Origin of the sequence: Burkholderia sp. Bp9012, assembly GCF_003853825.1 — a bacterium.
Classification (GTDB): Bacteria; Pseudomonadota; Gammaproteobacteria; order Burkholderiales; family Burkholderiaceae; genus Burkholderia; species Burkholderia diffusa.
On the sequence record NZ_QTQA01000018.1, the window covers coordinates 114,299 to 169,349 of the forward strand.

The following is a 55,051-nucleotide window of genomic DNA, read 5'->3' on the forward strand; positions in this document are numbered from 1 at the left end:
GAGCGCATGGTCGTGCCACACGAGCTGGCCACGGACCTTTGCGACTTTCACGTACTGATCGTTGACCTGCGCGACGACCTTGGGTGACCAGTATTCGGACACATCCGCGAAAGCAGCCTCGAGGTCGAACGATTCGGCAAACGGAACGGCGGGGAGGGACATCGCGTCTCCAGATGCGGTTGCGTGTATGCGGGAAGCGCTACTTTTCCGATCATCGATGCGTCGGGAAAGCCGATTATATTGGCGATGCCGGGGCGGCGCGAGCGCGCTACGACCGGTCGCGGTTGCGCGCGCGTGTCGCCCCCGTGATCACGGCGATGCCGAGCAGAATGACGGCCACGATCTCGATGATGTGCTGCGACACATGCAGCGTCGTCAGTCCCCAGGCCACGCCGCCGATGAAAATGATCCATCCGGCCAGGTAGATAAGCAGGGTCATCGTTCTTCTCCTTGCGGTTCGAGTTCATCGCGCGGGCTGCTGTCGCGGGGCGGGCCGTCTTGTCCGGCGGCCGCATCGATGCTCGCAGTCCAGTGGATACCGTCGCGATGAGCAATGCACGTTCCCGCGCACGGCACGCGCATTGCTCCGGTGGCCGCTCGGCCGTTCGCGCCGGTGGCGAGCGAAATCGATGCGTTGCCGCCGGCCCCGCGCGCGGCGGCACCGGCGGGCCGCCTTGTGCCGCCGCGGCGCGCTCGCCGTCAGGCCAGCACGGCGACGCCGTCGGCTGCCCGCACGCCGTGGCCGGCATCGAGCACGAACAACGGATTGATTTCGGCTTCGACGAGCCGCGCGCCGAGCTGGCGCGCCATCCGCGAGAACGCGACGAGCGCGTCGGCGAGCGCGTCGACGTCCGCCTTCGGACGGCCGCGATATCCGTCGAGCAACGGCCACGTGCGAAGCGCGCGGATCATGTCGAGCGCATCGTCGCGCGACAGCGGCGCGTCCTCCGGCAGCATCCGCAACACCGTGTCGTTGAATATCTCCGCGGTCACGCCGCCCATCCCGAGCAGGATCGCGATGCCGAGCGGGTCGCGATGCAGGCCGACGATCATCTCGACGCCGCCCGCAATCATTTCCTGCACGAGGAACGCGTCCGGCACGAACCCCGCGCCGGTCTCGACGTCGGCACGCATGCGTCCGAGCCGTTCGCCGATCGCATCGGCATGCACGCCAACCGCGACGCCGCCAATGTCGCTCTTGTGCGTGACGCGGTTCGACAGCAGTTTCAGCACCACGCGATCGCCGAGATGCCGTGCCGCCTGCTCGGCATCCTCGGCATTGCGCACGACGCGCTCGCGCACGGGCGTCACGCCGAAGCGTGCGAACAGCGCCTTCGCCTGCGCTTCGTCGAGCGGCCCGCGCGGCAGGTCCGGCACGTCGATGCCGGTTGCCGCGCCAACCGCATCGAGCGTGGGCGCGGCCGCCCGCGCGCGCCAGAGGCCGGCGTCCCGCATCGCGACCATCGCGCTCGCGACGCTCTCGGGCGACACGAACGCCGGCACGCCGAGCCGGTTCATCGCATGCGTGACGGCCGGCGCATGCGGGCTCACGAACGCGACCACCGGCTTGTCGGTGCCGGGCAACGCATCGCGCACGGCGCCGGCCATCAGCTCGGGCATGCCGATGCTCGATGAACCGGCGATCACGGCAACTGCGTCGTATGAAGGGCTGGCCGCGAGCGTCTCGATCGCGCGGCGCAGCAGCTCGGGCTGCAGGCCGGCGAGCGTCACGTCGATCGGATTGCGGTCGAGCACCGCGTGATCGCCGGACTGCAGCGCGCGTAGCGCGGCAGCCGTGTCCGCATCGGGCGCCGGCGTGTCGAAGCCGGCCAGCCCCAGGTTGTCCGCGACGAGCGTGCCCGCGCCGCCGGTCGACGTGAGAATCGCGACGCGCGTGCCGCGCAGCGTGCGGCCGGCCGCGAAGGCGTTCGGCATGTCGAGCAGATCGCCGAACGTCTGCGCGCGAATCACGCCCGCGTCGCGGAACAGCGCGTCGTACATCCGGTCCTCGCCGGCGAGCGCGCCGGTGTGCGAGACGGCCGAGCGCGCGCCGGACTCCGATCGTCCGATCTTGTACACGACGATCGGCTTGCCCGCACGCGCCGCGTGGCGCGCGGCCGCGCGAAACCGCGCGGGATCGCGCAGCCCTTCGAGGTACAGCGCGATCACGGAGGTTGCATCGTCGTCGATGAAGTAATCGATGAAGTCGCTCACGTCGAGATCGACTTCGTTGCTGGTCGACACGAGCTTCGACAGGCCGATGCCGCGATCGGCGGCGCGCGACAGCAGCGCACCCAGAATGCCGCCGCTCTGCGACACGACGCTCACGCCGCCGACGGCGAAGCCGTCGGTGTCCAGCGCGCCGCTCGCGGACAACGTGACGCGATCCGTGAGGTTGACGACGCCGATCGTGTTCGGCCCGAGCACGCGCATCGAGCCGGCCGCCTCTTTCAGTTGTGCCTGGCGGCGTGCGCCGGCTTCGCCGGTTTCGGCGTAGCCGCTCGCGAGCACGATCGCGGCGGCGGTCCCGCGTTTCGCAAGCGCCTCGACCGCGACGTGCGCGCGCTCGGCGCCGAGCAGCACGATGCCGACGTCGGGTGCGTGCGGCAGCGCTTCGACGTCCTCGTAGCAGCGCAGGCCGGCAATCGACGGATAGCGCGGATTGACCGGGTAGATGTCTCCCCCGAACCCGTGTTTTTGCAAGTAGGCGATGGGTCGGCCGGCGGTCTTCGCGGGATCGGCGGACGCGCCGATGACGGCGACGCGGGCCGGCCGCATCAATTTTTCGATGGCGTTCATCGGAGGCTCCTGTCGGCGCTCAGCGCACGTTGTCGAGGAATGCGCGCACGGCATCGCGGTGCTCGCGGCTCGTGTAGCAGATCGCTTGCGCCTGGCTGCCTTGCGACAGCACCTGCGCGGCCGACAGTTCGTAGCTCTGGTTCAGGATCGCCTTGCCGAGCGCGAGCGCGGTGGGCGAGCCCTGGATCAGCTCGCTCGCCCACGCGGTGGCGTCGGCGAGCAGCGTGTCGGGCGCGCTGATCCGGTCGGCGATGCCCAGCGCGTGCGCCTCGCGTGCGTCGACCTTGCGACCGCTGAAAATCAGGTCCTTGGCGGCCGCGAGCCCGACCCGCCGCGGCAGGAAATACAGGCCGCCGCCGTCGGGAATCAGTCCGCGCTTGATGTAGCTCCACACGAACGTCGCCGCTTCCGAAGCGATCACGAAATCGCACGACAGCGCCATGTCGGCACCGAGCCCGGCCGCGGCACCATTGACGGCCGCGATCGTCGGCTTCGGCATCGCATGCAGCAGCGTGACCGCATGGTGGACGCGCTGCTGGCGAGACCAGCCGTTGAACGCGACCTCGTCGGCCGGCGCGTCCATGCGCTGCGCCATGCCGGTGATGTCGCCGCCCGCGCAGAAGCCCTTGCCGCTGCCGGTGACGATGACGGCGCGAACTTCCGGTGCGCGGGCGAGCGAATCGAGCGCTTCGATGAGCTCGGTGCGCATCGCGTCGCTGACGGCGTTGCGCTTGTCGGGGCGATTCAGGGTAAGGGTCGCGATGTTCGATTGAATCGTGACGTCGATGGTTTGCATGGTTTCTTCCTGCGTCGAAAACGAGCGGTGCGAAGAACCGGCGGTGCGGGGCACATGGCCGATCCGGGTGCTGCAAGCGTAGCGCGGCGCCATGCGGCTGCCATCGGCCTGGTTTCACTGAATGAAACTGTCAGGTGATCCGTGGTTGTTTCATCCAGTGAAACAGCGCGGTTGCGGCTCGCCGCCAGCCGCCGATAATCGATTTCACCGCGACCGGATGAAAATACCGATTCGGTGTCGCGGGGCATTCAACAAGACTGGAGACAAGATGCAACACGCCATTGCAACGGAACCGCTCGAGCGAAGCGGCGCCGATCGGCCGGCACTCGACGCCGTATATGCGAAGGTCACGAAACGGCTGCTGCCGTTCCTGTTCGTCTGCTACGTGTTTGCGTATATCGATCGCGCCAACATCGGCTTCGCCCATCTGCAATTCTCGCGGGACATCGGGCTGACCGAAGCGGCGTTCGGCTTCGGCGTCGGCCTGTTCTACGTCGGTTACATGCTGTTCGAGGTGCCGAGCAACCTGTGGCTTGCGCGGGTCGGCGTGCGCAAGACGCTGATGCGGATCATGGCGCTGTGGGGGCTTGTATCGGCGGGGACCGCGTTCGTGCAGACGCCCACGCAGTTCTACATCGCGCGCGTGCTGCTCGGCGTCGCGGAGGCCGGCTTCTTCCCCGGCATCATCCTGTATTTCACGTACTGGTTCCCGTCGGCGCGCCGCGCACGCGTCACTGCGCTGTTCATGACGGCGATCTGCGTATCGGGCATCGTCAGCGGCCCGGTGTCGGGTTTCATCCTGAACAACCTGTCGGGCGCGCTTCACCTGAAGGGCTGGCAGTGGCTCTTCGTGATCGAGGGGTTGCCGTCGGTCGTGGCCGGCTTGTTCGCGTACCTGTATTTGACCGATCGTCCCGAGCAGGCGACATGGCTGAGCGCGGACGAGAAGGCGCTGCTGCTGCGCGAACTCGAACACGATGCGGCGCTGAAGGCATCGCACGCGCACGGCTCGATCTGGGATGCACTGAAGGAGCCGAAATTCTATTTCCTGACGTTCGCGTATTTCAGCGTGCCGTGGGCGAGCATCGTCGTGCACGTTTGGGCGCCGAGCGTGATTCGCAAGAGCGGCATCACGAACTTCTGGCACATCGGGCTGCTGTCGGCGATCCCCTACGTGTTCGGCGCGGTCGCGATGTATCTGCTCGGCCGGCATTCCGACCGCAAGCTCGAACGGCGCTGGCATTTCATGGGCAGTGCCGTCATGGCTGCGCTCGGCGTCGCGCTGCTGCCGGCCGCGGCCGCGCAGCCGGCTGCGCTCATCGTGCTGCTCTGCATCGCGACGGCCGGCTATCTCGGGATGCTGTCGCTGTTCTGGACGATTCCGCCCGCGTATCTGTCGAGCACCGCGGCCGCGAGCGGGATTGGCCTGATCAGCAGTCTGGGCCAGTTCGGCGGCATTGCGGCACCGTCTGTGATCGGCTACACGTCGACCCAATTCGGCAGCAGCGCGATCGGCCTCTACATGGTCGCGATCGTGTCGGTGCTCGGCGGGCTCGCCGTCGTGCTCGGCATCCCGGCTCGCGCGATTCGCGAACGCTGATGCACGGGGGAGCCGATCGTCGCGTCAGCTGTCGAGGCGCAGCGTCGCGGCGACGATGTCGTCGCGCAATGCCAGCAATGCCGCCGACAGGCGGGCGGCGACGGCTGACGGGGCATCGAGCGTGCGCACGCTGAAGTTGAGCGCGAGCGTGCGGTGGCCCGCAATCTCGAGCGGCGTCGCGAGCGCGACGACTTCCGGCTGCCAGCTCGCGACGCAGAATCCTTGCGCGTGCACCGCTGCGACGGCGTCGTCGATCTCGGCACGGATGCGCGGCCACGATGCGCGATGCGGTTCGAGTTCGGCGAGTTGACGCGCGTAATCGGCGCCCGGCAGCGACGCAAGAAACGCGCGGCCGAGCGACGTCAGCGCCATCGGCACGCGCTGGCCGCTGACGACGGTGCGAAGCGACGCACGCGGGCTGTAGCGGATCGATTCGAGGTAGACCATGTCGTCGCGGTCGGGGCCGGCGATGCCGACGTTGATGTGCAGCGCCTGGGCCGTCTCGCGCAGCCGCGGCGCGGCCGCCTGCAGCACCGTCGAACCGCTCCTGAGCGCATGCGCGAGGCCGAGCACCGGCAATCCGAGCCGGTAGCCGCGATGCACGGGATCGTGTTCGAGATAGCCGGCTTCGACGAGCGTGCGGGCGAGCCGGGTGACGGTGGCCTTCGGCAGGCCCGTGAGTTCGACGAGGTCGCCGTTGCCGAGCAGCGTCGCGCCGGAGCCGAACGCGCGCAGCACGTCGAGCCCGCGTTCGAGCGAGCGGTTCGAGACCGTCGACGACGGGCCGCGTTTGGCGGTGCCCGATGAACGAGGAGGAGCGGAGTCTGGCATGGGGCAGTCGGATGCAGGGGTAAAGGCGGACGAAACGGTCGTGCGGTTCGTGCGCCTGACGGCGCTGCCGCTGCGGCATAGATACAGGTTCATCGAGTCTTTGTCAAAGCGCGAGCGCGGATCCGTGTCCACGGTCCGTCGCTCGCCGGAACCGCGCGGTACGCGCTGCTTTGACGTCAACGAGAGGGAGCACACATGAAGGACAGGACAAAGCGGCGCGCATGGCTGGCCGTCGCGTGGGTCGTATTCGGCGCCGTCCCGGCGGGCGCGCACGCGGATGACATCCATGTGCTGGCGACGGGCGCGCTGCATGGCGCATTCGAACGACTGGCACCCGCGTTCGAGCAATCGTCCGGACATCGTCTCGACATCGCATGGGGGCCGTCGTACGGCACGTCGCCCGAGGCATTGCCGATGCGCTTGCGCAACGGTGAAGCCGTCGACGTGTGCTTCATGATCAAACCCGCGCTGGAGCGCGAAGTCGACGCCGGCCGGTTCGACCGTGCAACGCTCGAAGACATCGCGGCGAGCGGCATCGGCGTTGCCGTGCGCCACGGCGTGGCCGTGCCGGATGTCGGCACGGTCGACGCATTGCGCCGCGCACTGCTGAACGCGAAATCGGTTGCGTTCTCCGAAGGCGCGAGCGGCACCTACATCGTCGGCACGCTGTTCGAGACACTCGGGATCGCCGAGCAGATGAAGTCGAAGAGCGTGCTCGTTCGCGGCAAGGAGCTTGTTGGCACCGTGCTGGCGCGTGGCGGCGCCGAACTCGGACTGCAGCAGATCAGTGAACTGAAGGTGACGCCCGGCATCGACTTCGCGGGGCCGCTGCCGGCCGACGTGCAGAAGTCGAGCATGATCTCGTCCGCGATTGCCGCGCATGCTCAGGCAGCCGACGCTTCACGTGCATTCGTGGCGTTTCTGAAGAGCGCGCCGGCCGCCGCGATCCTGCAGCGCAGCGGTCTCGATCCGCGTTGATGCGAGCGCCGTATGGCGCCCGCGCACGAGATCACGATGCCGACAGCCTGACCGACACCCCCGTCGCCGTATAAACCGGCGTCGCCTTGAACCCGTCGACCGTCACGGTCGAGAACTTCGCTGAAGCCGCCGCGCCGTCGATCAGCGCGATCGTGTCGCCGGCCTTCGGCGCATAGCCGTTCACGAACTTCACGTGCAGCGTGCCGCCCGCGACGGTGAGCGGGCCGCCGACGCGCAGCCGTCCGCCGCCGTTGCCGTCGATATCGAGTTCGAGCGTCGTGTTGTCGAGCTGCGTGTAGCGTGTCGCGACCGTCACGGGCGACGCGGCCGCGATCCGTACGCTGCCGCCCGAGCCGACATAGACGTCACCGGTGCCGAATGCGCTCGCCGATGCAGCGGCGAGCGTGCCGCCGCTCACCTGCGTGCCGCCCGTATAGCTGTTGTTGCCGGCGAGCGTCAGCGTGCCGGTGCCTTGCAGCGTCAGCTTGCCGGCGCCGCCGATGTCGTTGCGCCACTGGTCGGCCGCATTGAGCCCGCCCTGGGATGCATCCATCGACACGACGACGTTGCCGCTGAACGCGCCGTAACCGTCGGCCGCGGCGAACAGGTTCAGGCGGCCCCAGCCTTCCGCGTCGTCCATCACCGGATAGCCGGACTGCACTTCGGTGGTCTTCAGCACGACGCGCCGCTGATCTGCGCTCAGATACGGGAAGCGCGTCTGCAGCAGAATTTCCGCGCCCTTCGGCACCACGGGCGGCGCGCCGGTCGATTCGATCGTGCCGAAGCCGAACGTCATGCGGCGCGCGAAGGCCGTCTTGTTCGTCGCGTAATCGGCAAACCGGTCGGTGGTCGGCGTGCCCGAGTGCGCTAAGGCGGCGAACGTCGTATCGGTCGTTCCCGTGAGCTGCTGCAGCGTCTGATGGGCCTGCGCATACGCGGCCTGCGCGTCGCTCGCGTACGCGGTCAGGTTCGCCGCGCTGATCGCGAGCGCGAGCATGCGGCCGCCGATCACGTCGAGCGGCGAGTGCATGCCGGCGAGGATCCGGTTTTCGCCGAGTTCGAGGCCGCGGCTGACCATCTCCTGGAAGCGCTCCGGCACGAGCCACGCCATCGTCATCGCGTCGCGCACCGCTTCGGCCGTGTGGCCGCTGATGAAGCCGCCGTCGGTGGCGGGCGCCGTGCTTTCCGCCGGCACGAGCGTCGGCGCGACGACCACGCTCGTGCTCCAGCGGTACGGCCGCGCATACTTGTAGAAGCGCTTCGACGGCTCGGTCGACGCGTTGTTGCCCATCTCGTTGAGCAGGTCGACGACCTTGCCGAAGTTCGTGTTCGTGCTGCTGCCGACACCGACGTTGTTGCCGGAATCGTTGTACAGCACCGTCGTCGCGTCGGCGGGCACGCTGGTGATGCTGGTCGTCTGCTGGGCCGCGGTGCGCCATGCGTCGGTGAGCGGCCCCATGCCGTCGGTCACGCTGTAGCCCTTGCCGCGCCGGTCGTCGAAGTAGGCGGCGTCGGCCTGTTGCTGCGTGCGGGCGGTGGTTGCGTTGATCACGTACTGGACATTGGCGTTGAGCACCGTGTCGTTCAGGATCGTGCCGCAAGGCGTGCCGCTGCCGGGCAGGCCCGAGCAGGTCGACGGCGAGATCGCCGGAAACGCGCCGTTGGCGGGCGCGCTCACGCCGGCATCGACCAGCATCGTCGCAGGCTGCCACAGGTCGAGGAAGCGGCTCACCACGCGCACGGCGGCGTTGGTCGACAGCGTTGCATAGCGCGCGTCGCCGCGCTGGTTGGTCGCGATGTTGTCGACGAAGGCCGGCACGCTCGGCACGGGCGCGCTGTCGACGAAACCGGGGTCGGCCGGCGGTGCCGGCATGGCCGCGCTGGTCGCGGTGGTCGACGCGACATCGTCGCCGCCGCCGCATGCGGCGAGAACGATCGCACTCGACAGCGCTGCGACGTGCAGCGGGAAACGGCTTCGTGACGCAAACATGCAAGACTCCATCCTGAGTGTTGAAGATGGCGGATTGTCGTGGGCGATCGTGACGCAGCCGTTAAGGATTTGTTTCGGGTCGCGGACGATGCGCCCGAATGTTCACTATGTGGTGAATTCGTGATGCTGAACGTTTGCGGCCCGATCGATTCTGCCGTCGGCCGATGTTCTGCAGCGTGCGGATACGGGCAGGCGGTGCTCGCGCGGGTGCTTGAAGGAGAGCGGAACCGGCACGGTCAAGCCGGTTGAGCCAACGACTTCGCGTCGGCGTGGCACACGCGGTTTCTGCCCTGGCGCTTCGCCGCATAGAGGGCGAGGTCCGCCTGATGCGACAACGCGTGCACGGACCTCGGGTGCGCGCGGTGCCCGGTCGCGCAGCCGATGCTGACCGTGAAAGCCGGAATCGTCGCGTCGAACCCGTCGAGCCCGTTGCGCTCCACGGCGCGGCGAATCGCCTCGGCGACCTGCGCGGCGCCGCCTTCGTCCGTATCGGGCAACACGGCGACGAATTCCTCGCCGCCGTAGCGCGCGGCGAGATCGCCGCGCCGCCGGGTATGCGCACGGATGCACTCGGCGAGAAAGCGCAGCGCGACGTCGCCTTGCGCATGGCCGTACCGGTCGTTGTACTGCTTGAAGTGGTCGGCGTCGATGAACAGCACCGACAGGCTGCCGTCACTGCCGCGCTGCAGCCGCTCCCATTCGTCGGCGAGCGCGGCATCGAGCGCGCGACGGTTGTGCAGGCCCGTGAGCGGATCGGTGCGCGTAAGGTCGGTGAGCAGCGTCTGCTTGCGCAGGTTGTCCCGCAGCGCGAACGCGAGCAGCCACACCACCGCGCAGAACAGCGCACCGATGACGGACGCAGACACACCGACCGTCCACGCGAGGTGCGTGGTGCCGGCCAGCACGTCGCGCTCGGCCGGCGCGACCACGGCGATCAGCGGCGTTCCGGGCACACGCTGGAACGTATAAAGCCGCACGGTGCCATCGATGCTCGAGCGCGCCACATAGAAACCCGATTCGCGGTTCACCATCCGTTCGAACGACTTCGAGCGGCGCAGGCGGACCATCTGGTGATCGCTCAACGGCGGGTTGCGCGCGAGGATCGTGCCGTCCGCGCGCAGGATTGCGCTGACGCCGTGCGGCCCGACGTTCAGGCGGGACAGGAGGCGATCGAAGTAGGCGAGGTCGATGGCGACCACCGCGATCCCGTCGAACGTGTGATCCGCCCGCTCGATGCGCCGCGACAGCGCGATCGATTCCGTGTCGCCGCGCGAACGCGCCCGATACGCCTCGGACACGTAGAGGCCGACGTTGTCCGCATCGCGATGGACCTTGAAGTAGTCGCGATCGCTGAAGTCCCAGTTGTGGGTCGGGCTGCAACAGCCGTCGATCAAACGGCCGTAGCGGTCCGTCACGCCCATGCCGGTCACGTATTGCGCGGCCGTGCGCTCGAACAGCACGTCGTGACGCAGCCCGGCGTCCATGCGTGCGACGGCGGGATTGCCGAGATCGATGGCCAGCGCGACGAGCGCATTGTTGGACGTTTCGACGGTGCGCGCGATCTCGCTGACCAGGACGGCCGCGACATTGCGCGACGTCTCGTGCGCATGCTCGACGACTTCGCTTCGCGCGGCCCACAGCGTCGCTGCGCTGATGCCGAACGCCGCGAGCGACATCAGCGTGCCCAGCACACCGACGATCAGGTGGTGGCGGCCGGCCCAGTCGGCAATTTTCTCGATCGAAGTGAATGCAGGCATTGCTCGCGTTCGTGCGGGGAGCCGGCTGCGACCGCAGCGGCGCGGGTCAAATCCGGGTTAACGGCACCGTTAACCGGAAATCGAGGCCGGCATGCGAAGCGATGACTGCATGGGTGCCGCAAACGTGTGCGGCCGGAGCGCGCCGGTCGCGGCGCGCCGCGCAACGGAACGCAACGGCCGCGGATGCGAGCGGCCGCGCGGGATCAGTCGAGCCCGCCCTGGCACAGATACTTGATCGACAGGTAATCGTCGAGGCCGTAGCGCGAGCCTTCACGGCCGTAGCCCGATTCCTTCACGCCGCCGAACGGCGCGGCTTCGCTCGCAAGCGCGCCCTCGTTGATGCCGACGATGCCTGTTTCGAGCCGCGCCGACACGCGCGCGATGCGGCGCACGTCCTGCGTGTAGAAATATGCGGCAAGCCCGAACGGCGTGTCGTTCGCGGCGTCGACGGCTTCGTCCTCGGTGGCGAACCGAAACAGCGCGGCGACGGGGCCGAAGGTTTCCTCGCAGGTCAGCTGCATGTCGGCGGTGGCGTCGGCGAGCACCGTCGGCGCGTAATAGTTCGGCCCGAGTTCGGGCAGGCGCTTGCCGCCCGTGAGCACGCGTGCGCCGCGCTCGATCGCGTCGCCGACGTGGCGCGCGATCTTGTCGATCGCGCGCGCGTTGATCATCGGGCCGATCTGCGCGGCCGGGTCGGTCGCCGGCGCGACCTTCAGCGCGGCGACGCGCGCGGCGAGTTTCGCGGCGAAGGCGTCGTAGACGCCGGCCTGCACGTACACGCGATTCGGCGACACGCAGGTCTGGCCACCGTTGCGGAACTTGGCGGCCATCAGCCCGTCGACCGCCGCGTCGAGCTCGGCATCGTCGAACACGATGAACGGTGCATTGCCGCCGAGCTCCAGCGACAGCTTCTTCAGCGTCGCGGCCGATTCGCGCGCGAGCAGCTTGCCGACGGGCGTCGATCCGGTGAACGTGATCTTGCGCACGCGAGCGTCGGCGAGCCAGTCGGCCACCGCGTCGATGCCGCGGTCACGCGACGCGGCGATCATGTTGAGCACGCCGGGCGGCACGCCGGCTTCCTGTGCGAGGAAGGCCAGCGCGAGCGCCGTGAGCGGCGTGTCTTCCGCCGGTTTCGCAACGACCGTGCAGCCGGCCGCGAGCGCGGGTGCGATCTTGCGCGCGATCATCGCGAGCGGAAAATTCCACGGCGTGACCGCGGCGACGATGCCGATCGGCTCCTTGATCGCACTCAGCCGCTTGCCGCGCTGCTGCTGCGGAATCAGGTCGCCATAGGTGCGCGTCGCTTCCTCGGCGAACCACAGCACGTACGACGCACCGTACGCGACTTCGCCGCGCGCTTCGGCGAGCGGCTTGCCTTGTTCGCGCGACATCAGCGCAGCGAGATCGTCGGTGTGCGCGACGATCGCCGCATGCCAGGCGCGCAGGATGGCGGCCCGTTCGCGAGCGGGCGTTGCGCGCCATCCGGGCAGCGCGCGCGCTGCCGCGTCGGTCGCGGCGCGCGCGTCGGCGGCGCCGCTGTCGGGTGCGTGGGCAACGATCTCGAGCGTCGCGGGATCGGTGACGTCGAAGCGGCGGCCGTCGAGCGCATCGCGCCAGGTGCCGTCGATCAGGTTGGCGGTGCGAACGAGTTCGGTTCGGGACAGCGTAAGCGGCATGACAGATCCTTGGATGGGGCGATTCGGTGACGACGGCAGCGGCGCGGGCGCGCGACTACCCCGCACGGACGGCTAGCCGCCGCGTTCGTGGATGCCGCGCGCTGTCCGTCAGTGACGCTCGCCGAACAGCGATTCGAGCGGGTAGTGCCGTTTGACGAACGGCGACTTGATGATGACGTAACTGAAATACTTCTCGATGCCGATGTTCTGCTCGAGCAGCCCTTCGACGATCGTCTGGTAATGGCTCACGCTGCGCGTGATGAACTTCAGCAGATAGTCGTAGCCGCCGCTCGCGAGGTGGCACTCGACGATCTCGTCGACGTTGCGGATCGCCGCGACGAAACGATCGAAGTCCTCGCGCCGGTGGTCGGCCAGCGTGACTTCGGTAAACACGACCTGCACGTCGCCGAGTTTCTCGAGCTGGATGTGCGCGCCGTAGCCGCCGATGTAGCCGGCCTTCTCGAGCCGCTTCACGCGGATCAGGCAAGGACTGGGCGACAGCCCGACCGCATCGGCCAGTTCGACGTTGGTCATGCGGCCGCGCTTTTGCAACTGGGAGAGGATGCGCAGGTCGATGCGATCCAGCTTGCTGTCCGTCATGTTCACGTGAGAGGGAAAAAATGGAATGTCCGGTTACTTTAGAGTCGAACGATGGCCGCCACAAGCCCGGCTTTCCCTTGGCCGGTCAGGCCGGCTGCGCGTGCGCGGTGTCGAGCGCGCGCTGCACGCCCGCGTCGGCCAGCACGTCGTCGAGCGTCTTGCGCACGCGTTCGAACATCAGATCGAACTCGCCCGCGCTGAAGCTCAGCGCCGGCGCGAAACCGAGCACGCCGTCGCCGAATGCGCGAAACACCACGCCGTTCGCGTACGCGGCGGCGGCAATCCTGTCGGGCACGTTCAGCGCAGGGTCGAAGCGCGTCTTGCGTGCCTTGTCGGTGACCAGCTCGAGCGCGCCGAGCAGCCCGACCGAACGGGCGTCGCCGACGAGCGGATGCGCGCGCAGCGCATCGAGCCCCGCGGCGAAACGCGGCGCCATGGCTTGGCCGTTCGCGAGCAGCCCGCCTTCGTGATAGAGCTTCAGCACCTCGAGGCCGATCGCCGCGCTGACCGGGTGCGCGGAATACGTATGGCCGTGGCCGACCGCGGGCGAATCGGCGCGGCTGCCCGCGATCCCTTCGTAGATTTCGTCGGACATCAGCACGGCCCCCATCGGCGCATAGCCAGCGGTCAGCCCCTTCGCGACGGTCATCAGGTCCGGGTCGACCTGCTCGGTCTCGCACGCGAACAAGGGGCCCGTGCGGCCGAAGCCGGTGATCACCTCGTCGGCGACGAACAGGATGCCGAGGCGCCGGCACGCGTCGCGCATCGCCTTCAGCCAGCCGGCCGGCGGCACGATCACGCCGCCGGAACCCTGCACGGGCTCGCAGAAGAAGGCCGCGACGTTGTCCGCGCCGAGTTCGGCGACTTTCGCTTCGAGCGCGGCGACCGACGCGGCGATCAGCGCCTGCGAATCGTTGCCGAGCGGGTGGCGATACGGGTAGGGCGACGGGATGTGGTGCTGGTCCGCGCGCGGCAGGTCGAAGTGACGGTGGAACGCGGGCAGCGCGGTGAGGCCGGCGCCGATCGACGACGAGCCGTGATAGCCGCGCTCGAGCGCGATCATGTGCTTTTTCGTCGGGCGGCCGGTTGCGTTGAAATAGTGCGTGATGAAACGCACCGCGGAGTCGATCGCATCCGAGCCGCCGAGCGTGAAGTACACGCGATTCAGCGACGGCGGCGCGAGCGCCGCGAGGCGTTCGGCCAGCTCGATCGCGGGTCGTGAGCCGAAATGGAAATAGCCGGTCGCGTAGGGCAGCTTCGCCATTTGTTCGGCGGCGGCCTTCACGATGCTGTCGCGGCCGTAGCCGACGTTCACGCACCACAGGCCCGAGAATGCATCGAGCAACGTGTGGCCGTCGGCGTCGCGCAGGAACACGCCTTCGGCGGATTCGAGCACGGTGACGCCGCGCGCCTCGTGCGCACGATAGTTGACGACAGGGTGGATCAGGTGTTGACGATCGGCTTCGATCAGCGCGGCTTGGTTCATGGCAGGGCGGGACTCTCGTCGGGTGTCAGCGTGAGGTCATGCTACCGGGCGAGAAATCCGCATGCGTCTTCAATTTGCGGTCTGAAACGTAGGAAAGCGGTGTTTGCACGGGACGCTTCGGCATTTTCTGCTGCGCGCCCCGCGGGGCCGGGCGCGCGCGTCAGTAGCCGCGCGCGCGATCGACGACGCCGATCATCGGCTGCCCCGCGCGATGGCGCGCGAGGTTTGCGAGCACGGCGTCGGCTGCGGTGTCGGGCCGCGTCGCGCTGGCGATGTGCGGTGTGATGCGAATGCGCGGATGCGTCCAGAACGGGTGGTCGGCCGGCAAAGGTTCCGGGTCCGTCACGTCGAGGATCGCGCTGTCGAGGCGGCCGCTGCCGAGCGCGGCGAGCAGCGCGGTCGCATCGAGCTGCGGGCCGCGCCCGACCTGCACGAGCGATGCGCCGGCCGGCAGCGCGTCGAACACGCGCGCGCCGAGCAGGCCGCGCGTGTCGTCGGTGAGCGGCAGCAGGCAGATCAGGATGTCGGTGCGGGCCAGGAACGCGTCGAGCGCCGCGTCGCCCGCGTAGCAGTCGATGCCGTCGAGCGTGCGCGGCGTGCGGCTCCAGCCGGCGCACGGGAAGCCGAAGCGCAGCAGCGTGTCGAGCACGGCCTGCCCGAGCGTGCCGAGCCCGAGCACGCCGACGCGTCGCGACGCGGCGGTGCGCACCGGCTTCTCGCGCCACACGTGCTCGCGCTGCTGCGCCGCATAGTCGAACAGGTCGCGATGGATCGTCAGCACGGCCTGCGTCACGTATTCGACCATCCCTTCGACGATGCCCGGCTCGATCATCCGCACGACCGGGATGTGCGCGGGCACGCACGACAGGTCGAACTGGTCGATGCCGGCGCCGACCGAAAACACGATCTCCAGATTCGGCAGCAGCGCTAACGGATCGTCGGGCGGCTGCCACGCGGCGAGATAGCGCACGGCTTCGGGATCGCCGATGTCCGGCCAGATCCGGAACGCGAGGTCGGGCGCCTGTTGCGCGAAGCGCTGCGCCCATTGCGCGCCGCGCACCGGGTCGGCCTTGTAGAGAAAGCTCATCGTGCGTGCGGTTCAGCCGAGCGCCTGGTTGACGATCGCGAACGCGCGCAGTGCCGGATCGCGGGCAGGCGCCGCGCCGCGCGCCATCGCGACGACGGTGTCGACGCGCGGCAGGCCGAGCCCCTGCAGCCAGTCCGACAGCCCGCTGTCGCCCGGCACGTCGACGCGCACGAACATGCCTTCGTGCAGCGCGAGCCAGTGGCTGATCAGCGCCTGCGCGCGCAGCGCGTCCGGTGCGATCACGGGGCCGATCACGTGGCCGCGACCGAAACGGCGAAAGAGCGCGAAGCCGAGCAGTTCGCCGTCGCGGTCGAGTGCGATCCCGTTGGCGACGCCGAGCAGCGCTTCGATCACCGCATCGCGCGGGTAGCCGGCCGCGCGCGATGCGAGCGCGGCGAGGCGCGGACCGTCGTTGGTGCCGAGCGGGCGCAGCCGCTCGCCCGGCGGCAGGGAGATCAGCGGCGGCTGGAACGCGGCGCCCTGGTGCTGGTCGATCGTGCCGATCGCCGCGAAGCCGAACTTCACGTAGAGCGGTTCGCCGGACGGTGTCGCGTGCAGGAGGATCGTGCGCGTGCCGAGGCTGTCGACGACGCGCGCAAACAGTTCGCGGCCGATGCCGCGACCTTGGCGCTCGGGCGACACGATCACCATGCCGAGCGATGCGTGCGACTCGCCGAAGCGCCAGCCGAGCGCGGTGCCGACGATGCCGGATTCGTCTTCGGCGACGAAGCCGCTGCCGAGCTGGAATGCGAAGCGCCAGTCGTCGAGCCGGTGCGGCCACTTGACTGCTTCCGACAGCCGCAGCGCGGCAGGCAGGTCGGTCTCGGCGAAAGGACGATAGGTAAGCGTGCTGGAAGAATTGAGGTCGGCCACGCCGGACTCCGGATGGGTAGGAATGACATGTCGACTGTGCCAGCGCCACCTCGGCGCGGATAGGACGATTCGCCTGTTTTCCGGCGGCGACGAGCGCGCGAGAGAGATCGACGCAAACCCGCTCGATCGGCGTGCGCGAACGCGCGGATCGTGCCGCCTCGGACCGTCTTCCCGGCAGCTTCTGCTGCATGAACGCCAGTACGATGGAAGCGGGGTGGCGCGCCGCTCGCTGCCGCGCCGAACCGCGTGGCGGCTACGCCGGGCACGCGCGTCGCGGTTTTGCGAGACCCGTCGGCCGGCCCGAGCGCACCGCCCGGAATCGCACCGCAGATCGTGCCGTGCAGCGCGCCCAACACGCGGTGATTCTGCGTTTTGACCGGCGTCGAACGATGCGCGAAGGACTTTTTGCCCTGATTCAATTTCGTACAACCCAGCCCGTCCCCGGCCCTGCCGGGGCTTCACACCGACAGGACGTCACCATGATCCAATTTGAACCGAAGTTCATCACGTTCGACTGCTACGGCACGCTGACCCGCTTCCGGATGGCGGAAATGGCGCGCGAGGTCTACGCGGACCGGCTGTCGCCGGTCGCGATGGAGGAATTCGTGCGCGCGTTCGCCGCCTATCGGCTCGACGAGGTGCTCGGGGCGTGGAAACCGTACCGCGACGTCGTCGTCAATGCGATCCGGCGCACCTGCGCGCGCATCGGCGTGCAGTTCGACGAGGCCGAGGCCGAGCGTTTCTATCATGCGGTGCCGACGTGGGGTCCGCATCCGGACGTGCCGGCCGGGCTTTCGCGGCTGGCCACGAAGTACAAGCTGGTGATCCTGTCCAACGCGTCGGACGACCAGATCATGAGCAACGTCGACAAGCTCGGCGCGCCGTTCCATGCGGTGTTCACCGCGCAGCAGGCGCAGTCGTACAAGCCGCGGATGCAGGGCTTCGAATACATGTTCGGCAAGCTCGGCTGCAAGCCGGAGCACGTGCTGCACGTGTCGTCGAGCCTGCGCTACGACCTGATGACGGCCGAGGACCTCGGCATCAAGCACAAGGCATTCGTGAACCGCGGCCACGAGCCGGGCACGCCGTTCTACAACTACTACGAGGTGTCGGACATCGGCCATCTCGCGACACAGCTCGGGCTGTAAGCGACGCCGCGCCGGCGTGGGGCCGCGTGCCCTGCGCGCGCGGCCGTGCCCATCCCGATCGACCGGGTGGCGCGACGGCCGTTCCGCCTTGCGCGTGCGATCACCGCACGAAACGAGGGTAATTACCGATACAGAGCCATTCAAGGCAGGGCCGCCCGGGCCGATATATGTACCGAACGGTTAATATATCGAGGCCCTCCGCATGAAGTTGTCCACGAAACTGCTGATGCTCGTCGCCGCGGCGCTGCTCGGCGTTGCATTGCTTGCCGCGATGTCGCTGTATACGCTGCGCGACGCGCTGATCGACAGCCGTCGTGAAGAGATCGTCATTCTTCTGACCAAAGCCGAGCATCTGGTCGACGCGTATCGCGCGATGCAGGCGAACGGCACGCTCACGCCAGATCAGGCCCAGCAGCAGGCCAAGGCCGCGTTGTCCGCGCTCAATGCGAATTCGAAAAGCTACTACTGGGTGACGACGTCCGACGGCGTCAACCTCGTGCATCCGAACGCGAAGTTCATCGGCACCCGCGCCAAGGGCAACCGCACGACCAGCGGCATGACCGACAGCGAGGCGTACCGCGCCGGAATGGCCCAGGCGCATTTCGCGCTCGTCGACGTGCTGATCAAGCGCAGCCCGGACGCGGACGTGGAACCGAAACTCCAGGGCGTGGTCGCCATTCCGGAGTGGGACTGGTGGATCGGCACGGGATTCTTTTACGACGACATCAATGCCGCGTTTACGCGGCTCGCGCAGGTGCTGGGCGCCATCACGCTCGTCATCGCCGCGGCGCTCGCGGCGATCGCGTGGGGGGTGTTGCGCAGCGTCCGGCGCACGCTCGGCGGCGAGCCGGCGCATGCGACGCACATTGCGGCCCGCATCGCCGCCGGCGAACTGGACGTGCAGTTCGATACGGCGAACGCCGCGCCGGGCAGCCTGCTCGTCGCGCTCGCCGACATGAAGGCCCGACTGACCGAGACCATCGCCGAAATCCAGACCACGACCCACTCGATTGCCGTCGGCACCGGCGAGATCGCGCAAGGCAATCTGGACTTGTCGCAGCGCACGGAGGAACAGGCCGCGTCGCTGCAGCAAACGGCCGCCAGCATGGAGCAGATCACGTCGACGGTCAAACAGAATGCCGACAATGCACGTCAGGCGAATGCGCTCGTGACCCACGCGAAGGAGGCGACCGAACTCGGCGGCGCCGCGGTGCGCGAAGTCGTCGAAACGATGCGGCAGATTTCGGACGGATCGGTGCGGATCGCCGACATTACCGTCGTGATCGAAAGCATCGCGTTCCAGACGAACATTCTCGCGCTCAACGCCGCGGTCGAGGCCGCGCGGGCCGGCGAGGAAGGGCGCGGGTTCGCGGTCGTGGCCTCGGAGGTCCGCTCGCTCGCGCAACGCAGCGCGGCGGCCGCGAAAGACATCAAGGGATTGATCGAGGCGTCGGTCGAGCGGGTCGGCAGCGGCAGCCGGCTCGTCGAGACAGCGGGCGCGCGCATGACGGAGATCGTGCGGTCGATCGACCGGGTGGCCGACATCATGGGCGAGATTTCAGCGGCATCCGCCGAGCAAAGCACCGGCATCGAGCAGGTCGGCCTGGCGGTCGCGCAAATGGACGAAGTGACCCAGCAGAATGCCGCGCTGGTGGAGCAGGCTGCCGCCGCCGCGTCCTCGCTGGATGAACAGGCGGCACGCTTGCGGGCCGCCGTATCGGTGTTCAGGCTGGCTGCCTGACGGCCGCGTGCCGGCATCTGCCGGCAACGACATCATCGCGTCTCCCTCACGCCACGCCGGCATCGACCGCATCGACCGCATCGACCGCATCGCGGCAGGGAATCACGGCCTGGTGGCCCGTCACGGGTTCGTTCCCGGCGTCGGGCAACCCGGCCGTCTTCCCGTTATCCGGCAAAGCCGCCTCGAAGTCGCCGCAATCTCCCGATCTTTCAGGCTCAAGGCGTCCTCACGGCCGGCACCCGCTGTCGCATGTGCGCGCGGCGTTCCGGTCGTTTCGGGCACTGCGGGCCGCGAGTGCGCATTCCACGCAAACATGCTGTTTGAGGGAGCCGAACGCGCTTCGGATGCCGAACGGCCAATTTTGTCGGCGCAATCTGCCGCGTGCATCACTTTACGATTTCCTTCGTCGCGCACGCGCAGCGCAGCCGTCGCGACGTGGCATCGAGCAAACGGCGGCGCGCGTGGTCACGCAGCAAATCATGCTGCGCAGGTGGCCCAAAACGGTCGAATCGTGTCGTGCAGCCGCCCCGAATCGCGACAACCCGCATTTTGGCGATGCTTAAATGAACTCAATGCGCACGACGTCGTGTTCGCCACCAGCAGGCAGGCGCGGCGGGTTTTCTCGAACCACGCTGGATCCCAGGACCCCACTTTCCACAGTCAGGAGCAGTTCGGATGAGCGACGATATCGACAACGGCGGCAAGGGCGGCATCACGCGCCGCGACATGATGCGGGTCATGGCGGCGAGCGGCATGATGGCCGTCGGTGGCGGCGGCCTGCTGACCGGCATGCAATCCGCGTTCGCCGCGCCCGCGCCGAAGCGCGGCGGCAAGATCCGGGTCGCGAACGAATCGAGTTCGACGGCCGATACGCTCGACCCGGCCAAGGGCTCGACGGGCGCCGACTACATTCGATTCTTCATGTTCTACAGCGGCCTCACGCAGCTCGATGCGAGCCTGACGCCGCAGATGAATCTCGCCCAGTCGTTGCAGACGACCGACGCGAAAACGTGGGTCATCAAGCTGCGCAAGGGCGTCACGTTCCACGACGGGAAACCGGTCGGGCCGGCCGACGTGGTGTTCTCGCTGATGCGCCACAAGAACGCGGCCACCGCCTCGAAGGTCAAGCCGCTCGCCGATCAGTTCGCCGATGCGAAGGCGAGCGGCCCGGACGAGGTCACGCTCACGCTCGCCAGCGCGAACGCCGATCTGCCGGTGATCCTCGCGACGCCGCAGCTCGTGATCGTCAAGGACGGCACGACCGACTTCAGCACCGGCATCGGCTGCGGCCCGTACAAGCTGAAATCGTTCAAGCCGGGCGTGTCGACCGTCGGCGTGCGCAACGACAGCTACTTCAAGCCGGGGATGCCGTATCTCGACGAGATCGAGCTGATCGGCATCAGCGACAGCGCCGCGCGCCTGAACGCGCTGCTGTCGGGCGACGTGCACCTGATCAACGCGATCGATCCGCGCTCGACGCAGCGGGTCGCGTCGACGCCGGGCTATGCGCTGCAGGAAACCAAGTCGGGGCTCTATACCGACCTGATCGTGCGTAGCGACAACCCGATCACCGCGAACCCGGATTTCGTCGAAGGGATGAAGTACCTGTTCGATCGCGAGCAGATCCGCTCGGCGGTGTTTCGCGGCTACGCGGTGATCGGCAACGACCAGCCGATCCCGCCGGGGCATCGCTACTTCAACGCATCGCTGCCGCAGCGGCCGCACGATCCGGACAAGGCGAAGTTCCTGTTCCAGAAGGCGGGCGCACTGGGCGCCACGCTGCCGCCGATCTATGCGACGTCCGACGCGAACGGGTCGATCGAAATGGCCGTGCTGCTGCAGCAGGCCGGCCAGAAGATCGGGCTGAACCTGCAGGTGAACCGCGTGTCGCCCGACGGCTACTGGTCGAACCACTGGATGAAGCATCCGCTCGGCTTCGGCAACATCAATCCGCGCTCGAGCGCCGACGTGTTGTTCACGCAGTTCTTCAAGTCGGACGCGCCGTGGAACGAGTCGGGCTGGAAGAACGCGAAGTTCGACCAGTTGCTGCTCGCCGCGCGATCGGAAACCGACGACGCGAAGCGCAAGCAGATGTACGGCGACATGCAGGTGCTCGTCGCGCAGCAGTGCCGGGTCGGCATTCCGGCCTTCATCAGCTTCCTCGACGGCTACGACAAGCGGCTCGCCGGTCTCGGCTCGATTCCGACTGGCGGAATGATGGGCTTCATGTTCGCCGAGCACGTGTGGTGGAACGCCTGAGCACGACGCGTGCCGCCGCCGCGCGACCAGTGCGGGCCCTCGCCCTGGTCGCGCGCGAATTTTTCCGGAGTGCCGCTTCATGAATCGAATCCTGCTCGGGCTGATCGGCCGGCGCATCGCGGTTACTGCGCTGACGCTGCTGATCGTGTCCGCGATCATCTTCACGATCACGAACCTGCTGCCGGGCGACGCCGCGCAGGCCGCGCTCGGCCAGTCCGCGACGCCGGAGACGGTCGCCGCGCTGCGTCAGCAGTTCGGCCTCGACATGCCGGCCCACGTGCGCTACCTCCACTGGCTCGCGGGGCTGCTGCACGGCGATTTCGGCCGCTCGCTTTCGGGCGACATGCCGGTGTCGGAGATGATCGGCACACGCCTGCCGAAGTCGCTCGCGCTCGCGGCGATCACGACCGCCGTGTCGGTGCCGATCGCGCTGCTGCTCGGGATCCTGGCGGCGGTCAAGCGCGAGTCGGTGGTCGATCGCGTGATCAGCCTCGGCACGCTGTCGCTCGTCGCAACGCCGGAATTCCTGATCGCGACGGTCGCCGTGCTCGTGCTGGCCGTGAAGCTGCACTGGCTGTCTGCGCTGTCGTACAGCGGCCCGATCGAAAGCCTGCACGATTTCCTGCGCGCGTATGCGATGCCGGTGCTGACGCTGTGCGCGGTCGTGATCGCGCAGATGGCACGGATGACGCGCGCCGCGGTGATCGAGCAACTGAGCGCGTCGTACGTCGAGATGGCCGTGCTCAAGGGCGCGAGCCCCGCGCGTGTCGTGCTGCGCCATGCGCTGCCGAACGCGATCGGCCCGATCGCCAATGCGGTCGCGCTGAGCCTGTCGTATCTGCTCGGCGGCGTGATCGTCGTCGAGACCATCTTCAACTATCCGGGGCTCGCGAGCCTGATGGTCGATGCCGTCGGCAACCGCGATTTCCCGCTGGTCCAGGCGTGCACGCTGATCTTTTGCGTCGCCTATCTGACGCTCGTGCTGTTCGCCGACCTGTGCTCGATCGTGTCGAACCCGAGACTGCGGACCTGAGCGTCCCGTCCTCCTTCCGAGATGCCGCCCATGCACCCGACCGAACCCGTTCAACGCAGCAGCGCGCTGCCGCCGTCCGGCGATCAGCCTCCGCCGTGGAGCGGCGCGACGCCGCCAGCCGCGCCCGCCCCCGACCAGCCGCGCAAGCGCCGCGCCGCGCGCGTGAAACTGACGACCGGCGGCCGCGTCGGCCTGTCGATGGTCGGTCTGATGCTGTTCATCGCGGCGTTCGCGCCGCTGCTCGCGCCGCACGACGTCGGCGCGATCGTCACGCCCGACGTGTTCGCGCCGTTCAGCGCGAAGCTGCCGTTCGGCTCCGACTTCCTCGGCCGGGACATGCTGAGCCGGATCCTGTACGGCACGCGCCTGACCGTGCTGCTCGCGCTCGCGGCGGTGTTGCTCGCCGCGCTGACCGGCACGACGCTCGGGCTGCTCGCGACCGTCTCGGGCCGCGCGGTCGACGAGACGATGAGCCGGCTGCTCGATGCGCTCACGTCGATTCCGTCGAAGATGTTCGCGCTGATGTTCGTCGCCGCGTTCGGCTCGTCGCTGCCGCTCCTGGTCCTGACCGCCGCGGTCAGCTACATGCCGGGCTCGTACCGGATCGCACGGGCGCTGGCGGTCAACATCAGCACGCTCGAGTTCGTGCAGGTCGCGCGGGCCCGCGGCGAGAGCGCGCTGTACATCGCGTGCGTCGAGATGCTGCCGAACATGATCCACCCGATGCTGGCCGATACCGGGCTGCGCTTCACGTTCGTCGTGCTGCTGCTTAGCGGCCTGAGCTTTCTCGGGCTCGGCGTGCAGCCGCCGTACGCGGACCTCGGCTCGCTGGTGCGCGAGAACATCGCGAGCCTCGGCGACGGCTCGGCCGTCGCGATCATGCCCGCGGTCGCGATCGCGATCCTGACGGTGGGCGTCAACCTGTTGATCGACGGCCTGCCGCATCGCGGCCGCCGCAAGGGCGCGGCCGCTGCCGCGGGAGAACACTGATGCGAGATGAATCGACTCCGCTCGTCGAGGTGCGCGGGCTGCGCGTCGTCGGCGGCCGGCCGGGCGGCGAGGAAACGACGATCGTCCACGGCGTCGACTTCGAGATCGGGCGCGGCGAGGTGCTCGCGCTGATCGGCGAGTCCGGCTCGGGCAAGACGACGATCGCGCTGTCGCTGATGGGCCATGCGCGTGCCGGCTGCCGGATCGCCGGCGGGTCGGTGAAGCTCGGCGGTGTGGACGTCTGCACGTTGCCGGCGCCGGCGCTGGCCGCGCTGCGCGGGCGCAAGGTCGCGTATATCGCGCAGAGCGCGGCCGCCGCGTTCAACCCGTCGCGCACGATTCTCGACCAGGTGATCGAGAGCGCGCTGATCCACAAGACGATGACGAAGCGCGATGCGCAGGCGAAGGCGGTCGAGCTGTTCCGCGCGCTCGCGCTGCCCGAGCCGGAGACGATCGGCAGGCGCTATCCGCACCAGGTGTCGGGTGGCCAGCTGCAGCGGCTGATGGCCGCGATGGCGCTGATCACCGATCCGGAGCTGGTGATCCTCGACGAGCCGACCACGGCGCTCGACGTCACCACGCAGATCGACGTGCTGCAGGCGTTCAAGAGCGTGATCCGGCGCTGCGGGATGAGCGCGGTGTACGTGTCGCACGATCTGGCGGTGGTCGCGCAAATGGCCGACCGGATCGTCGTGCTGAGCGATGGCGTGATCCGCGAATCGGGCGACACCGAACAGATCCTGCATGCGCCGACGCATCCGTACACGCAGAGCCTGATCGCGGCGGTCACGCCGAGCGATGCCGAACGTGATGCGCTCGCGGCGAGCGCCGCGCCGGCGCCGCTGCTCGACGTGCGCGGCGCGGTCGCCGGCTACGGCGGCCGTACCGCGAAAGGCTTTCCCGCGAAGGTGATCCTTCACGAAGTGGACCTGCGCATCGGGCGCGGGCAGACGGTCGGCGTGATCGGCGAATCGGGCTCGGGCAAGACGACGCTCGCCAAGGTGATCGCGGGCCTCGTGCCGGCGACGGCCGGGCAGATCCTGCTCGACGGCGAGCCGCTCGCGCTCGACATCGGCAAGCGCACCAAGGAGCAGCACCGCCGCGTGCAGATCGTGTTCCAGAACGCCGATACCGCGCTCAACCCCGTGCATACCGTCGAGCGCACGCTGGCGCGGCCGCTCGCGTTCTATCACGGGATCAAGGGCGCGCGTGCACGGCAGCGCGTCGCGGAACTGCTGGAACTCGTGCGGCTGCCGCAGGCGGTCGCCGCGCGGCGTACCGGCGAGCTGTCCGGCGGGCAGAAGCAGCGCGTGAACCTCGCGCGCGCGCTGGCGGCCGAGCCCGACCTGATCCTGTGCGACGAGGTCACGTCGGCACTCGACACCGTGGTCGGCGCCGCGATCATGGACTTGCTGCGCGACCTGCAGGCGAAGCTCGGCGTGTCGTACGTGTTCATCACGCACGATATCGCGAAGGTGCGCGCGATCAGCGACGACATCGTCGTGCTGTACGCGGGCCGCCGCGTCGAAACCGGTAGCCGCGATGCGCTGTGCGCGCCGCCCTACCACCCGTATTCGCACCTGCTCGTGTCGTCGGCACCGGAGTTGCGCGCGGGCTGGCTCGACGTTGCGGCCGAGCGCTGCCACCGGCCGCTGGTGCCGATCGGCGCGAGCGCCGACGATGTCGAGCTGTGTCCGTTCCTGTCGCGCTGCGCGATGCGGGTGGACGGCGTGTGCAACCGCACCGCGCCCGCGCTGCGCACGCTCGAGAACGGCGCGCAGGTGCTGTGCCATCGCAGCGAGGAAGACCTCGCGCGCTTCCAGGCCGAGCCGGCGGCGGGCGTCGCGCCGGTGCAGCCGGTGCGTCTGTAGCGCGCCGCGCGGCCTTCCGCATAGTGTGCTGCGGCGGTCGTGCAAAACGGTGGATCGTGCGCGCGCCGTGCGCGAATACGCGGCAACTGCGCTTTTTGACGGTGATTAAATGACTTTCAACGGGCGATCGCCAATCGCTGTCGCCGGAATGCTCGACAAGGATCCGATGAAATTCGAATCGTACTGGCTGGATACCCGCCCCGCGTTTCGTGCCGGCTGCGAAGGGCCCGTGGAAGGGCGCGCCGACGTGGCCGTGATCGGCGGCGGCTTCACCGGCCTGTCGGCGGCGCTTGCGCTGGCACAGCGCGGCGTATCGGTGGTCGTGCTGGAAGCCGCGCAGATCGCGGGCGAAGCGTCCGGCCGCAACGGTGGCCAGTGCAATACGGGTGTCGCGCAGGACTACGCATCGCTGGCCGCACGCATCGGCGCCGAGCCGGCGAAGCAGTTCTATCGCGCCTACGAAAGTGCGGTGAAGAGCGTCGAGACGATCGTCGCCGAGCATGCGATCGAGTGCGACTTCCGGCGGGCGGGCAAGCTGAAGCTCGCGGCGAAACCGCAGCATTTCGCGGGACTCGCGAAGACGTTCGACGCATTGCGGCGCGACGTCGATCCGGATATCGAACTGATCGAGCCGTCGCGAATCCGCGATGAAATCGCGTCCGACGGTTTCCACGGCGGGCTGTTGCAACGCAATGGCGTGCAGATGCACATGGGCAAGTTCGGCGTCGGGTTGGCGCAGGCGGCCGTGCGAGCCGGCGCACGCATCTACGAGCACGCGGCCGTCACGCGACTCGATCGGATCGACGGCGAGCGCCACACGATCACCAGCACGCGCGGCACGCTCGTCGCCGATCGCGTGCTGGTCGCGACCGGCGCGTCGCAGCATGGCCCGTTCGCGTGGTTCCGGCGGCGCATCGCGCCGGTCGGCAGTTTCATCGTCGTCACCGAGCCGCTGCCCGACGCGCAGTTGAACCGGCTGTTCCCGCATCGCCGCGCATACGTGACGTCGCGCCAGATCGGCAACTACTTCCGCGTGACGCCCGACAACCGGCTGCTGTTCGGCGGCCGCGCGCGCTTCGCGATGTCGAGCCCGCGCTCCGACGCAAAAAGCGGCGAGATCCTGCGCGCCGGCATGGCCGGCTATTTTCCGGAACTCGCGAACGTGCGGCTCGATTACTGCTGGGGCGGGCTGGTCGACATCACCGCCGACCGGCTGCCGCGCGCGGGTCAGCACGACGGGCTCTATTACTCGATGGGCTACAGCGGCCACGGCGTGCAGATGTCCGTGCACATGGGCCGCGTGATGGCCGACGTGCTGTACGGCGCGGCCGCGTCGAATCCGTGGCGCGAACTCGACTGGCCGGCGATGCCCGGCCATTTCGGGCAAGCGTGGTTCCTGCCGTTCGTCGGCGCGTATTACCGGATGCAGGATTTCCTGCACTGAAGCGGCTGCCTCGGGAAGATTCGATATGAACGCACGATTCGTTTGCCTGCTCGCCGCCGAAGAACGTCGCCGCGACGGGACGGGCGTCGGTGACACGATGGCCTCGATGATCGAGCGATGGTCGATCGCGCATTTCGCCGCACAAGGCGCGACCGTTGAGACGATTGCATGAGGACGGCGAGCATGGCCACCCTGTTCCACGATTTGCCTGAAGGCGCGACGCCGCGCGCACTGCGTATTCCGCAGCCCATCTCGCCGGCGATCGGCGACGTGCTGCGCACGATCGATGCATCGTTCGCGCAGCCGCTGAACCTCGACACGCTCGCGGCGGTGGCCGGACTGAGCGTGTCGAGGTTCACGGCGCGTTTTCGCAGCGAAGTCGGCTTGTCGCCGCACCGGTATCTGTGTCTCGTGCGTGTGCGGCGTGCACAGGATTTGCTGCGCGCCGGTCTGGCGCCGTCGGTCGTCGCGACCGAGGTCGGCTTCTTCGATCAGAGCCATCTGTGCCGGCATTTCCGGCGGGTGCTCGGGATTACGCCGCGCGATTACGTGGTCGCCCGGGCGGGTGACGCCCCGGCGCGAACGTCGTCGATGCGCACGCATGCCGAACGCAGCGAAGCGTCGTGTCACGCCGCGTAGGCGCGGCGCGGGCGACGCCCGCGAACAACGATTTCCGATACCGCGCGACGGGTTCTCGACAACATCGCCGCGCACAGGCAGGAGCAGAAATGACCGCAGTTTTCGTGTTGCATCGTGCCGACGGCACGGCCAATACAACAGCTTTCCGCAAGGAGGCATTCGGTGAGCATGATCCTTTCGCGCGACATCGTGAGATCGCGTGGGAAGGGCCCGATTCGATGGCCGCCGGGCGTATCCGTTTCGTCGGCGAGCTCGATGTCACGCGTTATCCGCACATCGAGACCCTCGTCGTCGTCGAAGGCGAGCTGACGCTGGAAGCGGCGGGCGCCGCACCGTTGGTGCTCGGGCCGGGGGAGGGGGCAGTGATCGGCGGCGGCACGGCGCTTCGCGTCACCGCGGAATCGCGCGTGCTCGTCACGTTCTGCGCGGCTGCATGCGCGCAACCGACGAAGCGCGGCCTGTTCCCGCTGTGTGCCGACGCCGACTTCAAGCCGTCCGCATCGCTGCCGGCAGAGGTGCTGCTCGGCCCCGCACCGCAATGCCGTAGCGACAACGTGTTCATTGACGACGGCGCCGAGTACTGCGCGGGCACGTGGGATTCGACGCCCTATCACCGGATCGTTCGCCCGCATCGCGTGAACGAGTTCATGCTCCTGCTCGCCGGCAGCGTACGGTTCGCCGCACCCGACGGCAGCGTGCTGTCGCTCGGCGCCGGCGACGCGCTCTTCGTGCCGCGCGGCGCATCGATCGGATGGGAAAGCAGCGAACGCGTGGCGAAATTCTACGTCGTGCAAAACATCCACGTATCAACCGAACGAGACTGAACATGTCCCCTCCGTTGCGCCAAATCGAAACGCCGTCCACGCCGCCGGCTTCGGCCGATGTCGTCGTGATCGGCGGCGGCATCATCGGCGTCTTCACTGCCTACTACCTGGCCCGGCGCGGCGTGTCGGTCGCGCTGGTCGAGAAGGGCCGAATCGGGGCCGAGCAGTCGAGCCGCAACTGGGGCTGGTGCCGGCAGCAGAACCGCGACGAACGCGAATTGCCGATGGCGAGCAAGAGCATCGATCTGTGGGAGCGATTCGCCGCCGAATCCGGCGAAGACACGGGCTTTCACCGCTGCGGGCTGCTGTACCTGAGCAACGACGAGGCCGAGCTGTCGCGGTGGGCCAGCTGGGGCGATTTCGCGAAGACCGCGGGCGTAACGACGTACATGCTCGACAGCAAGCAGGCCGGCGAGCGCGGGCACGCGACCGGGCGGTCGTGGAAGGGCGGCGTGTTCTCGCCGAGCGACGGCACGGCCGACCCGGGGAAGGCCGCGCCGGCCGTAGCGGCCGCGGTCATGAAGCTCGGTGGCAGCATCAACCAGCACTGCGCGGCGCGCGGCATCGAGCTGGAGGGCGGGCGCGTCAGCGGCGTCGTTACCGAGGCGGGCGTCATCAAGACCAGGACGGTCGTGCTCTCCGGCGGCGCGTGGGCGTCGTCGTTCTGCCGACAGTTGGGGATTCGTTTTCCGCAGGCGTCGATCCGTCAGTCGATCCTGAGCGTGTCGCCTGTCGAGCATCCGCTGCCGGATGCGCTGTATACGTCCGGCGTGTCCATCACCCGCCGCAGCGACGGACGCTACGCACTGGCGATCAGCGGCCGCGCACGCGTGGACCTCACGCCGCAGTTCCTGCGCTTCGCGCCGCAGTTCGTGCCGATGTTCGCGAAGCGCTGGCGCAATCTTCTTCCGGGCGGCCTCGAAGGCATGCGCGGCGGACACGAAACGCTGAAGCGGTGGCGGCTCGATGCGCCGACGCCGATGGAGGCGGTGCGCATCCTGGATCCGAAGCCAGACATGCCGACGGTCGCCGAAACGTATCGACGTGCCGTCGAACTGCTTCCTGAACTTCGCGAGTCGACGATCACGCACGCATGGGCCGGGTTCGTCGACAGCACGCCGGACGGCGTGCCGGGTATCGGCGAAGTGCCGGGCGTGCCGGGATTGATCCTGGCGGCAGGCTTTTCCGGGCACGGCTTCGGCATCGGCCCCGGCGCTGGTCACTTGATCGCGGATCTCGCCACGGGTGCGCAACCGATCGTGGACCCGGTGCCGTATCGGCCGAGCCGGTTCGGCGATTCCGCCTGGGGCAAGGTTGCCGACTTCTAGTTCGCGGTCGTCACTGGAACGACGGTGGCGGCCTCGGGACGATGCGTTTCGATCCGGACGGCGCGCGAGCGGCCGGATCGGTGTGGTGAATGCTCGCCGCGCTGTGTAGCCTGGTGCTGCCGACATTGGAGTGCGTGATGCGTTTCGGATCCTACTGGCTCGATACGTCCGAGCCGTTCATGAGCCGCTCGACCGAGCGGCCTGACGGAAGTTGCGACGTGGTGGTGGTGGGCGGCGGGATCACGGGTTCGGCGGCGGCGCTCGCGCTGGCGAAGAAGGGCGCGCGCGTGGTTGTCTGCGAAGCGGGCACCGTGGGACAGGCGGCGTCGGGACGCAACGGCGGCATGTGCAACAACGGCTTCGCGCAGGATTACGCGTTCCTGTCGCAGCGCATCGGCACGGAACTGGCGAACCGGTTGTATCTCGCATTCGACGCGGGCGTCGATACGGTCGAGCGGCTGGTCAGGGAGGAGGCGATCGATTGCGACTTCGCGCGCCGCGGCAAGCTCAAGCTCGCAGCGAAGCCCGAGCACTACGACAAGCTCGTGCGAAGCCAGGCGCTGCTCGCGGCAAGCGTCGACCCGGACACGCGCCTGGTGACGAAGGCGGAGCTGCACGATGAGATCGGTTCGAACCGCTATCACGGCGGGCTGATCTTCGAGAAGAGTGCCGGGATGCACGTCGGCCGCTATGTGCGCGGCCTGGCGAACGCCGCGCAAGCGCGCGGCGCGCACATTCTCGAGCATGCGCCGGTGCTCGGCATGACGCGGGAGGCGGGCGGCGCCTACGCGGTGCGAACGCCGCTCGGCGAGATCCGTACGCGCCAGGTGCTGCTCGCGAGCGGCATTTCGCAGATCGGCCCGTTCGGCTGGATCCGGCGCAGGATCGTGCCGGTCGGCGCGTTCATCATCGTTACCGAGCCGTTGCCGCGCGAACTGCTCGACCGGTTGCTGCCGACCCGCCGGATGGTCACCGACACCAAGAACTTCGTTAATTTCTTTCGCGTCACGCCCGACAACCGGATGCTGTTCGGCGGGCGCGCGCGGTTCGCGACGTCCAACCCGCGTTCGGACGAAAAGAGCGGGCTGATCCTGCGACAGCAGATGTCTGCCGTGTTTCCCGAACTGGCTGCCGTGCGCATCGACTATTGCTGGGGCGGGATGGTCGACATGACGGCCAACCGCCTGCCGCGCGCGGGCCAGCGCGACGGCGTGTATTACTCGATGGGCTATAGCGGCCACGGCACGCACATGGCGACGCTGATGGGCACGCTGATGGCGGAGATCATGGACGGACGCGCCGATCTCAATCCATGGAAAAGCTTCGACTGGCCCGCGATTCCCGGCCATTTCGGCAAGCCGTGGTTTCTGCCGTTCGTCGGCGCATGGTATCGACTCAAGGACACGCTGCAATGAATTCACTGGTCAATTCACCGGTTCGTCATCTGATGGAAGCCGGCAGGCTCGATCGCTTCTTCATCGACGGCGACTGGGTTTTACCCGACGGCGGCGAGCGCTTCGCGGTCGTCTGCCCGTCCACCGAAGACGTGCTGTGCGACATCCCGCTCGGCAACGCACGCGATGCCGACCGCGCGGTGCGCGCCGCGCGCAACGCGTTCGAACGCTGGGCCGCGACCTCGCCGCAAGAACGCGCCGCGCTGCTCGACCGCGTGCACGCATTGATGCTGGAACGCGCGGAACGGTTCGCCACGGCGCTTGCGCTCGAAATGGGCGCGCCGATCAGCTATGCGCGCGGCGCCCATGTGCCGCTCGCGGCCGAACATATCCGGGTCGCGCGCGACAATCTGGCCCGCTACCCGTTCGTCACGCGGCGCGGGACGACCGCGGTCGTACGCGAGCCGATCGGCGTATGCGTGCTGATCACGCCGTGGAACTGGCCGATCTATCAGATCACCGCGAAGGTCGGCCCGGCGCTCGCGGCAGGCTGCACGGTGGTCCTGAAACCCAGCGAGCTGTCGCCGCTCAGCGCGCTGCTGTTCGCGGAAGTGATTGCCGATGCGGGCGTGCCGGCGGGCGTCTTCAACCTGGTGAGCGGCAGCGGCGAGGCGGTGGGTGGTGCGCTTTCGTCGCACCCCGAGGTCGACATGGTATCGATTACCGGGTCGACGCGCGCGGGCGTGCTCGTGGCGCAGGCGGCGGCCCCGACCGTCAAGCGCGTCGCGCAGGAGCTGGGCGGCAAATCGCCGAACATCGTGTTGCCGGATGCGGACCTGCAGCAGGCGATCGGGCCGGGCGTGGCCGCCGCGTTCCGGAACATGGGGCAATCGTGCAGCGCGCCGACCCGCATGATCGTGCCGCGCGACGTGCTCGGCGCGGTCGAGGAACTGGCCGTCGCGGCAGCGCAACGGCTGATCGTCGGCGATCCGTTCGACGGCGCGACGACGCACGGGCCGCTCGCCAATCGCGCGCAGTTCGGTCGCGTCGCGCAGATGATCGACGCGGGCATCGACGAACGGGCGAAGCTGATCGCCGGCGGCCCCGGACGGCCCACGGGATTCGACCGTGGCTTCTATGCGCGGCCGACGATCTTTTCCGACGTCCGCACCGACATGGCGATCGCGCAGCAGGAGATCTTCGGTCCGGTCCTGGCGATTCTTCCGTACGATACGGTCGACGAAGCCGTCGCGATCGCGAACGACACGGTCTATGGGCTCGGCGCGCATGTGCAGGGCGCCGACAAGGAACGGGCACGTGCGGTGGCTGCGCGCATCCGGTCGGGGCAGGTGCATCTGAACTACCCGGCATGGGATCCGCAGGCGCCGTTCGGCGGCTACAAGCAGTCGGGCAATGGTCGCGAGTACGGGATCGAAGGGATGGAGGAGTATATGGAGACCAAGTCGATCGTCGGCTTTTACGACTGACGCAGCCGTCTATTTTTCGAAGGTGCCGAAATTGGAAAACCCCGTCATCCCCGACACGTCGCTTCAAGCGCATCACGCGCACTGGGCGAAGCTGCGCCGGGACCTGCATGCGCATCCCGAGCTGCGATTCGAAGAACACCGGACGGCCGACGTCGTCGCCCGCGAGCTCGAAGCGCTCGGCTATGCGGTGTCGCGCGGGCTGGGCGGTACAGGCGTCGTCGCGAGCCTGCCTGGCGCGGATCCGGGCCGCGGCATCGTACTGCGCGCTGATCTGGACGCGTTGCCGATCCACGAAGCCAACGACTTCGCGCATGCATCGTGCACGCACGGGATCATGCACGCGTGCGGCCACGACGGCCATGCCGTGATGTTGCTCGGCGCCGCACGCGTGCTGAAAGCGTTGCCGCAGCTGCCGGGCACCGTCCATTTCGTGTTTCAGCCCGGCGAGGAGGGCGGCGCGGGCGCGCGGAAGATGATCGACGACGGGCTGTTCGAGCAATGCCCGGCGGAAGCGGTATTCGGCATGCACAACTGGCCCGGCTTGCCGGCCGGGCATTTCGGGTTGCGCACGGGCCCCATCATGGCCGCGGGCTGCCGGTTCAGGATCACGGTGACCGGCAAGGGCGCGCATGCGGCGCAGCCGCACCTGGGCATCGATCCCGTCCCGCTCGCCTGTTCGATGGTGCTGCAGTGTCAGACCATCGCCGCGCGCCACAAGGATCCCGTGGATCCCGCCGTCATTTCCGTCTGCATGTTCCATGCGGGAACGACGGACAACGTCATTCCGGACACCGCCGAGCTGCGCGGGACGATTCGCACGCTGTCGTCGGCATTGCAGCAACAGTTGCAGCGCGACGTCCGGCTCATGTGCGAGGCGCTCGCCCGCGCTCATGGCGCGCAAGCCGACGTCGAGTTCTTTCAGTACTATCCGGCGACGGTCAACACGCCGGCCGAGACCGCGCTCTGCGAAGCGGTGATTCGCGACACCTTCGGCGACGCACGCGTTGACGCCAACGTGCCGCCGAACATGACGTCCGAAGATTTCGGCTTCATGCTCGAGGAGCGCCCCGGCGCTTATGTGCTGATCGGCAACGCGCCGGCCGGAACGGCGGCGCCGGCGCTGCATCACCCGAAATACGATTTCAACGACGACATCATTCCGGCCGGGGTACGGTATTGGGTCGCGTTGGCGCAGCATTACTTCAGGCGATCGCCGTGAGTGCGTGCGTGATGTCCGAGCAGCGGGCAGTGGAGGCGAAGCCCGCCGCGACACGCATTCGGAGCCCCGGCACGCATCACGCGCCCTGAGCGAGCGCCCTCACCTGAGCGGCCGACATCGCGCTGCGATGGATGCGGAATTCGTCGATCACGCCGTTGAAGAACGGGTCGCAATGCACGTCAGCTGCGTCACTGGCGGCTTGCGTCGAATGTCGCGAACCTGTTCGCCCGGCGCTACGTCAGCGGCCGCAAATCATACGCAGTATGCGTGTTCGGCAACGAGCGAACGGTGCTCGCGAGCGCGAAATACAACCGGCAGCTGCGGCCGCCGTGTTTCGATACGGCGGTGGTTGCCGATTTCGAGAGATCACGCATCGCGCGCGTGCTGCGGGAGCACCCAGAGCATCCGGCCAACCGCCTCGGCCTGATTTCGGGAATGCGTCTTGTCGTAGATCGCGCGCAACTGGGTGCGAACGGTCGAGAGCGACACGCCGGCAATGGCCGCGCATTCCTCCGGCGTCTTGCCGCCGACCAATGCTTCGGCGACGGCGGCTTCGGCGCTCGTCAAGCCGAATGCCTGCCGAAGTTGCTGAGCGACGACGAGCGGAGCGGCGCTGCGGCGCCTGGCGGTGATCAGTATCGCAGCGTCGCCGAGTGCGCCATCGCGTGCTTGTCCGGATAACGAAGCGATGCCGATGAAGATTTCGTGCGCGGCGCTCACGGTGCCGGCCAGCGCAAGGTTCTCGCTTTTGCGGGTCTTCGCGACACGTGCCACGGCCGCCTTGAGTGCATCGTTCTGCGGTGCGCTCGCCGCGCTCAGATGCCCGTGCTCGAGCTTGAGGCAAGTGGTGGCGCGCAACATCGACTCTGCGGCCCGGTTGACGAATATGACGCGCGAATGCCGGTCGAGCGTGAAGACGGACAAGCCCAGTTCCTCCATCAGTTCGCGGCCGAGCGCAGCGTCCCGACGCAGCACGCTTGCATCCTGCCAGAGGTTGATCGCGCGTTGCAGATGCCCGGCCATGCCCGTCAGGTTCGCGCGTTCCTCTGACGAATAGGGCGGTCGGCCGTGCGCTCTCAGCAAGCCGAGCAGGATGTCGTCGCTGCCCGGGCGCGCGAAGCGCATTCCCATCAGGTAGCGAATGCCCGACGGAATCTGATAGTCCTGAAAGAATTCGCTGCGCTCGACATCGCGTTCGGTCAGATGATCCTGGCAGCAAACGAATTCGCCGAGCGGTGCATTCTCGACGAAGCCGCGGCGCGGATCGAGCGCGCCGTAATACTGGTCGTAGAGTGCGACGATCGTGTCGAATTCCGCACGCGGCGAATAGATCGAGAATTTCGGTGCATTGCGCGCGGCGTCCCAGCTGAACATATGAAAGACGTTTGCGCCGAGCGATTCGGATACCCGATGGAAGACTTCGAGAAAACCATCCGGGCATAGGGCGGCCTCGTAGAGGTCCCCGATGAGCTGGTCCCGTTGCATGTTCCACCCCGCCGCGTAATGATTTTGTATGCGGATTTTGTCTGACGATATTGATTCGAATACCGAATTTGATTCAGGCTAACACAGGCTATTTGCCTTCCGTACCGCATTGTTTCTGGATTTTCATTCACTTGAATGATGATCGCAAAAATCGCCTTTGCGAGAATTCCGGTCAGCGTGCATGCGCGTTGCGTATCGCACCTGACAACCAGAAGACTCGCGGGGGAAAAACAATGAAACTCAAACCTGTCGTGTGGGGTATCGCAGCGCTGGTGGTGTCTGCTTGTGGAGGCGGCGGTTCATCTTCGTCACCATCCGAACCTGCCGCACAGACGGTCAGCGGCGTCGCGGCCGCCGGCGCGGCCATGCAGGCCGCGGCGGTCAAACTGATGGATGCGACCGGCAAATCGGTCGACTGTCCCGCCGACGCCACGACCGGCGCGTTTCATTGCGCCGTGACCGGACTGACCGCGCCTTTCGCGTTGTCCGCTTACGGCAACGTCGCGGATTCTCAGGCCACGCTGATCGCACTCAGTGCCGCGGGCGGCACGCAGACGATCAACATCACGCCGATCACGAATGCGATCGCCGCCACGATCATCGGCGACAACCCGACGAAGCTGCTGGCCGACACCGGATTGCTGCAGAGCAAGGTCACCGCCCAGGCGGTGGCCAGCACGGTGCAGGCCTATTCGTCGGCACTGGCCGACCTGCTGACCGCAACCGGCAATACGGGCGTCGACCTGATTTCCGGCCCGCTGACGGCCGGCGGGCCGGGCCTCGACCGGCTGCTCGACCAGGTGAAGATCAACGTGTTGCCGGACGGCGGCGTTCAGATCAGCTCGGTGGCGGGCGCGTCCAGCGATACGCCGGTGCAGCTTCAGCTCGCGCCCGGTGTCGCGCCGCAGCCGAGCGACAAGGCCAGCCTGCCGGCCGCCGCGACCATCAACGGCACGGTGGTGTCGAACCTGCCGAGCGCGAGCGACCTGGCGGGATTGCAGAGTGCGCTCAATCAGTGTTTCGCCGGTTCGACCGGCGCGGCGCGCGCGGGCGGCAACGTATCGGCGTGCGGCCGGATCTTTGTCGACGGCGTCGCGCCGGGCGCGCTGAACGCAGGCGTGCCCGCTGCCTATCTCAACAACGGCATGTCGGCCGACCAGGAATTCGGCGCGCATGCCGGCGGCGCGCCGGGCATCGTGGCCGACGATGCGATGAACAATGCCAACTTCAGCTTGCCGGAAGTCATCCGCGTTATCGCCAGCGACACGATGTGGGTCAAGCTCGCGTGGACGCGCACCGACGGCATTCGCGACGGCATGCAGCAGCATGTGCAACTCGCGGTGCAGGCGAGCAGCCTCGCGAGCGGCGATACCGGCTGGCGCGTGGTCGGCAATCAGCGAGCGGTGCTGAGCAAGGTGAACGCGAATGCGCAGAAATGGGACTGGCTGAATCCGGCCAATCCGTCGACGGGGACCAACGCGTTCGTCGATTCGCTCAACCTGCAGGTCGGCACCGTCGATGCATCGGGCACCGCGGTGGATTTCGCGATCGTCAACGGCCCGGGATTGCGAAACGGCGTGTTCCTCCAGCCGTCGAGCGGTACGTGCGACACGCTGAACATCCGCGCGCAGATCGCGAGCGGGCAGACGCCGGCCCAGCTCGCCGCGCTGACGAAGAATGCGCAGTGCCGCAACAATTTCCGCCTGGCCGGCGTCGCGCAGGACCCGGCCAGCCAGAGCCTGTTCACGTGGCCCGGCGATGCGCCGCGCAACAACACCGCGTGGGCGAAGCCGCAACTGAGCGCCGCCGAGCTGGCCGACATCAAGCCCTTCAGTGCCTATACGATCGACGTCTACCAGAACGGCGACACGTCGGCGCCGGCCAGGCACTACACGGTCAGGCTGCGTACACCTTCGCCGTTGCCCGACGCGCTGCGCCAGTATGCGTGGCACGATCTGGCGCAGTCCACGCGCGATAGCCTGACGCCCGGCACCGCCAGTACGTTCGCGGGCGGCGCGACATTCCCGCTGAGCTGGACGTCGAAGGCAGGGCTGCCGTTCGTCAAGCGCGGCAACGTGCAGATTCGCGCGACCGCGTCGGGGCAGCCCGCGCCGACGTTCGTCAACGGTTCGGCACAGGCGTCGCCGGTCCTGCCGGGAGCGGCGGTGACGCTCAACGTGCCGGGCGACCAGGGCGTCGCGTTCCCGTCGGTGGCCGGCTGGACGGGCAGCACCGACTTCTCGTTCGTGAACCTGAGCTGGTCCGACACGGTCGACACGCTCTTTACCGAGTCCTTCGAGTACGACCGGTGACGGAGGCCGGGCAGATATGCCCGGTGAGAATGGGCTGGCGGGGTGATTTTTTATCCCGCCGGCCCTTTTTGCGTCATGGCGTGGCGAGACGATGCGCGCCATGTCCTGAACGGCCTTCGAGCATGAGTATTTTTATTGTCAATTCATCAGGCATGACTCGGGAGACGGCCACGCAGTCCACACGCGTGCAGCGCCGACGTTACTCGGCAGAATCATTCTCCGTCGATTCCCGGCGCTTGCGGATGCCCAGCAAAGGGCGTTGGCGATTCCGAGTCCCAAGCACCGCCCCGCCAGACAACCTCACATCGTCCATCGCGACGCTTCCCGTCGGCTCGTCACATCGCGCCACCAGGCCCGCCGTATCGAAGCTGTAACGTTTTCGGTGCGATTTTCCCTGTTCCGCGTGCTTTCCATTGCAGGTGGGTGTCGCGGCTGCGTGGTTGCGAGACTGGCACGTTGTTAGCTTCATGGATTGCGGTGGGAACGATAGTTGCCGCGCGTTCGTGATCGTCCGACGAATCGATGCACTTGCATGACCGGACGTGTCCGCAACGCGGCACGTTCGCTCTCCCCCCCTCAGCCGATGGCCCCACACGGCCCGGCCGCCGACCGCTCGATCACGATGGGCGGAACGCGTCGGCCGCAACGTGTCGGGCATCGGCAGTTATCCCCCCTCCGACGGGAGAGCATAATGTTGGCCAACTCAATTCGGGCCCTACGAGCCTTTCTGATCGTCTTTTCCGTTTGCCTGTTGACGTTCGCAGCCGGGCCGGCGAACGCACTGTCGAATCAGTTGCTGTTGCTGCTGCCGGACAACTTTACGCTGCCGGACCCGCGTGTGTCCGCGTGGCTCGATTCGGCGGCGGAGGAGGGGTTGCAGATTTCGCTCATCAGCGACACGCAATTCAAGCAGGGCGGCACGTCGCTGCAGCAGTATCAGGGGCTCATCCTGCCGGACCAGGTGCATACGGTCGCCGACGATACGCTCGTGACCGCCATCCAGAACTACGCGCTGAACGGCGGGCGCGTGATGCTCGTCTATGATTTCGGTGTGCTGAACGCAACTGGATTCTATCCGGCCGGGCAATCGCGATTCAGCTCGATGGCCGGCGTCAACTACGTGCTCTACGATACGCTCGGCGGAAGCATGATCGGCCTCGGCCCTGTGACCGGGATGGGGAGCACGTTGCGCGCCCTTCAGATTCCGCCCGGGAAGTCGATGACATGGTCCGGCTCGACGACGACCGCGACGGCGTTGGCTGCAACCACGTCAACTTCTTCGACCGGCTCGACGACGAATCAGCTGCTCTTCCTGCAGCCGAGCACGTCGAACCCGGGCGGGCTTGCCGGGTACAACCATCAGGCGTATTTCACGTACAAGATGGATAACGGCCGCATGACCAGCGTGCCGCTGAATCTCGGGCGCGTGTCGACGGGCGGCAAGGTCACATCCGGATCGTATTCGCCGACATCGACGACGCTGTCGTCGGTATCCACGGCGGTGAGTGGCGCGACGTCGCTCGCGACTGCGACACCGTCGGCGACGACGGACGTGCTCGAAGGAATTTCCGGCTACGTATACGGCTTCCTCACATATCCGAGCTACGTCACACAGGGCACGTATACAGGCACGACGCTGCTGACGTCGCCGAACTTCGGTCTCGTCGCGGGCTATCAGGCGTATGGAAACGGCGGCGTGATGTTCGTCAACATGCCGCTCGCGTATCTCGACGGACAAACCGACAGCATGCCGATTCACGGCTTTCTGCGTTACTTCACGACGAACATCCTGTCGATGCCGCACCTGTCGCTGCAGCCGCGCGCGCAGGCCGGGATGGTCCTGAACTGGCACTTCTGCGCGGAAGACCAGATCCAGCCGGCGCAGTACCTGAAGAACTACGGTGTCTGGAACAGCGGCCCGTACTCGATCGTGATGACCGCTGGCCCGGACGACGTGACGATCGGCGATGGTCTCGGGATCAACTTGACGAAAAATACGCAGGCGAAGCAACTTGTCGCGTTCCTGCTCAAGCGCGGGCACAAAGTCGGCAGCCACGGCGGTTGGGCGCACGACTACTGGGGGGCGAATGCGAGCGAAACGAATGCGAGCACGTTCACGCAATATCTGGTGCTGAACCACAATGCGGTCCAGTCGGTGACGGGCAAGCCGGACGTCGAATGGGCGGCGCCGGAAGGCAACACGCCGACATGGGCGGTGAACTGGCTCGAGTCGAACGGCTATTCCGGTTACTACTTCACCGGCCATACCGGCAATGCACAAACGCGGGCGTATCGCAACGGTTCGCTGCTGAATCCGGGCATCTGGGCGTTTCCGGTGATGCCGTTCGGCAAGTATGCGACGTTCGAGGAGTTCCAGGAGTTCGCGGTGCCGACGACAGACGTTCAGAACTGGTATCTGTCGCTGATGGACTTCGTCGTTGCGAACCGCACGAGCCGGTTGATCTACATGCACCCGCTGGGCGCGTCATGGTATCCGAACGTCGTTACGACGTTTCTCAGCTACGCGGCGTCGCTCGCGACGACGGGCCAGTTCAAGTGGTTCACGATGGACCAGCTCACGCAATTCGACCGGCGCCGTCTGCTGGTGAACTGGACGGCGACAGATACCGGTACCAGCTGGACGTTCAGTGCAACGCATCCGACGAACCTCCAGGACATGACCTGGCTGTTGCCGAAGCGCACGTACCAGATGCCGAGCGTGAAAAGCGGAAGCGCGACGGTCGTCAGTACCGATCAGAACAACTGGCTGGTCATCGCGGGCACGGGAAAATCGCTGTCGTTCACGAGCGCGAAGGTGCAGTGACGCACCTCAGCTCGTTTGCCAAGGGGGAACACCATGAACCGAGCCTCGTTTGCGCGTGGGCTGTGCATGTTGGTCGTATCGGCGAGCGTCGCGCTTGTGACCGGCGTGGCGTTCGCGCAATCCTCGTCGCGAGCGCTGCATGGGTTTGCGAGGCCGCCGCTCCATCTGCACGGATCCGCGAAACGGAATCCGGTCGGCCTGTCGCCGCAGCAGATCCGCCATTTCTACGGGTTCGATCTATTGCCGGCGCGCGGCTATGGTGGCGACGATCAGGTCATCGCGATTGTCGACGCCTATGACAATCCGAACGTCGAGGCTGATCTGCGATTGTTCAGCAACACGTTCGGCTTGCCGCCGTGCGCGTCCCCGCGCTGCTTCACGAAGGTGTACGCGACGCCGGACAAGCGGCCGCCGCCGCCCGATGCGCTGTGGGCGCTCGAAAGTTCGCTGGACGTGCAGTGGGCACACGCGATCGCACCGAATGCGCGGATCGTGCTGGTCGAAGCCGCATCGAGTTCGCTGGACGACCTGATGAGCGCGATCGCACTCGCGACGAGTCCGGCACCGGGCGGGGTCGGCGCAAAGGTCGTGTCGATCAGCTGGGGGAGCGCCGAATTTCTGGCCGAAACGCAATACGACGGGCAGTTCGCCAGCGCGAACGGCGTGTCGTTCGTCGCTGCGTCCGGCGACGGCGGCAATGGTGTCGACTACCCGGCCGCGTCGCCGTACGTGCTGAGCGTCGGCGGCACGTCGATCGCGATCGACTCAAGCGGCGCTTATGCCGGCGAAGCGGCGTGGGCCGGCAGCGGCGGCGGACAGAGCACCGTCGAGTCGGAACCGACGTATCAGTCGAACTTCGGGACGCCATCGGACAGCCTCGGGCTGCGCGGTGTGCCCGACGTCGCTTACGACGGCGATCCGGCGTCCGGCTTCGCGGTATACGATTCGTACGGCTATGCGGGGCAGCGCGGCTGGTTCGTCGTCGGCGGCACGAGCGCGGGCGCACCGCAATGGTCCGCTTTGGTCGCGATCGTCAACAGCTTGCGCATCGCGCGCGGCAAGACGACGCTGAACGCGGTGAATGCGATCCAGAGCGTGCTGTACGGTCTCGCGTCGAGCGCTTACGCGGCGAACTTCCGCGACATTGTCAGCGGATCGAACGGCACATGCGGCACGCTTTGTACCGCGGCGGTCGGATACGACTACGTGACCGGCCTCGGGCGCCCGATGGCCGCTAATCTGATCCAGGCACTGATGGCCGCACCTTGACGTGGATATGTTGGCGGCTCGAGAAGATCAGGCGGGTCCGCGCGCCACATACGAGAATGTTGGTCGGTAGGCGTGTTCCCTCGTATCTGGCGGCGGGTCTGCGCTATTCACGATATTCGTGTTCGTGCATGCGCCCGCGCTCGTCCTCACGCCACGGATCATGTTCACGCGGATGACGATGCATCCACTCGTCGTGCTCCCAGTAGCGGTGGCCGTCCCAGTATCGGTGGCCGTGCATGCCGATTGTGATCGACACACCCGGCGCCGGGGCGGGCTCTTCGTACCTCGGTTGCGGTGCAACGTAGACTTGCGCGAAGGCCGTGGTGGCCGCGACGAGTGCGCTGCCTGCCACGAGTGTCGCCAGAATTCGGCGGTTCGAAATTGTCTTGGGCTTCATCGTGCTTTCCTCCATTCAGTACCTGACAACGAGCATGAATCGTTCTCGTACGAAGCGGCAGGCGCTTCGCTCGCTATTTCAACGACGCGATCCGCATCTCTTAGCAGCAATGCCGATCCGATGGCCGAAGCCACGATGTCACCATCGCCGCAGGCCGGATATGCAATCGCTTCGAGGCACGGCGTGTGAATAATGTGAAGGAATGCAGAGCATGATGGCGCAACGCGAAAGCGCACGCGGACAAGGTCCACAATGCAATCGGGATTTGCGTTCAGATCTGACAAAGCAACACTTACATTGAATTGAAATGAAGTGGAGGGAACCGACCCATTCCCGCAGTGCCGATGTCGGGTCGAATACCGCTTCGCATCCGAAGAAAGGGCCCCTGCTCTGCCTTGCGAGAGGATGCGCACTGTGGCATCACTGTTCTCCGCCCGGTGGCCAGTGCAAGGGCGGCGAGTCATTTCATCGACGAAGACGCACGATGTCGTTGTTCGATCATTCGCTCACATGCAGCGGGTATATGTGTTGCTCATTGCGCTGGCGGTGTTCGCCGGCACCGGACCCCCGCATGGCACCACGATGTAACTGATGCGCGTTCGTAACAGGCTATCTCGTGGTCATATCAATTCAATGGAGACGTCCTCCGAACAGACCGAGCAGCCCGATGATGATCAAGTAGAGCGCAACGATGTAATTCAGGAGGCGGGGTACCACGAGGATGAGAATGCCGGCGATCAGCGAAACCAGCGGGCCGGCGCTAGTGAGCGTGTTCATGCTTCCTCCGCAAGATTGAGAACGAGTGGCCACCGCCTGCCTTGCCTCCGGCACCCGTTACAGAGACGCGAGCCTGGCGAGCGTCAAGCTTGCGGCCGTCAACTCACTGTCCACAAGCGCGAACGCTTCGACCGGCGCAATCGCCGTACCTGCACCGACGTTTCATCGCGATTGGGATCGGCGTGCCGGACCGCAGTTCGAGCATTCGTCAAGTTTCAAGGAGCAATGTCATGAACAAAGATCAGGTAAAAGGCCGCCTTACGGAAGCAAAGGGCAAGCTGAAGGAAATGGTTGGCAAGGTCGTGGGAAATCGAACAAGCAGATTGACGGGCAAGGCCGAACAGATCGTCGGCAAGACACAAGCGTCATTCGGCGACGCAAAGGAGCGATTCAAGAAGCGGCATTAGAGCCTGACGTGGAAGACACCGAACTGGCTTCTCGTCAGACCGAAGCGGCCGGTGTGAATTGGAGTCGACCTTCAGTGGCTTCGCGAAGCGTGCGTTGAAAGCGGCCACGGGGGGAAGCGTGTAAACGTTGGCGTCTGCTGCCGTGTTGGTCCATCACAATCGCAACGCCTTGACCGGCCGATCGCGCATCGTCATCGTGATCCGGTCCGTTGGAGCCATCGCAGCCCTCTGCGCCGGACACCCACGGCCGTACTGCTGACACGGCCCGAAAGCGGACATTTCAATCTGGCCACTACACACCCAAAACTTTGAATAGCATCATGTAGAGCATGATTTGATATCCGAATTGAGTGACTCGCCGAGAAGAGCCCCAACTTGAATCAGCACTGGTCACCAGGTCATCACCACGGTCGCCGTGCACGCTGCTGGAGCGGTCGTATTACCTAAAGCTGCTTTTCGGGCGGCGCCGTGCCGTTGTGACGAACACGAGTGCACAGATCGCGCCGAAGTATCGTGATCGAAAGAGTGGTGCACCATGCAATGGGCATGGCAGGAAGCCTCAATGGATTGAGGGAGTGAAGGGCCGCGATCGTTTTTTGAGCAAGCACTGAGTCGAACTGACGGTCTAGCACAAAGCCGCTAACGGTAACCAACGGGAAATTGGGCGCTGTGTCGCGAGCGGACGGGCTTCCTTCAAGTGTGACGGCGTCGAAGTGTGGAACTGCCTGCTGCCGCGCACTTCGACGTTCAGAATGCGTGGAGAAATCCGCAGATGAGCGAACTTGTTCAGATTTCGCCCGGCGTTGCGTTCTGTAAGCGCTGGGCCCTTGATCGAGGGCCTGCCTACTTTCACGTGCGGACGGCGCGCGTTTCCTGACACCGCGCGCCTACGCCTACGGCAAATTAGTGATATTGGTACGGGATGTGGTTTTCAGCCGTTCCGCCAATGGTGTGCGTCAACTGGCAACGGGACATCAAATACTGGCGCTTCTCCCGGAGCTTCTGCGCCTTGATCCTGTCGCCATACCTGCTCGCGGCTTCGGCTTTGACTTCAAGCTTGCGCAGCTTCTTTTGATAGCCGTAGCTATTGCATTGGCCTGCGAAGGCGGGCGCGGCAAGCGCCATCAAGAGAAGAGTCAGGGTTATTTTTTTCATTGTTCAGAACCATCCCAAAAAATCTGAGTGAATGATTTGCAGGGAAGGAATCGCGCTATCAGACCGACGCCTCCCACGCGAACCTATCGTCGCGAAATCGACTCATCGGAACAATCAGATACGTCTGAAAGAAAGTCAAAGATAGACAAAGACAGTCTCGAATGCGGGTGTAAGCGCGCGACGAGTCCTGATTTTTCACGAAAAGGAAGACTGCACTCGATTAGACGGATTCAAATCCGACAAAGTCGTGCCGTGTGGCACCCAATGAGGACTTCTACAAAAATCCTACGCAGAATCTAATTCCGAGGTGCCACCGACGGCGATCGGGTGTGGGGATCGAAAGCCGCTTAAGCGGCTGCAGTCCCGTCTGTCGATCGCCGCTGGGAGCCTGAGACAGTCGCAGACGGAACCGTCGCTCACGATGCTGGCGAAGCGGTGCGGCATCGAAGGATTTATTCGCGGAATGTCTAATGTCAGCGCGGAGCACCGCCAAGGCCGCAGTCGCTTAGAGCCAGTCAGCGCGTACGCGGACTTCGCCGCTGGCCGAAACGGTACCAAACCAGGGCGCGCCTGACGTGTCGGTCGCGAGTTGCTTTGGATCGAGCGGGAAGCGCAGGTCCATATCGAGGGCCCCCTCGTACGCGAATGCGCCGCCGAGGGTCTCGCGCCACCTTAGCGTGGCGACGTCATACACGGTGCCGGCGCAATTGTCCGGGCGATCGTCGAGCCCAGTGCCGTCATAAAAGCGAACGATTGACGGCACTGCAACCACTGTTGCACCACTCTTGTCGACGAATTTGCAACGTGGCCCGTCGGCGGTTTGCACACTGGGCGCGAGCACGTCTACCGACACCTTGGTCGCCTTCGACGCGCCATACTGGCGGATTGTGAGCGGCACGACGATCTCCGCATCCTGGCCGATCGAACCGGAATATTTGCCCATCGCGGCGGGGTCGCGCTCGTCGATCGCGACGCCGAATGTGAGACGTTTCAGTTCCGTATCTTCGAAAAAGGACACCCGCATGTCGACGGCCGTTCCACCGGTAGATTGCACGATCGCGCCGATGGTTTCGCCGAGCGGCTTCGCTTCGGCGTCGCCCAGCAGCGAATCCAGCAGATTCGACGTGACCACCAGTTTCGTTGTGCCTAAGGCAGTCGCAGAGACCTTCGACAACTTCTGCCCGCCAGCCGTCTTGAACCATACGTCGGATTGCTGAGAAGGCGGTACGATGAACGAAATGTTATCCATCGTGGCCGTGGAGTTGGCGGATATCGGGCATTCCATGTTGCCGTCCGTGATACGGCATACGGGCGGAACGGATACGAGCATTTTGCCGTTCGACACGCTGATGGTGCCGCTGATCGGTGACAGCGTGAGCGTCCGGGAGGCGGTTGGCGTCACCGTCGTTCTGTAAATGAACTGGCTGGAGTATCCGCAAAGGCCCATGTTCGAGAAGTTTCCATTCAACCACCAATCCGAAAGCTGCTGACCGCGGTCTCCAAGTATGACAGAGGAGTAGAACATATGCGCACCGAACGTCATCGGTGACTGGTTCAGGAAGGCGTCCGCCACCATCTTTCTGGCGGTCTGATCTTGCACTTGAGTACCCGGCCCGCGAACGAACTGCCCCAGCGAGTTGCTGGTTTGCTGCGTAAATTGATCAATTGACGCGATTTGCATGCCGTTGATGATGTAGTCCGCGCTGAGACGATTCAGTGTGTTCTTGCCCGAATAGGGAAGATTGGGGAAGCGCACATCCTGGCTATTCGGAACAACGATCGAGCGCAAGCCGCCGCTCGCCGACAGCCATGCGCCGACAGCGACGTCCGGGAAAGAGTCCCAGGTGGTCGCTTCCTTGAAGATGATTGCCAGCTGCGTCAGTTGGGGATTCGTTTTGTGAATGCGCCCGACGAGTGCACCCGTCGTACCAGCGGGAATGTCAGGCAAATAAAGATAATCGCCCACCTCAATCACTAACGGCGCATAAGAGTGGTCCGAAATCGTCGGCGAACGGCTGCACGGAACGCTGAACGGGTCATCGGCCGCGGCATGGGCAGAGACAGCATGACCGAGCGCCAGCGCACCGCTCAAGCAAAAGCGAATCGCAGCGCGTAGAAAAAGTGGTTTGAGATTTGACATTTCAATGCAATGGCGAGGAGAGGAGTAGACACATTCGGTGGAGCGCACATGATTTATTGCCGCCATCCGGATTCAGGTCGACACGCAACGCACGTTCGACCACGAGCGGTTGAGCGGAGGGGGCTGCGATGAGGACCGGATAACCGAGTCGTCCCGCTAATCACACGCAAAATGGCTTTCGTATGCTAACGGAGGGGCGCGCGATCAGAATATGAGAACCGTCCTAAATGCATCCCGCGGATATCCGCGCAATGCCCGCTCGGCCTGCCGGCGGAGTCGGGGAAGGTCTCGACGATAGCTGCTGAATCGTTGCGAGAGAACGCACGGAGCGTACGCCTTCCGCGCTCGCGCTACTGGAGCGTCGATCAGTTGTATCAGTCTGCGATTGAGCGCGAGGCCGTGTGAATGTTCTCGCGCGGAGTACCGCGACGCGTTCGTTCGCGCCCGGATCCGTGCAGACCGGCCGTTGTGCAATGGCATCTGCAGGCGTCGGGCATGTCTTCTGGCTTGACGATCCGTCGAGACCGCGCATACGGCGCGGCACTCACGTTGCATACCGGCATCTTGTCCGCCCTCGAGCGACGCACGCCTGGAATCGGCCAAGGCGTATCGCACCCATCGCCGTGTAGCGCCATTCAGCGCAGGTGAAAACACACGCGGACGTGTTTCGGCGGCGCGTTGCGAGTGCGCCGCGAAATGCACCGACCATCGTGGTCGTGATGCGTGTTGTCTTCGGTTCCGGCGCACCTGCCGGTTTCGCACGTCCAAATCATCGCGTCCTCGGCAAACCTTTTTCTGTTGGCTTACTTGCCGGAGAGGGATGCGCTCGGGTGTGACTGTCATCCATCAGCACGGGCGCCGGGCCGCATGAGCGTGTGCCGTTCGAAGCGGGTCAAGGATTTTTTAGGCCCATTCTTATATTACATTGGCCTTTCAATTGAAATAATTCGTTTCGCCGCCGTGATCTGGCAAACCCATTGAACCGGCAGTTGGTAGGACGGGCGGTCCAGAAGAATCCCCGGGTATGGGATGTCGTCTGGTCATCCAAGTTAATTGATGAACACCTTTGAGAGATCGATATGAAGAAAACTGCATTCCGCCTCGCAGTGGCATCCGCACTCGCAGTCGCGTTCGCTGTTCCGGCCATCGCCGCAACCGTGGGCCCGGAAGAAGCACGCGTGAAGTGGACGGCATCCGTTGTCAAGAAGTCCGACGTGACGCTGAGCGTCTTCGCGGAAGGTAGCACGACGCTCGATTTCGAGTGGAACCCGTCGAGCGAAGCATTCTCGACGCAGGACCGCACGCTGACCGTTCTCGCGGCGGGTTACGAAGGCGGCACGGGCTACAAGATCCAGGCGCAAGTCACGAAGAACACGCTGAATGCCGTTGCAGGTGGCGTGAAGGATTCGCTGAAGGTCGGCGTCGATCTCGGTGGCGTCGAGCTGAGCGAAACCCTCACCGACATCCTGTCGGGCACCGGCGGTGACGCGGCGCCGTCGATCGCGGCAAATGGCCTGCAGAACATGAATCTGTCGAAGGTCGGCCCGAACAAGACGCCGAACGGCTCGTACCACCAGGCGAATGGCGTGCCGGTGAAGTTCTCGATCGCAGAAGGCACCGACAAGGACGGAAACGCGCTGACTGGCACAGGTCTGTCTGGCGTCTCCGATGGCCGTTACAACGGCGACGTCGAAGTGCGTTTCGTCGCGAGCTGGGAAACGCCGACCGCGTAAGTTGCGCCGAATGCCTGCGTAGATTCGGTCGAAGCAGGCATTGACTCCGGTAATGCCGGACCTCGCGGTCTAGGGGTTCGGCATTTTCTTTTTCTTTTCTTTCGGAGGACACGATGAAGCCACTCAAACTCTTGGCGCTGGCGGCCGCGCTGATAGGCGCGCAGCATGCATCGGCCATTGGCATCGGATCGTTGACGACCGAAATGCAGGAAAACGAGTTCTACGTCGTCAAGCAGATCAAGAACGACGACTCGATAGCCAAATTCGTGTCGACGGAAGTCCAGGAGATTACCAATCCGCGGCAATTGAAGGTGCTGCATGAGCAGAAAAAGGATGTGCTGATCTCGCCCGCAACGGTGTTTCTGCCGCCGCATCGAACGGCGGACGTCAAGATCTACTACCAGGGCAAGCGGGACGACAAGGAGCGCTACTACCAGTTGTCGTTCATTGAACAGGCCGTGTCGTCGCAATCGAACATCAGTGATGGCGTCAGCTTGTCCGCGAAGCAGCGCATTCGGCTGAGTTCGATCCTCGTCGTGCGCCCACGAACGATCCACTTCAAATTCGAACACGACGGCAACGGGCGTGTGAAGAACATCGGAAATACCTTCGTCCATGTCACGGCCACGGGGAAGTGCGAAGAAAAGGCCGCGACCGAACCGAAGGCGTGCAGCCGATCCACTTTCCTGCTCCCGGGCGAGTCGGGAGACATGCGAAAGGAAAAGGGCTTGGTATCCCTTCAAGGCATTGGCGTCTGGAAAGGCAGCGACTACCAGTATTTCCCGATGAATGCCGCACCGTCGAAGGTCGTAGCGAAGTAAGCGAATCACGGTTATGTGACTTGGATAAACAGAGATTCAATTTGGACTGCGAATGAAAAAGTCGACAATGACAGCAATTAACGTCGCCGTATCCCTTGCGGGAGGATGGGTGTCGTCGGCTGTGCTTGCGGCGGATCATTCGGTGATGTTCGATCGGGGTGCGCGGGCAGTCGAGACGCCCGAAGCTGACAGGGGGCGCGACGAGTCCGCATACGCCGTCGATGTCGACGCGATCACGGCCTCGGAATACGCATCGGTGTCCGTGCCAGCGTCGGACATGGAACCAGGCCGCGATGCTCGCTCGTTGAATCCGGAAATTGCCGATCGCGCGCCCGATCCTGCGGAGGGTGCACATGCCGATGGCACATTGGCTGCTGGTCAGTACGCCTTTCCTGACAACCTGCTCGGTGCACTCGAGCAGGGTGTCGACGTGCCCGTGCGGCTCAAGATCGATAGCGGTTCGGAGGAAGCGGGCCGGGCGACCGTCAAGTACGATGGTCGCACGCTGACGCTGGTGGACTTCAGCCTCGCGAAGATCGCCATCACGGATGCCGCGAAGCAAAGGATTGCGGATCGCTACGGCAAGCCGCTGCGCATGGTCGCGGAAACGTCGAGCGCACGCGAGGACGTATCTGACGTCCAACTGGAATTCAATCTCCGGACGTTCGAACTGGTTGCACAACTGCCGAGGGATGCCTATGCAAGCGAAGGCGCGCCGCGCTTGCATATGCTGCCCGACAGTACCGAGAAGCATCCGAGCGGTGTGCTGAATTACGACATGTCGGTCGTGAAGAACGCCAGAGCCGATGCGAACGGCTACCTCCACATGCAGTCGGTCAGCGCAATTGGTGTCAATCACGCGTATGTTGAGGGCGACATTCGCAGCGGCGACGATTTCAACCTGTATGAAGCGCGGCTGGAACGTGATTACCGCGGCGTATCGATCACGGCCGGCTATCTGAGCACCTGGTCGATGAATGCGCTGGGGCAGACAACGTTCCTTCCGGGCGGGCGCTTTCTTGGCGTCAGCGCAGGCACCGCGAGCCGCTCGGAGTTGAACGACGGCTCGCTGGCGCGCACGCCAATCTTCGCGTTCATGCCTGCATCGGGTGAAGTGCAGATTCATCGCGACGGCAAGCTGATCAACGTTCAGCATCTTCCCCTCGGCAACCAGGAAATCGATACGCGCCAGTTGCCAGTCGGGACTTACCCGATTCGCGTGGACGTCGTTGTCAACGGTCGTGTGGTGTCGTCCCGCAATGAGCAAGTGTACAAGCCGAGTAACGGCGGAACCGGTGCGGACACGCAGTATCAGTTCTATGTCGGCCAGTATGTTGCGAACAACGTTGGGGGACGTGGTGCGATCAGCCGACAGCTCGTCGGCGCGAGCGGCAAGATGGCGACTCGGTTCGGCACGTTTAACGGCAGTGCATATTATTTTGACGGTCTGGCCGCCGCCGAACTGCGTTATCAACGGGGTTTCAAGCACGGTAACGTAGGCATCGACACGGGAGCGACGAGCGACGGCGGTTTTCGCGTGAATGCGAATGGCGCGGCGAACATCGGGCCTGTCGGCGCGTGGGCGAACTACATGCTGACGACGGGCAGCACCGCGAAAAACGGCGTATACAATCAGCGCACACTGAGCTTCGGTTCGAACGTGAACGTTGCGCGTATGTTCGGCTGGGCCAACAACGCGACGCTCAACGTGAGCGGAAGCGTATACGGCGGCGGTGGTCAGGACTACCGCATCGACTGGAGCCAGGACATTTACTCGAACAAATGGGTGCGCGTGATGCTCAATGGCGGCCAGATGTTCAGCCGGAATAGCGGCGGCATGGGCCGTAAGTGGAACAATGCGTTCTACGTCGGCCTGAATGCGACGTTCTCGTTCGGCGACGCGGGCATCGACTATTCGCGTTCGCTCGATACCGAGCAGATCGGCGCGCACGTCGGCTGGCGGCCGGAGCGTATCCCGGGCGTCGACTATCTGTCGGCAGGGGTCAACCGCTCGCGTTCGCTGTCGAGCGACTATGGCAATCCGTCGAGCACCCAAGCGAACCTTGGCGCGCAGGGCCACAACCGCTGGTTCGGCTGGCAAGGTAACGTGAACATCGACGATACCGGCGACGCCAGCGGCACCGCCGCGATGCAGGGCAGTGTCGGGTGGAACACGCGCGGCATCGGGTTCAACAGCAAGAAGGGCGAAAGCGGCGTGATCGTCGGCGTGGACAAGTCGGCACGTGGCAACCTCGAGATGGTGTCCACGAATGGGGCGCTGGCGCTCGATTCGCGTTCTACGTTCGTTCCGCTTACGGGATACCGCGAACACCGCGTGACGATCCGCACGCGTCGTGACACGCCGGAAAACTTCGATATCCAGGAAGGCGACGCCAAGCTCGTGCTATATCCGGGCAACGTCGCGTCGATGATGCCGAAGGTCCGCCGGCTGGTAACGGTGTTCGGCGTGCTGACCGAGAACGGTTTGGTGAAGCCGAACACCGAGATTCGCAACCACATCGGCAAGGCTACGACTGCAGCCGACGGCGGTTTCGTGATCGACGTCGATACCGCCTATCCGGTCATTCAATACGAGACCGGCACCGGCGGAACGTGCGAGATCGACTTTGACCTCAGCAAGGCGCAAGGCGCGCTGTGGGTTGATCAGATCGAATGCAAACCGAAAAGCGTGGCCGATGCGCGCCCGGTTCGGCGTCGCGAAGGCTGATACCAAACCAAAATGGAGGAGACATATCCATATGCGCGGCCGACGCAGTCGGTCGCGCGTCCATTTTTGTCGGGTAACGCGCGATGCCGGGCCGACCGGCTGAGTTGTAGCGGGTGAGATGCGTATGCGCGGACCAGTAACCAGTGAGGAATCGATTGAGGCAATTCGCAGCGTTCGTGATGTTGGTCTGGTCTTGCACAGCGCAGGCATTGTCCGTTGGCGACATGACCTATTTCATGGGGTCCGGGAAAGACTATCTCGTTCGCGAGGTCGTGAACGACAGCGACCAGACGCGCGTGTACGGCGTGTCAGTGGAGGAAAGCGCTCCGCCGTATGGCGACGTCGCGACGTGGAAGCCGAAAGGCGGCGATCTGATGTACGCACCGAAGCAACTCGTGTTACGCCCGAACAAGAGTGGGTGGTTGCGTCTCTATTTCAAAGGTGTAAGTGACGACTCGCCACGCTATTTTCGCGTGACGTTCCGCGAGGAGCGCGCGGTTTCGATCGATACAAATGCGGTCAAGGTGAAACCGCGTCTCGAGTTGCAGACAATCCTGGTCGTGCAGCCGAGGTCGCCAAGGCAGGCTTATCGGGTCGATGGGACGCGATTCGTTAATACGGGGAACACGGTCATGCTGGCAACCGCGCATGGGGAATGTGCGCTTTTGATTGACTGCATGCGAGACCGCTATTTGTCGCCTGGCGAATCACTCGATCTGGCCGGGCTGAATCCAGTGGGCGGCCCGGTCAGGGTCGTCTTGGCAAACGGGGCCGACACGCATGAAGTGAAAGTGGTGCCGGTGAATTAATTTTCCCCGTGGCGCGATGTATTCGAACCCATCGGCGCGGGTGCGATAGGCGCGCCTGTTCACGCGCTCGGTTCTTCAGGGTTGAAGAAGCATTCCATTGCGGCGTTGTCCCCAAGAATCGCCTCGACGGCTCATGCCAAATGCAATGCCCTCTTGCCTGAGTAGCGATCTTGAAAGCAGATCGGCTCCGGCATCACGCCCCCGTACAACTGTCGCCTTAGCGAGCGTCAAGAGGCAACGGGCGCGACAGAGGGACGCCCTTGCCCCCTAAACAAGGCTTGGTCCCGGACACAGCGCTCCCATCCCAAGAAGCCGCATCGAATCGCGGCTCATCGATTCCAATTTCACATTCCGATTAACCCGCGATGGATAGCACGAACAGCAACGCCGCATTACCTCGAGCAAAGCAAGTAGCCGTCGTCCCGGTGAATCTGATCCAACCCGCCGACGTGGGGCAGAGCATCAGTGCCTTCGACGACTGGCTGATCAGCATCAGCGACGGCACGATCTCGCTGGAACGTATCTCCACCATGGCCGGTGCGCTGCCGGTGTTGGGCAACATCCTCGCACTGGCGGACGTGTTCGGCGATATCGTCACCCTCGCGAAGAGTAAAGAGCGCCATACGCTCGATTGGGTGAGCCTGGGCATCAACCTGATGGGCGTGGTGCCGTTGCCCGGCACAGCGGCTGCCCGCATGAGTTTGCGCCCAGGCTTGTTCCTCGTGCGTCAGGAGTTGCGCAAGAGCGGCAAGCAACTGGTCGGCGAGGCGATGCTCACGGTGCTCGCTACCAGTTTGAACGCCAGCATCAAGGGCAGCCTGGAAGACTTCGTGACGAGGGCACGGGCCGAGTTGTCCGGTTTCATCGAAGCGGCCGCCCAGTATGGAGAGGCGCTGATCGTTGACCTGGCCAACGGCCTGGACGCGATCGTGCTGAGCGAGCTGGACGCCGAGGGCAATCTCAAGGCTGCGAAGGCGGAACTGTTCGAGGCCACGGGCAAACTCTGGCGTGACCCGCTCGGCGTATTCACCAATGTGTATGGCGCCGCCACGCAATTCCAGGCGGGCGTGGCCAAGGCCAGCCTCAACCTGGCGACAATGGCGATACCGAAGCGCGCCTGCGATGCAGTGCTGCGGGAGACCGCAGCACTTCGTCGGCTGTCGCCCGAACTCGGTCGGCAGATTCGCCGTCTGGCCGACGAAAACGTTGAGCAGAGCATCGGCTGGATCATCGCGGGCCTGGCCCGCGCCGTCCTCGCCCGCAGACCCGGCCGGGGACATGGCGCCAACGTCAAGTCGGGCACCACCAGCATCAGCAAGGCCAGCCACCCGGGGCAGCCGCTGGAGCCGCGCCCCGTCGAACGTAGGGCCCAGGGCGATGCCAAGCCCCAGAAAAACGGCACCTGCGCCGGCACCTGCGGCAGCATCAGCTTCGCCATGGGCAGCGAGACCATCGCGCATACCGACTTCGCCTTGCCGGGTCCGTTCCCCATTGAATGGACCCGCACCTACCGCTCCAGCCTGGGTGCTTTCGACGATGGCGCACTGGGCGCGCGCTGGATCACCCCGTACACCACGCGCTTCGACGTGCGGGGCGAAGGCCTGCGCTACCACGGCGCTGACGGGCGCAGCCACGACTACCCGCTGCCCAAGGTCGGACAGTTCCATGAAGATCGCATCGAAGACCTCACGCTGGTTCGTGTACGCGATCACGAGTTGGTGCTGTGTCGTGGCTACGAACGCCGCGAGACCTACCAGCGCCACGGCGACCGCTACCTGCTGGTGCGGATCGAACTGCGCGGCGGCGCCGGCATGCTGCTCGGCTACGACCACCGCGTTGGCAATCGCGCGGTGCTGTCGGACCTGATCACCTACCAGGACGATCCCAGTCAGCCGCATACCCACCTGGGCACTCTGGTGGACGAGGCTGGCCGCATCACCGGCCTGTGGCTGATGGGCGAGCACGAACCCCTGCGCCGCCTGAGCCTGTACCGTTATGACGAAGCGGGCGACCTCACGCTGGCACAAGACGAGAATGCTGCCGCATGGACCTACCAGTACCAGCACCACCTGATCACCCTCTACACGGACCGCACCGGCCGCGGCATGAACCTGCAATGGCAGGGAGAGGGCGCGGATGCCAAAGCGGTGCGCGAGTGGGCCGACGACGGCAGCTTCGACACCCGCCTGGAATGGGACGAGAACATCCGCCTCACCTACGTCACCGATGCCCATGGCCAGGAGACCTGGCACTACTACGACCACCTGGGCTACACGTACCGCATCATCCACCCCGATCAGCGTGAGGAATGGCTGTTCCGCGATGAGGCGAAGAACGTCGTCCA

At 65.7% G+C, this 55,051-nt stretch carries 44 protein-coding genes (1 of these 44 only partly in view); 26 read left to right on the forward strand and 18 right to left on the reverse strand.

Annotated features, from left to right (window positions below):
* From DIE11_RS23745 to DIE11_RS23755, 4 genes are all read right to left on the reverse strand, one after another.
* On the reverse strand, positions 1–162 hold the 5' portion of the coding sequence (locus tag DIE11_RS23745; protein ID WP_124627489.1) for a cupin domain-containing protein. Its footprint begins 237 nt before the window's first position; the window shows 162 of its 399 coding nt (coding positions 1–162); its start codon is at positions 160–162; its stop codon lies off the left edge, out of view.
* A gap of 106 nt (positions 163–268) precedes the next feature.
* Positions 269–439 carry a hypothetical protein gene (locus tag DIE11_RS36510; protein ID WP_185633809.1) on the reverse strand — a complete coding sequence of 57 codons (171 nt, stop codon included), beginning with the start codon at positions 437–439 and terminating at the stop codon, positions 269–271.
* Between the two features lie 260 nt (positions 440–699).
* Positions 700–2,799: an acetate--CoA ligase family protein gene (locus tag DIE11_RS23750; protein ID WP_124627491.1), complete on the reverse strand. Its 2,100-nt coding sequence runs from the start codon at positions 2,797–2,799 to the stop codon at positions 700–702.
* Positions 2,800–2,818: 19 nt separating this feature from the next.
* Positions 2,819–3,595 carry an enoyl-CoA hydratase/isomerase family protein gene (locus DIE11_RS23755; RefSeq protein WP_124627493.1) on the reverse strand — a complete coding sequence of 259 codons (777 nt, stop codon included), beginning with the start codon at positions 3,593–3,595 and terminating at the stop codon, positions 2,819–2,821.
* Between the two features lie 268 nt (positions 3,596–3,863).
* Here DIE11_RS23755 and DIE11_RS23760 point away from each other — a divergent pair, with 268 nt between their 5' ends.
* Positions 3,864–5,195 (forward strand): MFS transporter, encoded by a 1,332-nt coding sequence (locus DIE11_RS23760; RefSeq protein WP_124627495.1) that lies wholly within the window; start codon positions 3,864–3,866, stop codon positions 5,193–5,195.
* Positions 5,196–5,219: 24 nt separating this feature from the next.
* Here the strand turns inward: DIE11_RS23760 and DIE11_RS23765 are convergent, their stop codons facing one another.
* Positions 5,220–6,026 carry an IclR family transcriptional regulator gene (locus DIE11_RS23765; protein WP_124627497.1) on the reverse strand — a complete coding sequence of 269 codons (807 nt, stop codon included), beginning with the start codon at positions 6,024–6,026 and terminating at the stop codon, positions 5,220–5,222.
* Positions 6,027–6,221: 195 nt separating this feature from the next.
* On the opposite strand from DIE11_RS23765, the gene DIE11_RS23770 reads away from it, so the two are divergent.
* The gene (locus DIE11_RS23770; protein WP_124627499.1) at positions 6,222–7,004 is read left to right on the forward strand and encodes a substrate-binding domain-containing protein; all 783 of its coding nucleotides are present in this window, start codon (positions 6,222–6,224) and stop codon (positions 7,002–7,004) included.
* 31 nt (positions 7,005–7,035) lie between these two features.
* Here DIE11_RS23770 and DIE11_RS23775 read toward each other — a convergent pair whose 3' ends face one another.
* The 7 genes from DIE11_RS23775 to DIE11_RS23805 form a co-directional block, all read right to left on the reverse strand.
* Complete coding sequence (locus DIE11_RS23775) at positions 7,036–8,994, reverse strand: phosphatase PAP2 family protein (RefSeq protein ID WP_124627500.1); 1,959 nt, start codon at positions 8,992–8,994, stop codon at positions 7,036–7,038.
* A 236-nt stretch (positions 8,995–9,230) separates the two neighbouring features.
* Entirely contained in the window at positions 9,231–10,751 is a 1,521-nt protein-coding gene (locus tag DIE11_RS23780) for a sensor domain-containing diguanylate cyclase (protein WP_124627502.1), read from the reverse strand.
* 203 nt (positions 10,752–10,954) lie between these two features.
* A complete protein-coding gene (locus DIE11_RS23785; RefSeq protein WP_124627504.1) occupies positions 10,955–12,427 on the reverse strand; it encodes an NAD-dependent succinate-semialdehyde dehydrogenase in 1,473 nt (490 codons plus the stop codon).
* Between the two features lie 108 nt (positions 12,428–12,535).
* Positions 12,536–13,027, reverse strand: coding sequence for an Lrp/AsnC family transcriptional regulator (locus tag DIE11_RS23790; RefSeq protein WP_006749694.1), 492 nt, complete (start codon positions 13,025–13,027; stop codon positions 12,536–12,538).
* Between the two features lie 85 nt (positions 13,028–13,112).
* Positions 13,113–14,513, reverse strand: a complete 1,401-nt coding sequence (locus DIE11_RS23795; protein WP_124627506.1) for an aspartate aminotransferase family protein — start codon at positions 14,511–14,513, stop codon at positions 13,113–13,115.
* Positions 14,514–14,673: 160 nt separating this feature from the next.
* The gene (locus tag DIE11_RS23800) at positions 14,674–15,600 is read right to left on the reverse strand and encodes a glyoxylate/hydroxypyruvate reductase A (RefSeq protein ID WP_124627508.1); all 927 of its coding nucleotides are present in this window, start codon (positions 15,598–15,600) and stop codon (positions 14,674–14,676) included.
* 12 nt (positions 15,601–15,612) lie between these two features.
* Positions 15,613–16,473, reverse strand: coding sequence for a GNAT family N-acetyltransferase (locus tag DIE11_RS23805; RefSeq protein ID WP_124627510.1), 861 nt, complete (start codon positions 16,471–16,473; stop codon positions 15,613–15,615).
* Between the two features lie 479 nt (positions 16,474–16,952).
* On the opposite strand from DIE11_RS23805, the gene DIE11_RS23810 reads away from it, so the two are divergent.
* The 15 genes from DIE11_RS23810 to DIE11_RS23875 all read left to right on the forward strand — a co-directional run bounded on the left by DIE11_RS23810 (position 16,953) and on the right by DIE11_RS23875 (position 33,850).
* The gene (locus DIE11_RS23810; RefSeq protein WP_124627512.1) at positions 16,953–17,621 is read left to right on the forward strand and encodes a haloacid dehalogenase type II; all 669 of its coding nucleotides are present in this window, start codon (positions 16,953–16,955) and stop codon (positions 17,619–17,621) included.
* Positions 17,622–17,823: 202 nt separating this feature from the next.
* Positions 17,824–19,362 carry a methyl-accepting chemotaxis protein gene (locus DIE11_RS23815; RefSeq protein WP_059599591.1) on the forward strand — a complete coding sequence of 513 codons (1,539 nt, stop codon included), beginning with the start codon at positions 17,824–17,826 and terminating at the stop codon, positions 19,360–19,362.
* A gap of 7 nt (positions 19,363–19,369) precedes the next feature.
* On the forward strand, positions 19,370–20,041 hold the full coding sequence (locus DIE11_RS36515) for a hypothetical protein (RefSeq protein ID WP_185633810.1): 672 nt from the start codon (positions 19,370–19,372) through the stop codon (positions 20,039–20,041).
* Positions 20,038–21,621: an ABC transporter substrate-binding protein gene (locus DIE11_RS23825; RefSeq protein ID WP_059599589.1), complete on the forward strand. Its 1,584-nt coding sequence runs from the start codon at positions 20,038–20,040 to the stop codon at positions 21,619–21,621. The genes DIE11_RS36515 and DIE11_RS23825 overlap by 4 nt, the downstream gene beginning before the upstream one ends.
* Before the next feature lie 79 nt (positions 21,622–21,700).
* Positions 21,701–22,654: an ABC transporter permease gene (locus tag DIE11_RS23830; protein WP_124627516.1), complete on the forward strand. Its 954-nt coding sequence runs from the start codon at positions 21,701–21,703 to the stop codon at positions 22,652–22,654.
* 30 nt (positions 22,655–22,684) lie between these two features.
* Positions 22,685–23,644 carry an ABC transporter permease gene (locus DIE11_RS23835; protein ID WP_124627518.1) on the forward strand — a complete coding sequence of 320 codons (960 nt, stop codon included), beginning with the start codon at positions 22,685–22,687 and terminating at the stop codon, positions 23,642–23,644.
* Positions 23,644–25,515 carry an ABC transporter ATP-binding protein gene (locus DIE11_RS23840; RefSeq protein ID WP_124627520.1) on the forward strand — a complete coding sequence of 624 codons (1,872 nt, stop codon included), beginning with the start codon at positions 23,644–23,646 and terminating at the stop codon, positions 25,513–25,515. The genes DIE11_RS23835 and DIE11_RS23840 overlap by 1 nt, the downstream gene beginning before the upstream one ends.
* 166 nt (positions 25,516–25,681) lie before the next feature.
* A complete protein-coding gene (locus DIE11_RS23845) occupies positions 25,682–26,959 on the forward strand; it encodes an FAD-binding oxidoreductase (protein ID WP_124627522.1) in 1,278 nt (425 codons plus the stop codon).
* A gap of 25 nt (positions 26,960–26,984) precedes the next feature.
* Entirely contained in the window at positions 26,985–27,131 is a 147-nt protein-coding gene (locus DIE11_RS36520) for a hypothetical protein (protein ID WP_185633811.1), read from the forward strand.
* An 11-nt stretch (positions 27,132–27,142) separates the two neighbouring features.
* A complete protein-coding gene (locus DIE11_RS23850) occupies positions 27,143–27,598 on the forward strand; it encodes a helix-turn-helix domain-containing protein (RefSeq protein ID WP_124627524.1) in 456 nt (151 codons plus the stop codon).
* Positions 27,599–27,687: 89 nt separating this feature from the next.
* On the forward strand, positions 27,688–28,422 hold the full coding sequence (locus DIE11_RS23855) for a cupin domain-containing protein (protein ID WP_124627526.1): 735 nt from the start codon (positions 27,688–27,690) through the stop codon (positions 28,420–28,422).
* Between the two features lie 2 nt (positions 28,423–28,424).
* Positions 28,425–29,750 carry an FAD-binding oxidoreductase gene (locus DIE11_RS23860; RefSeq protein ID WP_059599580.1) on the forward strand — a complete coding sequence of 442 codons (1,326 nt, stop codon included), beginning with the start codon at positions 28,425–28,427 and terminating at the stop codon, positions 29,748–29,750.
* Positions 29,751–29,887: 137 nt separating this feature from the next.
* Positions 29,888–31,165 (forward strand): FAD-binding oxidoreductase, encoded by a 1,278-nt coding sequence (locus DIE11_RS23865; protein WP_124627528.1) that lies wholly within the window; start codon positions 29,888–29,890, stop codon positions 31,163–31,165.
* Positions 31,162–32,631 carry an aldehyde dehydrogenase family protein gene (locus tag DIE11_RS23870; RefSeq protein ID WP_124627530.1) on the forward strand — a complete coding sequence of 490 codons (1,470 nt, stop codon included), beginning with the start codon at positions 31,162–31,164 and terminating at the stop codon, positions 32,629–32,631. Before DIE11_RS23865 ends, DIE11_RS23870 begins: the two co-directional genes overlap by 4 nt.
* 31 nt (positions 32,632–32,662) lie before the next feature.
* The gene (locus DIE11_RS23875; protein ID WP_124627575.1) at positions 32,663–33,850 is read left to right on the forward strand and encodes a M20 aminoacylase family protein; all 1,188 of its coding nucleotides are present in this window, start codon (positions 32,663–32,665) and stop codon (positions 33,848–33,850) included.
* A 76-nt stretch (positions 33,851–33,926) separates the two neighbouring features.
* On the opposite strand, the gene DIE11_RS36735 is transcribed toward DIE11_RS23875, so the two are convergent.
* Complete coding sequence (locus tag DIE11_RS36735) at positions 33,927–34,028, reverse strand: LamG domain-containing protein (protein ID WP_148093056.1); 102 nt, start codon at positions 34,026–34,028, stop codon at positions 33,927–33,929.
* Positions 34,029–34,216: 188 nt separating this feature from the next.
* Positions 34,217–35,335 carry a helix-turn-helix transcriptional regulator gene (locus tag DIE11_RS23880; RefSeq protein WP_124627532.1) on the reverse strand — a complete coding sequence of 373 codons (1,119 nt, stop codon included), beginning with the start codon at positions 35,333–35,335 and terminating at the stop codon, positions 34,217–34,219.
* A 233-nt stretch (positions 35,336–35,568) separates the two neighbouring features.
* On the opposite strand from DIE11_RS23880, the gene DIE11_RS23885 reads away from it, so the two are divergent.
* The 3 genes from DIE11_RS23885 to DIE11_RS23895 all read left to right on the forward strand — a co-directional run bounded on the left by DIE11_RS23885 (position 35,569) and on the right by DIE11_RS23895 (position 41,740).
* A complete protein-coding gene (locus DIE11_RS23885) occupies positions 35,569–37,647 on the forward strand; it encodes a hypothetical protein (RefSeq protein WP_124627534.1) in 2,079 nt (692 codons plus the stop codon).
* Positions 37,648–38,338: 691 nt separating this feature from the next.
* On the forward strand, positions 38,339–40,471 hold the full coding sequence (locus tag DIE11_RS23890; RefSeq protein ID WP_124627536.1) for a polysaccharide deacetylase family protein: 2,133 nt from the start codon (positions 38,339–38,341) through the stop codon (positions 40,469–40,471).
* 33 nt (positions 40,472–40,504) lie between these two features.
* Positions 40,505–41,740 (forward strand): S53 family peptidase, encoded by a 1,236-nt coding sequence (locus DIE11_RS23895; RefSeq protein WP_124627538.1) that lies wholly within the window; start codon positions 40,505–40,507, stop codon positions 41,738–41,740.
* A gap of 103 nt (positions 41,741–41,843) precedes the next feature.
* On the opposite strand, the gene DIE11_RS23900 is transcribed toward DIE11_RS23895, so the two are convergent.
* Positions 41,844–42,137, reverse strand: a complete 294-nt coding sequence (locus DIE11_RS23900; protein ID WP_124627540.1) for a hypothetical protein — start codon at positions 42,135–42,137, stop codon at positions 41,844–41,846.
* Positions 42,138–42,767: 630 nt separating this feature from the next.
* Positions 42,768–42,914 carry a DUF3096 domain-containing protein gene (locus tag DIE11_RS23905; protein ID WP_124627542.1) on the reverse strand — a complete coding sequence of 49 codons (147 nt, stop codon included), beginning with the start codon at positions 42,912–42,914 and terminating at the stop codon, positions 42,768–42,770.
* Between the two features lie 230 nt (positions 42,915–43,144).
* Between DIE11_RS23905 and DIE11_RS23910 the strand changes: the two genes are divergently transcribed.
* Positions 43,145–43,321 carry a CsbD family protein gene (locus DIE11_RS23910; RefSeq protein ID WP_124627544.1) on the forward strand — a complete coding sequence of 59 codons (177 nt, stop codon included), beginning with the start codon at positions 43,145–43,147 and terminating at the stop codon, positions 43,319–43,321.
* Positions 43,322–44,224: 903 nt separating this feature from the next.
* Here the strand turns inward: DIE11_RS23910 and DIE11_RS23920 are convergent.
* The gene (locus DIE11_RS23920; RefSeq protein WP_124627548.1) at positions 44,225–44,476 is read right to left on the reverse strand and encodes a hypothetical protein; all 252 of its coding nucleotides are present in this window, start codon (positions 44,474–44,476) and stop codon (positions 44,225–44,227) included.
* Positions 44,477–44,981: 505 nt separating this feature from the next.
* Positions 44,982–46,616 carry a hypothetical protein gene (locus DIE11_RS23925; protein ID WP_124627550.1) on the reverse strand — a complete coding sequence of 545 codons (1,635 nt, stop codon included), beginning with the start codon at positions 46,614–46,616 and terminating at the stop codon, positions 44,982–44,984.
* Positions 46,617–47,695: 1,079 nt separating this feature from the next.
* On the opposite strand from DIE11_RS23925, the gene DIE11_RS23930 reads away from it, so the two are divergent.
* The 5 genes from DIE11_RS23930 to DIE11_RS23950 form a co-directional block, all read left to right on the forward strand.
* Complete coding sequence (locus tag DIE11_RS23930; RefSeq protein ID WP_059599572.1) at positions 47,696–48,349, forward strand: common pilus major fimbrillin subunit EcpA; 654 nt, start codon at positions 47,696–47,698, stop codon at positions 48,347–48,349.
* A gap of 113 nt (positions 48,350–48,462) precedes the next feature.
* Positions 48,463–49,170, forward strand: a complete 708-nt coding sequence (locus tag DIE11_RS23935; protein WP_124627552.1) for a fimbria/pilus periplasmic chaperone — start codon at positions 48,463–48,465, stop codon at positions 49,168–49,170.
* A gap of 52 nt (positions 49,171–49,222) precedes the next feature.
* Positions 49,223–51,898 (forward strand): TcfC E-set like domain-containing protein, encoded by a 2,676-nt coding sequence (locus DIE11_RS23940; protein ID WP_124627554.1) that lies wholly within the window; start codon positions 49,223–49,225, stop codon positions 51,896–51,898.
* Between the two features lie 224 nt (positions 51,899–52,122).
* On the forward strand, positions 52,123–52,707 hold the full coding sequence (locus tag DIE11_RS23945) for a hypothetical protein (RefSeq protein ID WP_124627556.1): 585 nt from the start codon (positions 52,123–52,125) through the stop codon (positions 52,705–52,707).
* A 365-nt stretch (positions 52,708–53,072) separates the two neighbouring features.
* Positions 53,073–55,051: DUF6531 domain-containing protein (locus tag DIE11_RS23950; protein WP_221622467.1), on the forward strand; the 1,979-nt coding region annotated here is incomplete at its 3' end.

Coding starts and splice junctions, on each gene's coding strand:
- DIE11_RS36510 (WP_185633809.1), bottom strand. CDS start 439: ATGACCCTGCTTATCTACCTGGCCGGATGGATCATTTTCATCGGCGGC.
- DIE11_RS23750 (WP_124627491.1), bottom strand. CDS start 2,799: ATGAACGCCATCGAAAAATTGATGCGGCCGGCCCGCGTCGCCGTCATC.
- DIE11_RS23755 (WP_124627493.1), bottom strand. CDS start 3,595: ATGCAAACCATCGACGTCACGATTCAATCGAACATCGCGACCCTTACC.
- DIE11_RS23760 (WP_124627495.1), top strand. CDS start 3,864: ATGCAACACGCCATTGCAACGGAACCGCTCGAGCGAAGCGGCGCCGAT.
- DIE11_RS23765 (WP_124627497.1), bottom strand. CDS start 6,026: ATGCCAGACTCCGCTCCTCCTCGTTCATCGGGCACCGCCAAACGCGGC.
- DIE11_RS23770 (WP_124627499.1), top strand. CDS start 6,222: ATGAAGGACAGGACAAAGCGGCGCGCATGGCTGGCCGTCGCGTGGGTC.
- DIE11_RS23775 (WP_124627500.1), bottom strand. CDS start 8,994: ATGTTTGCGTCACGAAGCCGTTTCCCGCTGCACGTCGCAGCGCTGTCG.
- DIE11_RS23780 (WP_124627502.1), bottom strand. CDS start 10,751: ATGCCTGCATTCACTTCGATCGAGAAAATTGCCGACTGGGCCGGCCGC.
- DIE11_RS23785 (WP_124627504.1), bottom strand. CDS start 12,427: ATGCCGCTTACGCTGTCCCGAACCGAACTCGTTCGCACCGCCAACCTG.
- DIE11_RS23790 (WP_006749694.1), bottom strand. CDS start 13,027: ATGACGGACAGCAAGCTGGATCGCATCGACCTGCGCATCCTCTCCCAG.
- DIE11_RS23795 (WP_124627506.1), bottom strand. CDS start 14,513: ATGAACCAAGCCGCGCTGATCGAAGCCGATCGTCAACACCTGATCCAC.
- DIE11_RS23800 (WP_124627508.1), bottom strand. CDS start 15,600: ATGAGCTTTCTCTACAAGGCCGACCCGGTGCGCGGCGCGCAATGGGCG.
- DIE11_RS23810 (WP_124627512.1), top strand. CDS start 16,953: ATGATCCAATTTGAACCGAAGTTCATCACGTTCGACTGCTACGGCACG.
- DIE11_RS23815 (WP_059599591.1), top strand. CDS start 17,824: ATGAAGTTGTCCACGAAACTGCTGATGCTCGTCGCCGCGGCGCTGCTC.
- DIE11_RS23825 (WP_059599589.1), top strand. CDS start 20,038: ATGAGCGACGATATCGACAACGGCGGCAAGGGCGGCATCACGCGCCGC.
- DIE11_RS23830 (WP_124627516.1), top strand. CDS start 21,701: ATGAATCGAATCCTGCTCGGGCTGATCGGCCGGCGCATCGCGGTTACT.
- DIE11_RS23835 (WP_124627518.1), top strand. CDS start 22,685: ATGCACCCGACCGAACCCGTTCAACGCAGCAGCGCGCTGCCGCCGTCC.
- DIE11_RS23840 (WP_124627520.1), top strand. CDS start 23,644: ATGCGAGATGAATCGACTCCGCTCGTCGAGGTGCGCGGGCTGCGCGTC.
- DIE11_RS23845 (WP_124627522.1), top strand. CDS start 25,682: ATGAAATTCGAATCGTACTGGCTGGATACCCGCCCCGCGTTTCGTGCC.
- DIE11_RS36520 (WP_185633811.1), top strand. CDS start 26,985: ATGAACGCACGATTCGTTTGCCTGCTCGCCGCCGAAGAACGTCGCCGC.
- DIE11_RS23850 (WP_124627524.1), top strand. CDS start 27,143: ATGGCCACCCTGTTCCACGATTTGCCTGAAGGCGCGACGCCGCGCGCA.
- DIE11_RS23855 (WP_124627526.1), top strand. CDS start 27,688: ATGACCGCAGTTTTCGTGTTGCATCGTGCCGACGGCACGGCCAATACA.
- DIE11_RS23860 (WP_059599580.1), top strand. CDS start 28,425: ATGTCCCCTCCGTTGCGCCAAATCGAAACGCCGTCCACGCCGCCGGCT.
- DIE11_RS23865 (WP_124627528.1), top strand. CDS start 29,888: ATGCGTTTCGGATCCTACTGGCTCGATACGTCCGAGCCGTTCATGAGC.
- DIE11_RS23870 (WP_124627530.1), top strand. CDS start 31,162: ATGAATTCACTGGTCAATTCACCGGTTCGTCATCTGATGGAAGCCGGC.
- DIE11_RS23880 (WP_124627532.1), bottom strand. CDS start 35,335: ATGCAACGGGACCAGCTCATCGGGGACCTCTACGAGGCCGCCCTATGC.
- DIE11_RS23885 (WP_124627534.1), top strand. CDS start 35,569: ATGAAACTCAAACCTGTCGTGTGGGGTATCGCAGCGCTGGTGGTGTCT.
- DIE11_RS23890 (WP_124627536.1), top strand. CDS start 38,339: ATGTTGGCCAACTCAATTCGGGCCCTACGAGCCTTTCTGATCGTCTTT.
- DIE11_RS23895 (WP_124627538.1), top strand. CDS start 40,505: ATGAACCGAGCCTCGTTTGCGCGTGGGCTGTGCATGTTGGTCGTATCG.
- DIE11_RS23900 (WP_124627540.1), bottom strand. CDS start 42,137: ATGAAGCCCAAGACAATTTCGAACCGCCGAATTCTGGCGACACTCGTG.
- DIE11_RS23905 (WP_124627542.1), bottom strand. CDS start 42,914: ATGAACACGCTCACTAGCGCCGGCCCGCTGGTTTCGCTGATCGCCGGC.
- DIE11_RS23910 (WP_124627544.1), top strand. CDS start 43,145: ATGAACAAAGATCAGGTAAAAGGCCGCCTTACGGAAGCAAAGGGCAAG.
- DIE11_RS23920 (WP_124627548.1), bottom strand. CDS start 44,476: ATGAAAAAAATAACCCTGACTCTTCTCTTGATGGCGCTTGCCGCGCCC.
- DIE11_RS23925 (WP_124627550.1), bottom strand. CDS start 46,616: ATGTCAAATCTCAAACCACTTTTTCTACGCGCTGCGATTCGCTTTTGC.
- DIE11_RS23930 (WP_059599572.1), top strand. CDS start 47,696: ATGAAGAAAACTGCATTCCGCCTCGCAGTGGCATCCGCACTCGCAGTC.
- DIE11_RS23935 (WP_124627552.1), top strand. CDS start 48,463: ATGAAGCCACTCAAACTCTTGGCGCTGGCGGCCGCGCTGATAGGCGCG.
- DIE11_RS23940 (WP_124627554.1), top strand. CDS start 49,223: ATGAAAAAGTCGACAATGACAGCAATTAACGTCGCCGTATCCCTTGCG.
- DIE11_RS23945 (WP_124627556.1), top strand. CDS start 52,123: ATGACCTATTTCATGGGGTCCGGGAAAGACTATCTCGTTCGCGAGGTC.